Source organism: Nonomuraea insulae (genome assembly GCF_042656245.1).
In genome coordinates, this window is sequence record NZ_JBHSPA010000013.1 from 1 (window position 1) to 54,873 (window position 54,873).

Sequence of the window (54,873 nt, forward strand, 5' to 3'; positions counted from 1 at the left end):
CTGCTCAGCCAGCTCCTGCGGCTCGGTACTCGGCATAGTCGCGATGTCGGCATAGGTCGACCTATGCGGATATCCGCATAGCTTGATGAGCTGGGCTACATGAAACTCGACAAACGCGGCGCCGACCTGCTCTTCCAGGTGTTGACCGACAGGGAGGAGACCGCGAGCGTTGCGATCGCTTCCAACGAGGGGTTCGGCAAAGCGCACGTGTTTACGTGAAGGTGTGTCAGGTGAGGCCGAAACCGCACAGGTTCGGGCTTCTTAGGTAGGAGTTCGGCGGGATACGACCTGTCAGCACCGCCCGGCTAGCAATCCTGGGTAACCATGAGCTACGACTGTCTGCCGCGCCGGCCCGTGGCCCGGACCCCTGCCTGGGAACTCTGCTCAGGCCAGATCGTTGATCTCATAGTGGGCTGAAGGAGAAACGAGGTCGGATGGGCAGCGCCGCCGGCAGGAGCAAGAGGCGCAGGCGTGGACGTAGTGAAAAGCAAGAGGGGGCAGGCAGTTCGCAGGTGAGCTCCGATCCTCATCCCCGGACATCGATGCGGGACCGTCTCTCCTCCATTCACGGCCAGATCGCGATCGTGCTGATGCTCATAGCAATCGGCATGTCGGTGGCCACGGTGAATGATTTCAGAGCGGTGCAGCGGTTGCGGGAGAGCGGCGTGTCGGCTATGGCCACCGTTGTCCGCACCGAAACTAGCCGCTATTCGTCTGACGATGCCATTGTCAGGTTCACCACACGCGATGGTAGGCACATCCAGACGCGAGTCGATGGTTCCCGCTGGCAGGGGCGTCCCCTGATCGACGATCAGCGACAGGTGCTCTATGAGCCTGCCGATCCAAGTGGCAATGTGCTGGATCCGCAGGCCGGTTTCATGCAAATCGTGAGTCCGAGGAAAGTGGTCGTCGTCCTCCTGGCCGTCCCCCTGGCGGTTCTGTTGTGGTGGCGGCAAGCCGACGCCTTCTTCTGGCTCAGCTTCTGGATAACAAGGATGAAGCGGCGCCGGGGAACGGCCGACCGCTAAGAGCGCCTGCCTCCCACGGCGGGACCGTCCCGCACACGACCTTCCATCACCACGAGATCAACCTATGTGGTGCGCTGATCATTTGAGCCCAAGAACGGTTTCGGGACGGCCGTTCTGGTTTTCAGGCATGTGGTGCCGGCGGGTTGACCGAGAGCTTGAGTCGCAAGATCTACTACACGCACATCGTTGGTCGGCGGTGAACCGCCCCGCAGTGTCACCGCAGCCGTGAGTCAGGAAGGCGCGCTGCCCGATATCCGCTGACTGACCGCGCTCTTGTCGACCGGGTACCGCCCGATCAAGAACGTCTCACGCCGATCGGTCTGGCACCGCCACCGTCAGGCCCCCACGGTGTCATCACCGACACAGATCCACGCCGCGATCGCCAAAATGCCACCAGAATGGCAGGGCCGTTGCCAAGCGCCGAGCCGAGAGCCCGGACCGTTCTCAGCTCATGAAGACGATCTGGATGAGGACGGCGACCGCCGCCCCGACACCCGTGACGGTGCCCACGACGCGAAAGGGGAATTCTCCGGTTCTCCGGTAACTGACGTACTCGTGCAGGCCTCTGGCGAAGAGGGCGGCGAACGCGCAGGCGGCGGCCCCCAGAACCCCGAGGACGCTCGTACCGCCCAGTTTGTCAGCGAAGACGGCGTAGTACATGAATTCGAAGCCCATCAACACGCCGGCCGCGGGCAGACCCCAGGTCAACCAGAGATTCTCGGGAGTCTGGGACTGTTTGCGGATCCTGTTCTCCCAGAAGCGCTGCCAGCCGTTCGAGAGGGCCGGGGGTCTGCGCGGTGCATTGGTCGCGTGCGGGGCTCTGCTGCCGCGTCGGCGATCCCGATTCCGCGGGCGTCTCTTACTTGTGCTGCTCCCCACACCCGGTCAAACGAACCCGATGATCCCGAGGTTCCACGAGCGGACGAATCCGCTTTGGTGCACCCGCCGCAGCCCCCACCAGAGCTGGGCGGTCAACGCGCATCCCGCACAACAGTCAGACCGCCAGAGCCCGCTCCAGCGGCCCGGTATCGTTCTCGGTGATCACCGGCCTAACCCCGCGAACGGGCCACGAACGCCCTCGACGCAGCGCGCCTGATACTCCATCGGGTCGCCGGCCAGAGGCTCGGGCGGGAGCGCACCGCCTCCAGCACCCCGCAGTCGAAACCGCGCTACCGGCACACCTTCCTCACACCAGAAGAATGAAGGCAGTGCCTAACATGTGCTTCTCGCGCCTCACGAATCAGGAAACGAGAAGGGGCCAGAAACCCCCAGCTAGCAGCCGGGATCGTCCGCCAGGAACTTGTGCCACCCCCAGATGGCTGGACCAAGACGTTCACCGAACCACGCCTCTGCGCCGCCATCGTCGAAACCGGCACCGACTCCTACCGGCTGGTACGCAGCCAAGCACAACAGAGCAGCGCCGGCCCGTGATCCGTTCTCGATCCAGCCGAATGATCTCCACGCCGACATCGACGCCGAAGCAGGTCCTCGGATCAGAGGAAGTCTCGCCAGAACGGCACCGTGGCCTGCGGATTCCGTCTGTCGCCGACATTTGCTTCCCGGGCGCCAAACTCTCGGTCGATGTAATCAGGCAGGTCGTTGCCGTAATAGATGATGTCGGTCTGATAGATCGAGAGCACCGGGTGCCCGCAGGTCCCGCGTCCGGCGGGCAGGCAGCGGTGGGCGAAGATCGGAATCATGCGCGGCACCTGAGCGAGATGCAGCGTCGCTGCTGCCACTGCATCCTTCAGAACGAGGGGGCGCACGCCCCAGGCGTCATGCCAGTAACCGTGTTGAACGTCGAACAGGACGCCTTCCGTCGGCCAATCCAGGTGCTGTCGCAACTGGTCGGGGTCGCCGTTTCGCCAGTTCGGCCAGGGTTGAGCCCAGGTCTGCCCTTCCTCGGCGGGTGAACTCACTGGCAGCCCGGCGGCCAAAAACGCCCAATGGTCGTCAGCGAACTCGAATCCGTACTCGCGCTCGATGCGGGCGAATTCGGCTTCGGTCAGTCCTGGCTCGATGCGACAGCAACCGGACTGCACTAGCCGGCGAGCAGCCTTGTCGCCCAGCCGAGCCCCTTCGCTACTAAGCACCTTGGAACAGTAACGTCTCGCAACGCTTCAACAGCCAGAGCTCTGGGGCCAAATCACACGCTCGATCAAGGAGCCAAGATCTACAAGAGGGGCCGGAAACCGCGCTTAGAAGGGGCCACTCATCGCGCGTGAAGTCAGGGCGCGGTGGTTCAGCCGAAACTCGGAGCCGCCATGAGCGCGAGATTGGCCTGGACGGAGTCGAGCCGACCGTACTGGCAGAAGACCGGGACCGAACTGTCAAGCCGGATCGCGTACTGCGTGCGGAACGGGATCGTGAAGTCGATTCCGAGATCTTGCAGCCGGTCCAGGCGAAGGCAGCGAACCCGTTCCCCTTCGACGACGATGTCGTGGTCGAAGGACGTGGGTGGCCGGTCCGTCCAGTAGAAGGTCAGCCGGAGCCGCGAGGACTGCTTCGCCGGATTCAGCACGATCAGGGCCTCGTGGCTGACGAAACGATCTCCCTCGACGGGCTCCGGCAGGTCGCCGTCGGGGAACCACCAGGTGTGGCGGGTACCAGGAATCTGCTGGGTCGGCGGGGTTTCATTCGTCGGCATGTCTGCGGCTCCGTCCTTGTCGTATTCGTCGGTTGTGGTCACCTTTGGAGGCCGTCGATGCGGCGGAACACCCGCAGCGGGTTGTCGTCGCGCGACTCGGTCGGCAGCAGCTCTGCGGGAACGTTCTGGTAGGCAACCGGCCGGAGGAACAGCTCGATCGCCCGCGTACGATGTGCGCAAGCCCTCCGGTGCGCGAACCGGTCAATCCCACGGCCATGATCGCCGGGCGGGACACGAGCGTGGTGCCGAGCTCGTGACCGTTGCCCTGGAGGAGGGATAAGGTTCCCTCCCAGGCCGTGCCGCCGCGAGGATCGCCGCTCCGACGCCCTCGGAGGTGCCGGGGTGGGCGGGATGCGCCTTGACCACCACCGGTGCGCCGGCGGCGAGGGCCGAGACGGTGGCGCACCAGTGACGGAGAACGCGAGCGGGAAGTTGCTCACGCCGGATGGGGCGACCGGGCCGAGCGGCACCGAACGCCGGCGCACGTCGGGGCGCGGCAGCGGCGTGCGTTCCGGATCGCCCGGGTCGATCTGGACCTGGAGCCAGCCGCCTTCGAGCAGTAACTTAGCGAAGAGGCGCAGCTGGCCGGTAGTGTGCGCGGTTCCGTCGGCGAGCCGGGCCGACGGCAGACCGGGCTCCAGCATGGCCCGTTCGGCAATGGCGCCGGCACGTGCCTCGATCTCGTCGGCGATCGGCTCCAGGAAGGCGGCGCGCTCCCGGGAGCTGGTGCGGCGATAACCGCCGAACGCCTCGGAGGCCAGGTCCGCGGCCCGGTTCACCTCCTCGGCTCCGCACTCCGCGAAGCCAGGGCCGACCTCCTCGCCGGTGATCGGGGCTACGGCCCGGAACATCGCGGCGGCGGGGGCGATCGCGCTCTCACCGATGAGGACACTCCCCGTCAGTGCGGCCAAGGCGATCGATCTCGGTCTGACCATTCGCCTCGCCTCTCGACCGGCCCGAAGGCCGCTATCTCCGTGGTCCGTCCGGCCGATGGCGCGTTATGCCCCGGACTTCTTCTCGTCGCGGACTTCGGCGGCCGCGTCCTCGGTCGTACCCCCGGCATGGTCGACCGCGGCGGCGGTCGCGGCGAGCTCACTGCGGTAGGTATCCGGGGCCTTGACGACCGCGACCATGGAGATGGACCACAGCAGCAGCAGGTAGAGCATGACCAGCCACAGCGAGCCGTGCGCGGCGCTGACCAGGAGGGTGGCCAGGAACGGGGCGATGCCGCCGCCGAGGATGGCGCCGATCTGGAAGCCGATCGACAGGCCGCTGAACCGGATGTTGGTCGGGAACAGCTCGGCGATCCAGGCGAACTCAACACCCAGTAGCGGCGCGGAGCCGAAGGCGTACAGCAAGGCGTAGCCGAGCAGGATCAGAGGTGTCGAACGGGTGTCGATGACCAGGAAGAACGGCCATATTGCGATCAGCAGGAAGATCATCCCGCCGCAGAACACGATCTTGCGGCCGAACTTGTCCCCCAGGTAGCCGTAGAAGGGGATGCAGACGATGGAGACCGCCGAGGCGATCATGACGCCGGCGGTCGAGACAGACTCGGAGACCCCGGCGTTGTCAGTGGCGTAGGACAGCGAGAAAGTGACGATGAGGAAGCCACTACCGGTTTCGAACAGACGCAGCGCCACGGACAGCAGCATGCTGCGCTTTCCCACCTTGAACAGCTCGGACAGCGGCCGTTCGGCCAGCAGCCCGTCCGCCTTCGCCTCTTCGAACGCCGGGGTGTCCATCAGCCTGGTCCGGATCCACAGTCCGAAGATCGCGATGGCGGCGCTGATCAGGAAGGGCACCCGCCAGCCCCAGGAGAGGAACTGCTCGTGCGGCAGGGCCACGGTGAGCAGCGTGAACAGACCGGTGGCGATGAGCAGGCCCATGAATTCGCCTGTCTCCATGACACCGGAAGCGAAGCCGCGCCGTCGTGGTGGCGCCGACTCGACCATCATCAGCGTGGCGCCGCCCTGTTCACCGCCGACGCCCACGCCCTGCAGGACTCGCAGAAGCACGAGCAACACCGGGGCCCAGCCGCCGATGGCCACTGCGGTGGGCAGCAGTCCCATGACGAAGGTGGCGCCGCCCATCAGCGACAACGTGATCATCAGGACGGTCTTGCGGCCGACGGTGTCACCGAGGTGCCCGAAGATCAGCGCGCCCAGCGGGCGCGCCATGAAGCCGACGGCGAGTCCGGCGAAGGACAGGAGCACGGCCCCGGTCCGGCCGGCCTCTGGAAAGAACAGCGCCGGGAACACCAGGACTGAGGCCAGCCCGAAGAGCTGGAAGTCGTACCACTCCATGAGCTGGCTGAGCACGCTGCTGACGCCGACCTTGCGCCGGTAGGTGCTGCTGAGCCGGACCGTGTGCGGCTGGGGCATCGGAAAATCACCTTCTGGTCTACCGATTGCTACAGGAAGTTCTCCGACGGGCGGGCCCTGCCGTACGCGGGGGTGAGCTCGTCGGAGCACGGGCCCGGAGGAGACCGTCCCGTGGGGGCGGGAACGCCGCGCCACCGGGTTTCGGACGGTACGGCGAAGTTCTCGGTCCGCCATCACTCGCGGACTGGTTTCCACTAGTATCCGGAATACCGGACGGGTGTCCGGAATTTCGGCGAACACTAGTGACCGTTTCCGGAAGGTGTCAACACTCACCCCCGGCGGACCGACGCATTCTGAGCGAGGAGACGAGATGGCGACACGCCTGGTCACAGCACTTGCACGAGGCCTGGACATCCTGGGTCATCTGGCGAGTGGTCCGCGTACCGCCTCGGAGATCGCGGCGGCGCTGTCCCTGCCGCGAGCCACCACGCACGAGCTGCTCAAAACCCTCGAGGCGTACGGCTTCGTGCAGGCGGAGGGTTCGGCGTACGCGCTGGGGATACGGTTGTTCGAGCTCGGCAACGCGGTCGAACGGTCGCTGGATGTCGTGCGGATCGCTCGGCGGCACGCCCGGCGAGTGGCCGCCGAATGCGGGGAGACCGTTCAGGTGGCACTGCTCGACGGCCCGGAGGTCGTCTACGTGGCCAAGGTCGACAGCGAGCACGCGGTGAAGCTGGTTTCCACCGTCGGAGCACGCCTGCCCGCGCACCTGACCGCGGTGGGCAAGGCCGCGCTCGCCTACCGGACGGAGGATGAACTGGACAGGCTCTATCCCGCGGGCAGTTCCCTGGAGGTGCTCACCCCCTCGGGCATCGACAACACAGACCGGCTGCGGGAGGTGCTGGCCGAGGTGAGAAAGACCGGCGTGGCCTGGGACGACTGCGAATCCAACCCGGATGTGCGCTGCGTCGCCGCCCCGATCCGGGACGGTCGTGGTGGGGTCATCGGAGGGCTGAGCGTCTCGGTGCCCACGTACCGCTGGGACGCCACCTTCGCCGACCGGCTGTCCGAGCTCGTGACGACCGGAGCTGCGGCGTTGTCCGCGAACCTGGGCGACCCGACCGTCCCGGCGAGGTGAGGACCGCCGGTTGACGACTCCGCCTTGAGCTACCTAGTGTTCGGTATATCAGACATCGTCCGATATACCGGAAAATCGCTAGGAGTCACCCATGACCGACCTGAACGGGTCGCTGTCGGCGCTCGTCACACCTTTCACGGACGGTGGAGCGGAGATCGACGAGGCCGCGCTGCGGATTCTGGTCGACAAGGCCGTCGAGGACGGCATCGACGGGATCGTCCCGTGCGGCGGCACCGGGGAGTTCGCCACGATGACCGGGGCCGAGCGCCGCCAGGTGGTGGAAATCGTGCTCGACCAGGCGGCCGGGCGGGTGCCGGTCGTGCCGCACGTGGGCGCCGGCTCGACCGCGCAGGCCGTGGAGCTGTCCCGGCACGCCGCCGACCACGGAGCCGCCGCCCTGCTGATGACGGTGCCGTACTTCGAGCCGATCAGCGAGTCGGAGGCCGCGGACTACTACAGCCTGGTCGCGGAGTCGGTGGACCTGCCGATCGTGGCGTACAACCAGCCCGCCGGCACCGGGCTCGGGCAGCATCCCGCGTTCCTGCGTGAGCTGGCCGGCCGGGTTCCCGCCATCCGCTACGTCAAGGACTCCGCCGGCGACCTGGGGCAGCTGTACGACTTCGCGGTGGCCGACCAGCCGGTGCGAGTGCTCAACGGGGTCGACTCGATCCTCGGTCCGGCGCTGCTGCTGGGTGTGCGAGGCGCCATCACCGGCGGAGCGAACTTCCTGGGCGCGGTCTACCGGAACATGGTCGACGCGGCGGTCTCCGGAGACCGGGACACGGTGGCGCGGCTGTGGGCCGCCACCTACCCGGTCGCCCGGCTCATCGAGGTCCTGCCCTACAACGCGGCGGTGAAGGCGGCCTGCGAGCTGACCGGCAAGCCCGCGTCGGTCACCCGTTCGCCGGCCCGGCCCCTGACCGCGAACGAGCACGCGGCGCTGGCTGACGCGCTCGTCACGCTCGAAAGGGCGGTCGACGGCCTGGTCAAGGTCGTTCGCTGACCGGCCTGGCGCCTCGGACAACGAGAGGAGATCAGGTGGTTTCAGTTCAAGCCCAGACCCGGTACGACGTGGTGGTCGTCGGCGGTGGTGCCGCCGGCCTGGCCGCGGCGTGGCACCTGCGTGACCGCGAGGTGCTGCTGCTGGAGTCGGCCGACCGGCTCGGCGGCCGGATGTACTCGGCGCCCCGTGGTGAGCGGTGGATCAACCTGGGGTGCCATCTGTTCCCCGGCCCTGGCTCCACGCTGCACGGCATGCTCGACGACCTCGGTCTGCACACCCTGGAGATCCCGGGGGTGAAGACCGCCGTCGCGATGGACGGGAAGCTGCACCGTTCACCCCGGCCGGAGACGCATGCGCTGACCCTGCCGTTGAGCCTCCGGGACCGGCTGGCGCTGGTCTTCGCGGGTCTCAAGCTGATGCGGGCCGCGCGCGGATACTATCGGCAGGCAGCACCCCGCCCCGGGGACGGGCCGCTGAGCCGGCGCGCCCGGCTCGACGCGTATCTCGCCGATCGCTCGACAATCGACCTGCTGGGCGCCCTGCCGCCACGGGTGCGGGACCTGCTGGGCACCGTCGGCCGCCGGGCCGCTTCGGAGCTGGCCGACCAGTCGGGCGGGGTCGCCGCCTCACTGTTCGCCTCGGTGTGGGGCGGTTCCAGGAGCTTCGCCTCTCTGAACGTGGCGGGGGGAACGGGCGAGCTGCCCCGGGCGGCCGGTGCGGCGCTGAGCGACCGGATCCGGCTTTCCGCGGAGGTCACCGAAATCGCCGAGACCGACGACGGGGTGCGTGTGCGGTATCGGGCGCCGGACGGCGCGCACGAGGTGCACGCATCCCAGGTGGTCGTGGCCCTGCCGGCCCCGGCTGTCCGACAGGTCGTCCACGGGCTGCCCGAACGGCTGGACACGTGCCTGGGCCAGGTGTCCTATGGGCCGTTCGTGTCCATGGGGGTGCTCACCTCCCCGCTGCCGGCCAGCCGCTGGGACGGCGTCTATGCGACGACGACTCCCGGCTCGTCGTTCAGCATGATGTTCGACCACACCAACCCCATCCCCGAGGTCGCGCGGAAGGTGGGGAGCAGCTTCATGGTCTATGCGGGCGGCGCGCCCGCCGCAGCCCTGCTCGACGAGTCGGACGAGACGATCGCCAAGCGCTTCACCGATGACCTCCTCCGCGTTCACCCCGCCCTTCGCGACCGGATCACGGAAACGGTGGTGCAGCGCTGGCCGATCGGCAACACCTACCGCCGGCCGGGGTTCGACGCGAGCCCGCTGCGCGAGCACGCCGAGCGCAACGACGGGCGCATCCAGCTCGCCGGTGACTACTTCGTCGAGCTCGGCAACGTGGAACAGGCGGCCACCACCGGGCTGAACGCGGCGCGGCGCGCCCGCGCCGCACTGGACCAGAACGCGGGACCACCGGCCGCTACGACCCGTCCCGGAGGACGAGCATGACCATGTACGACGCTTCCCGTCCGGCAACCTTCCCGGACGACGGGCTCTTTCGCATCGAAATCCCCTCAGTTGAGGGGCCGGCGGCGCTGGAAGCGGTGATCGAACAGACCCAGCGCTACGACCTGACCGTCCACCGGGTCAGCCAGGGCAGCGGTGTCGCGATGCTCGACGATGCCGAGATCCGAGCGATGGTCCAGGCCGCCGATGCGGCGAACATGGAGCTGTGCCTGTTCCTGGGCCCGCGCGGCACCTGGGACATCGGGGGCTCTGCGAAGGTGCCCGGTTCCGGGCTCGGCCCGCGGGTGCGCGGCGCGGACCAGGTGCGGTTCAGCGTCGCCGACGCGGTACGCGCGGCGGAGCTGGGCGTGAGCTGTCTCCTGGTGGCCGATGAGGGCGTGCTCTACGAGCTGCACCGCGCGCGCGTCCGCGGCGACCTGCCCTCCGGGCTGCGGCTGAAGATGTCGGCCCTCACCGGACCGGCCAACCCGGCGGCGTTCGCCGTCGTCGAACGCCTGGGCGCCGACTCCATCAACGTGCCCGGTGACCTGACCGTCGCTCAGCTCGCGGAACTGCGCGCCGCCGGCCGGGCTGCGATCGACGTCTACATCGAGTCACCGGACAACCTCGGCGGCTTCGTACGCCACCACGAGGCACCGGCCATCGTGGCAGCCGCAGCCCCGGTCTATCTCAAGTTCGGGCTGCGCAACGCGGCCGACATCTACCCGGTGGGCCTGCACCTGGAACAGCTCGCCGTGGCCAGCGCCCGCGAACGCGTCCGGCGCGCCCATCTGACCCGAGAGCTACTCGACCGGCACGGGCTGCTCGGGCGGATGTCCCCGCCCGGAGCGCGGCTGATAGAGGGCCTCACCCGTTTCCCCGAGCACGAGGCGGGAGTGGCCGGGGAAGTGGTCGGGGAAGTGGTCGGGGCATGACCACCTCGGCACTCGACGCGCTGATCCCCGGTGACCTCATCGCCCGGGCCGCGGAGTACCTGCGGTCAGTACTGCGGCCCACTCCCTGCCAATATTCGCCCGGTCTGTCCCAGCTGCTGGGCCGGCAGGTGTGGCTGAAATGGGAGCTGATCCAGCCGACCCGCTCGTTCAAGGTCCGAGGCGCCCTCTTCGCGGTGCACGAACTCGCACGCTCGGCAGCGAACCGCGACGCCGCGCTGGTCACGGCGTCCACCGGCAACCATGGCCTCGGCCTGGCCTTCGCCGCCTCCCAAGCCGGGCGGACCGCGTACGTCTACGTTCCCCAAGGCGCCAACCCGGCCAAGGTCGAGGCGATGCGCACCCTGGGCGCCGAGATCCGCGTGGCCGGCAGCGACTGGCAGGAGGCGTTCGAACACGCCACCGCCGTGTGTGCCCGCGACGGCTTGCCCTACGTGCACAGCTTCGAAGACCCGAACATCGTCGCTGGTCAGGCCACCATCGGGACCGAGTTGGCCGCGGACGGGCCGGACGCCCACACGGTGCTCGTGCCGATTGGCGGCGGTGGGCTGATCGCGGGAGTGGCGCGCGGTCTGGCCGCTGCGGGGGTGGGCGCGCGGGTGATCGGGGTCGAACCCGCCGGAGCCGACCGCATGCGCCGCTCGCTGGAAGCCGGGAAGGTCGTGCGCATCCCGCCGTTCACCACCATCGCCGACGGCCTGGCCGCCCGCGCGCCCGGGGAACTGACCTTCGGCGTGACCAAGGCCCTGGTGGACCGGGTGGTCACGGTCGAGGAAACCGCGATCCGGGAGGCGATGGCCGCGGTTTTCCGCGCCGAACGTCTTCCCGTCGAACCCTCCAGCGCCACCACGATCGCCGCCCTGGCCACGCACGACGCCGGCGTGATCCCCGGCGAGCGGGTCGTCTGCCTGATGACCGGCGGTAACGTCGACCCCGCTCTGCTGCGCGAAGTCGTCGGACAGTGAGCCGCGAGCAGCGGCGCCCGGTAACCACGAGAACAGGAAGGGCAGGCCCCATGGGGACGTTCGACGGGAAGGTCGCGGTGGTCACCGGTGGCGCCAGCGGAATCGGCGCGGCCACCGCGGCCCGGCTGGCCGCACGCGGAGCCCGGGTGGTGAGCGCGGACCGGTCCGCGCCGGACCCGGCCGCCGTAACCCCCGCCGGGATCACCCCTTGGATCTGCGACGTCACCGACCCCGAGGCCGTGCGTGAGCTGGTGACCGAGGTCGTCGAGCGTTTCGGCGGGATCGACGTGCTGGTCGCCAACGCCGGGATCTGGCGGCAGCGGCCCTTCCTGGAGCTCACCGTCGAAGAGTGGGACGAGGTGCTGGAGGTCAACCTGCGCGGCTCGTTCCTCGTCTGCCAGCAGGCCGCCCGGGCGATGGCCGACGCAGGCCGGGGCGGCGCGATCGTGGTGACCGCCTCGACCAACTCCACCGTGGCCGAGCCCGACACCGCCCACTACAACGCGTCGAAAGGCGGGCTGCTCATGCTCGTGCGCTCGATGGCGGTGGATCTCGCGCCGTTCGGCATCCGGGTCAACGCCGTCGCGCCGGGCACCATCGAAACCCCGCTCAACAGCGCCGCGCTGGCCACCGCGGGCGAGACCTTCGCGTTCCCGCCGGCCGGACGCTGGGGTACCGCCGAGGAGTGCGCCGCGGCGGCGGTGTTCCTCGCCTCGGACGACGCCGCCTACATCAACGGAACCTCGCTGACCGTCGACGGCGGTCAAACCGCGTTGAACGGGAACGCACCGGCCAGGAACACACCGTGACCGCGTACGACCTGACGCATCCGCTGCATGACGGCGTCCCGGTCTACCCGGGAACACCGGAGCCTGGTTTCACCACCGTGCGGACCGTGCCCGAGCACGGGGCGTTGATGACCGACATCCACTGCTGGTCGCATGTGGGCACCCACGTCGACGCGCCGGCGCACATGATCGACGGCGGCGCCGGCACCTTCGACCTGCCCCTGGAGTCCTGGATGGGGCTCGCCGCCGTGCTACGCCTCCCGCATCCAGGACCGGGCGCCATCGAGCCGGAGAACCTGACCGATGTCATGGCCGCAGGCCGCGGGGTGCTGCTGGCCACCGGGCACGCCGGCTCGTGGGGCACCGAGGCGTACTACGCCGGCGCACCGTACCTGTCCGTCGCGGCCGCGGAACACCTGCGCGAGCTCGACGTGCGGTTCATCGGTATCGACTTTCCTTCACCGGACCCCGTCGGCGCCACCGACCAGCAGGCCCACCAGATCCTGCTCGGCGCCGGCATCCCGATCATCGAGAACCTCACCGGCCTGGACCGGCTACCCGCCCCTGAGGTCTGGTTCTGCGCGGCGCCGCTGCTCGCGGGCGCCGGGGACGGCGGTCCTTGCCGGGCTTTCGCCCTCGCCGACCAACCGGGCCCGGTGCCGGCGCGTTCCCAACAGTCCAGAACCCAACCACGACGAAGCTAGGACACGTGATGAGCACTCGCAATTCTCCGACCACCCCGCCACTGAGCCCCGCCCGCCTGCTGAACGGCACGGTCTACGTGTCCGGCCAGGTGGGCATGAGCGGCGACGGCGAGATCCCGGAGTCCTTCGCCGACGAGGTCCACGCGGCGATCCGGAACCTCGCGGCGGCACTCGAGTCCGTCGGCAGCGGTCTGGACCAGGTCGTCCGGGTTGGTGTCTACCTCACCGACGCCGGCGACTTCGCCGAGATGAACGCGATCTACCGCGAGCACTTCGCCGAACCCTATCCGGCCAGGACCACCGCGGTGACCGGTCTGGCCGTCCCCGGCCCAGGTTCGAGATCGACGCAGTCGCCGCCACCACGCGCTGACACCGCCGGTCGGTACCCCGGCGATTCCCGTCGCCAACGCCCTTCCGCGTGCGCAGGATCTCCTCGCGCCTCTGGGGTCAGGTGGGCGGGAGGGCGTGGTGGAGCAGCGGGCAGATGCCTGCCGGGCCCGGCCGCACCTCTCGGGTGAACACTTCGGAGTCGAGGCGGAGCTCGAAGCCGAGCTCGTCGCGGGCGTTGGTCACGTCGAAGAGACGGCGGGTGTTGGCGGAGACTCCGAAGTAGACGCCGTACCGTATGTCGGCCGCCAGCGCGGCCAGGACGAGCCGTCGCAGGTCGGCGGGGGCGAGCCATTCGGCCAGATTGCCGGTCGTCGTGGGCTTGGGCAGGCACAGGCCCAACCGCAGGCAGACGACGGAGGTGCGGCTCGTGGCGGCGATCGCGTGACCGTAGGCCTCGGCGAAGGCTTTGGTCGCGCCGTAGCGGCAGCATGGCCTGGCGGGCCACGAGGGATCGACGATCATCGAGCCGGAGCGCACGTACCCGCCCATGGCGTGCACCGACGAGGCCAGCACGACCTTCGGCACGCCGGCGGCCGCGGCGGCGTCGAGCAGGGTGGCGGTCACGTCGACGTTGGGGACGCGCAGGCCGGACCATGGGGCGCCGGCGAGAGGCGAGGCGGCCAGGTGGATGACCGCGTCGACGCCGCCGACGGCCGCCGCCGCGAACTCCGGGTCGGACAGGTCGCCTGTGACGGTCGCCCGGGTGCCCCATCCCTCGGCAGCGCGCCTGTCGGTAACTCGCAGGTCGAGCCCCTCCAGCCCGGGACGGAGGAGAGTGGCGACGTTTCCGGCGGCGCCGGTGATCAGTACGGTGGTCAAGGGCACCTCACCAGTTCGTGAACGATCCGTCGTCGCGTCGCAGGCGCGGCGGCGGCGGCATCTCCACCTGCGCCGCCAGCCGGGCGGCCCGCAGGTCGATCTCCACGCCGAGCCCTGGCAGGTCGGCCGGGACCACCTGGCCGGCGCCGACACGTGGGCCGGCCAGGATCGCGTCCTCGCCGTCCCAGCCGTGAGGGCGAGCCTGCTCCTGCAGGCTGACGTTGGGCAGGCTCAGGTTGACGTGCGCGGACGCGGCCGTACAGACGGGGCCCAGCGGATTGTGGGTGGCCACCTGGATGTGGTGCGCCTCGCACATCGCGGCGATCTTGCGGCCCTCGGTGACGCCGGTGTTGGCGAGGTCGAGGCGCGCGTGGTCGATGAGCTCGCCCTCGATCAGCGGCCGGAACTCCCACTTGCTGGTGAGCTGCTCGCCCGCGGCCAGTGGCACGCCGGTGCGCTGCCGCAGCGTCCGGTAGGAGTCCACGGCCTCGGCTCGCAGCGGATCCTCCACGAAATACGGTCGCGCCGCCTCGACCTCGCGGCAGAACTGCGCCGCCTCGGCGGGGTCGAGCCTGGTGTGCACGTCGATCAGGAGCTCAACGTCGTCGCCGAGCGCCTCGCGCAGCCCCCAGACCAGGCCGAGCGTGCGGCGGACCGCGCGCCGGGGCTGGAACGCCTCGCCTGCCTGGTCGCTCAGGTCGATGCGCAGGTGGCGCCAGCCCTGCTCGACCAGTCCGCGCGCGTTGTCCGCCAGTTCGGGCAGTTCCCGCCCGGGCAGGTGGACGTAGGCGGGCACATAGTCGCGCGTCCTGCCGCCGAGCAGGTCGTACAGCGGCACCCCGAGTGCCTTGCCGCGCAGGTCCCACAGCGCGAGGTCCACCGCCGCGACGGCGGCTCCGACGTCGGAGCCCGCGGGGAAGAAGCCGCCGCGGCGCATCAGCTGCCACAGGTGCTCGATCCGGGTGGCGTCCTGCCCGGTCAGCAGGGCGCCCAGGTCGCGCAGTGCCCCGTGGATCGTCTCGGGGCGCGAGCGCATGCCGACCTCGCCGAGGCCGTGCAGCCCTTCGTCGGTGTGCACGACGACGAGGAAGATGGAGGCGTCCCCGGTCCTGAGCGGCAGCGGTTCGATCTCGGTGATCTTCACAACGCTCCTGCCCAGGTGGTGGCCGGCGGGCCGGTGACGCCCACGTCGATCGCGTACAACCGGCCGCTGCCCGCGGGCGCGGGATCCAGTCCCAGCCACGCCGTGGTGATCAGCAGGATGCTGCCCGCGAAGCAGACCGCGGTCGGGCGCGGGACGGGCAGTTCGACAGTGGCCAGCAGCCGCCCGTCCGGAGCGTAGCGGTGTACGGCCGCCCCGTCCCAGACCGCGACCCACACGCAGCCCTCGTCGTCGATGGTGAGGCCGTCGGGGTTGCCACCGGCCACCTCGGCGACGGCACGCCGGCCCGACAGTTCCCCGTCGACGACGTCGAACGCCTCCAGCCGCCGGTGCGGGAGCGTGTCGATGTAGTACATGGTGGCGCCGTCGGCGGTGAACCCGATGCCGTTGGAGACCGTGACCGACTCCAGCACGCGTTCGGCCGAGCCGTCCGCGGCGAGCCGGAACAGCGCCGCACGGGGCTCGCGGGGGATGGCCTGCGAGCCCGCCCAGAACCGGCCGGCCGGATCGCAGACGCCGTCGTTCATCTGGTCCCGGCCGGAGACCAGGCCGGTCACGAGCGGTGTGACGAGCCCGTCCTCGGCAAGGTGCGCGAAACCGTCCCGCACGGCCAGCACCCACCCGGAGCCCGCCTCGCGCAGCGGCGCGAGCGCCCCGACGCGCGAACCCACCTCGTAGCCGGCGACCACGCGCAGGACGCCGGACTCCAGCCGGGCCCGGTGCACGGTGCCCGCCTTGACGTCGACCCACAGCACTTCGCCGGTGCGCGGGTCGACCCTGGGCGCCTCGCCCTGCTCGTAGGCCTCCTCGGAGACGGCGTCAGCTCTTGACCGCACCGGCGATCCCCTCGACGAACGTGCGTTGCAGGAACAGGAACACCACGATGATCGGGATGACCGCGATGCAGGCACCGGCGGCCAGGCCGGTCCAGTCGCTGGCGTTCTGGCCGAAGAAGTTGTACATGCCCACGCCGAGCGTGCGCAGGTCGGGACGGCCGAGCGTGAACACCAGGGGGATGAAGAAGGCGTTCCACGCGCTGATGAACTGCATCAGCGCCACCGTGCCGATCACCGGCTTGGCCAGCGGCAGCATGATGCGGAAGAACGTGCGCGGGTAGCCGGCGCCGTCGACCCTGGCCGCTTCCTCCAGCTCTTTCGGGATGCCGCCGAAGAACCCCATGAACAGCAGGACCGGCACCACGAGCGCCGGCCCGGCCTGCGCGAATGTGGCGCCGAGCAGGCCGTTGTTCAGGCCCAGGCCGTTCACCAGCAGGAACGTCGGGATGATCGTGTAGCCGTGCGGGATGAACATCGTCACCACGAGGACGCCGACGAGCACCTTCTTGCCCGGCAGGTCCTTGCGGGACAGGGCGTAGCCGGCCAGCGAGGAGACGAGCAGGACGAGCGCCACGACCGTGACCGAGTAGGTGACGGTGTTCATCGTGTAGTCGCCGAACCGCGCGGTCGTCCAGGCGCGCTCGAAGTTCTCCCACGTCCAGTCGTCGGGGATGAGCGAGATGCCGCCGAGCAGCATCTCGCGCTGCGACTTGACCGAAGCCGAGATCATCCAGACGAACGGGTAGACCCAGACCAGGCAGAACGGGATGAGCAGCAGGTGCCAGGCCTTGAGCCGGTGGCGGTGCCACAGGTTGCTGTTCACGCGGCGCCCACCCGGTATCTGTGGCGCAGCAGCGGGGCCTGCATCAGCGTGACGACCAAGGTCAGCAGGCCGAACACCACGCCCGCCGCGCACGCGAAGCCGTACCGGGGGGCCTGGATGAACGGGTCGAAGGCGTAACGGTAGATGTAGGTGGGCACGACGTCGGTCGCGTAGACCGGGCCGCCCTGCGTGGTGGCCTGGACGAGGTCGAAGGTGTTGAGGCTGCGCTGGAAGACCAGCAGCAGGATGACGATCGCGATCGGCATGAGCATGGGCAGCGTCACGTAACGCAACTGCTGGCCGCCGGTGGCGCCGTCGATGCGGGCGGCCTCGTAGATGTTCTTGGGCACCGTCTGGAGGGCGGCGAGCCAGTAGATGAGGGTGATGCCGAAGCCTTTCCACAGGTCGATGCCCATGAGGGTGGGCAGCGCGGTGGAGGGCGAGCCGAGGAAGTTGATCGGCCGCTCGACCAGCCCGAGCGTCGTGAGGATGTCGTTGACGAACCCGCCGGCCGGGTCGAACAGCACGGCGAAGACGATGCCGACGACCGCCGTCGTGGCCACGACGGGCAGGAAGAGCGAGAGCCGGTAGAGGTTGCGGCCGCGCAGGCCCGGGTTGTTCAGCAGGATCGCGAACAGCAGCGCGAGCGGCATCTCGACGCAGATGGCGACGACCGAGAACAGGAACGAGTGCCAGAAGGCCTGCCAGAACGTGTCGTTGCCGAGCACTTCGGCGAAGTTGCCGAGGCCGATCCACTGGGTGGGGGCGCCCACGCCGTCCCAGTCGAAGAAGGCGTACCACCAGCTGGCGATCATCGGCCAGAGGGTGAAGCCGCCGAAGAGCAGCACCAACGGGAGGAGGAACGCGTAGCTCCACAGGTGCTTCCTGAGCCTGCCCCGCGGGCGGCGGGCCGGAGGCGGCGCCGACGGCGCGCGTACGGCGCCGCCCCGGGTCTGCGTTGTCGTCATGGTGTGGTCACTGCTCCGGCTTGTACGGCTTGAGCGGGTTCCAGGCGGGGAAGGTGATGTCCTCGCGCGACGCCGTGCCACCGCTCGCGGCGACGGTCTGGTCGATCAGCGCCTCGATCTTCGTGTCGATCTCCTTGGCGACGGGCAGGAACGGCTTGTTCCCGACGATGGCGGCCACGGCGGCGTCGACGTGCCGCAACTCGGGCTTGGCCTCGCGGGCCGTCAGGATCGCCCGCCCGCCCTTGCTCGCGAGCTTGGGGTTGGGCGCCGGCCGCAGTGTCTCCTCGGCGACGTCGAGGATGGCCTGCTGGTCGGGGTCCTTCGCGGCCTGGTCCTTCCAGGCGCTCTCCAGCGCGGTGAAGGTGCCGAACTTCGTGTAGTACGCCTGGTGGAAGCCCTTGGAGGAGAGGAAGTCCATGACCTTCCACGCCTCCTTGGGGTGCTTGGACCGGGCCGACATGCCCCACAGCGGTCCGAAGGACTGCGGCAGGGCGGTGTAGGCGCCGCGGCCCGCGTCCGGCACCGGGATGGCCGACACGCTCATCTCGGCCGACGGGTTGAGCTTGCGGATCTCGGCGACGTTCCACGGCGGGCTGGCGTACATCGCCAGCCTGCCCGCGGCGAACTCGGTGAACGCGCGGTTGCCGTCCCAGCTCTCCCAGCCGGGCATCATCACGCCGTCCGCCTGCATCCGGCGGTGCAACTCGACCGCCTCGACCAGACCCGGGCTGGCGGTCGCCGCCCGGCCGGTGCGGAAGTCGATGCCGTTGGCGGTGACGGAGTAGGGGACGGCGGTGTTGGCCAGCATCTCGACCGCGGGCGCCTTCGCGGCCGCCGGGGCGTAGCCGAAGACCTTGCCGGCGCCCTTCTTCGTGATGGCCGCAGCCATCTTCTCCAGCTCCGACCAGGTCTTGGGCGGGTTCGCGAAGCCGTTCTGCCTGAGGATGGCCTTGTTGGAGATGAAGACGCGCAGCGCCGACCAGTCGCCCCACACCAGCGGCAGGCTCATGAGCTTGCCGTCGTGGTGCAGGCCGGAGGTGGCCGGCTCCATCGAGCCCTCGGGGAAGCGGCCGAGGAAATCCGGGGTGACGTAGGAGTCCAGCGGAGCGACCCAGCCGCGTTCGAGCATCCGGTCCATGCCGTTGTCCTGGGCGCGGAACACGTCGGGCGCGTTGTCCTGCTGGAACATCAGCTCGATGGCGCTGAGCTGCTGGTCGGAAGGGTTCTCGACGACCTTCACGGCGATGGCGGGGTTGGCGGCCTGGAACTGGTCGAACTGCTGCCGGTAGAACTCGCTGGCTCCCGGCGGGTCGGGCACGAGCGCGACGGTGATGGTGATTTTCGAGCCGGATGAGGCTTCCTCGCCGCCTGCTCCGACGAGGCTGCAGGAGGTGGTCAGTGCGAGCGCCGCCGCCACCCAGGGCAGGGCGCGTCTTGTGCGGGTCATGAGTCGAGCTCCCTCGGACGTGGGGGGTGGGTATGCGGCGGGACGAGGTAGCCGAGCCCGACGCTGATCGAGTCGGCGACCTCGATGACGGTGCCGGCCAGCGTGGTCTCCCGTTCGGCGAGCCCGAGCGCGGACAGCGGGCCGGAGATCGAGATGGCGGCGACCACCGATCCCGCGCGGTCGAGGATCGGGGCGGCGATGCAGGCGCGCCCCAGGGCCAGCTCCTCGGTCTCGGTGGCGTATCCGCGTTTGGCCGCCTCGTCGATGACGCGGTCGAGCTCGTCGTGCGTCGTGACGGTGTAGGGCGTGTACCGATGCAGGCGGGGCACGAGGGCGCGGCGCTGTGCCGGGTCGAGCCCGAGCAGCAGGCACTTGCCCAGGCCGGTGGCGTGCAGGGGATTGCGCTGGCCCATCAGCGCGAACGACCTGGGCGCGCGGCTTCCCTCGAAGTTGCAGAGATAGAACAGCGATTCCCGGCTGCGCTCGGCGACGTTGACGCCGAGCCCCAGCGTCGCCGCCAGATCCTGGGCGGGCTGACGCGCCTGCCGGTGCACCGGATGCTGGTTGACGGCGACGCCGGCCAGCGTGATGAGTGCGGGCCCGAGCCGGTACAGGGTGCTGATCGGGTCACGTTCGACGTACTCCAGCGATTCCAGTGTGGCCAGCAGCCGGGAGACCGTGGACTGGCCGAGACCGGAGTGCTTGGCGACGTCGGAGACGCGCAGCGCCTGGCCGCCCGTGAAAGCGGACAGGACCAGCGCGGCCTTCTCCACGCTCTGGTTGGTGCCTGAATCAGATGCCAACGTGTCTCCGATGCTTGAACGTTTCATGCACCATGTGGGAAGGTTACGCATATGTTGCATATCGTCAATCCTTCTGTGGATGCATGATGCCGATTCGTGATTCCAGGGAGTCCCGCAGCGCATGAGCCATACCGTCCAGGGCTTGGTCCCGATCCTGGCCACCCCCTTCCTGCCCGACGGCTCCCTCGACCGCCGCAGCCTGCGCCGGCTCGTGGAGTTCCAGCTCGGCGCCGGCGCCGACGGAGTGGCCGTGTTCGGCATGGCCAGCGAGGGATTCGCGCTGACCTCGGCCGAGCGGCGAACCATCCTGGCCGACGTCACCGACGTGACGGGCGGCCGGCTCCCGGTGGTCGCGGGGGTCAACGGCACCTCGACCGTCACCGCGCTCGAACAGGCCCGCCAGGCGGCCGACGACGGGGCCGACGCGCTCATGGTGCTGCCGCCGTTCATGGTGAAACCGGGCCCCGACCAGCTGCTCGACTTCTACGGAACGCTCGGGGGCGTGGGGCGCGAGGTGATGGTCCAGGACGCACCCGGCGCCACCGGCGTCACCATGTCACCCCAGCTCGTCGTCGAGCTGAGCAAGCTGCCCGGCGTCACCTCGGTGAAGATCGAGTCGCCACCCACCGTGCCGAAGGTCGGCTCCGTGCTCGCCGCGCTCGGCGCGCTCGGCGAGGAGGAGGAGTTCGCCGTTCTCGGCGGCATGAACGCGCAGTTCGTGCTCGACGAGTACGCCCGCGGAGCACTCGGGACGATGCCCGCGTGCGAGTTCACCGACCTGCTCGCGCCCGTCCTGACCCTCTGGAACGCCGGCCGGACGGCCGAGGCCCGGGAGTCCTTCGCCCGGCTGCTCCCCCTCATCGTGCACGGGCTGCAGCAGGGCATCGCCTGGGCCGTGCACAAGGAAGTGCTGGCACGGCGCGGCATCATCGACCACACCGCCGTGCGCTCGCCCGCCCGGCCACTGGACGCCGCGAGCGCCGCCCTGCTGGAGGAGATCCTGGCCCCCCTGCCGATCGCCGTGAGGAAACCCTGACCATGACCACCATTGAGCGAGTGGACGTCTACCCCCTGTCCCTGCCCAGACAGGACGGCGCGGCGCGCTCGTACGGCACCCGGCCGCCGTGGCCGAGCGTCTACGGCAGCCGTCGCGAGACCCTGGTCGTGCGCATCACCGCCGGTGACGGCACGCAGGGCTGGGGCGAGGCGCTGGCCCCCGTCGCGCCCGAGGTGCCCGCGCGGATCGTGACGCAGTTGTTCGCACCGGTCCTGGCCGGCGCCGACCCCCTTGCCGTACGGCCCATGGTCGACAGGCTGCGCGACCTCATGCGCGAGCGCGGCCACCTCGGCGGCCACCAGGCCGACGCGCTGGCGGCGGTCGACATCGCGCTGTGGGACCTGGCCGGCAAGCTGATGGGGCAACCCGTCGCGCGACTGCTGGGCGGCGCCTACCGCGACGTCGTGCCCACCTACGTCTCCGGGCTGCCGGGCAAGAACGACGCCGAACGCGTGGCGCGGGCCCATGACTGGGTGGCCCAGGGGGTCCGCCGGGTCAAGGTCGGCCTCGGCTACGGTGTGCGCGCCGACATCGCCACCGTGACGGCCCTGCGCGGCGTGCACGACGACCTTCGCGTGGCCGTCGACGTGCACGGCGTGTACGGGCCGGCCGACGCGATGCGGCTGGGACGCGCGCTGGCGGACCTGGACGCCTGGTTCTTCGAGATGCCGCTGGCCTTCGAGGACGTCGCCGGGCACGCCGACCTCGCCGCGCGCCTGGACATCCCGGTGGCCACGGGCGAGAGCATGCGGCACCGCTTCGAGTTCCGCCCGTTCGTCGAGGCGCGCGCCGTGGGCGTGCTCCAGCCGGACATCGGGCGCACCGGAATCACCGAAGGGCTCGCCATCGCGCAGTACGCCGAGACGCACCATCTCCCGGTGGCGCCGCACCACTCGGTGGGGCTCGGCATCGCGGTGGCCGCGGGCCTGCACGTGAGCGCCGCCGCGGGGAACCTGCTCGCGTTCGAGTACCATCCGACACTGTTCGGCGAGGTCAACCGCATCCTGTCCGCGCCCTTGGAGCCGGCGCCGACCGGCATGGCGCTTCCCTCGGGGCCCGGCCTGGGGGTCGAGGTGGACGCCACGGCGGTGGAGAAACTGGTGGTGCAGTGAGCGCAAGCAGAGTCGCGCTGGTCGGCGCATCCACGCCCATCGGCCGGGCGATCGCCGAGCGCTTCGCCGCCGCCGGCGCGCAGGTCGTGGGCCTGTCACTGGAGAGGTCGGAGCATGACGTGCTGGCCGCCGATCTCGCCGCCGACTGCGCCGATCCCCAGGCGGCGGCCACGGCCATCGCCACGGCCGCCGACATCATGGGCGGCCTCGACGTGCTGGTGCCGGCGGCGGGCGTCATGCCCATCGCCCGCGCCGACCGCACCACCGACGCCCAGTGGCGAGCGGCGCTCGCGGGATGCCTCGACACCTTCTTCTTCACCGCGCGGGCCGCCCTTCCCCTCCTCGGGAAGGGCGGCGCGATCGTCGCCGTGTCATCGGTGAACGCCTTCCTGGCCGCGCCCTGGGTCGCGGCCTACGCCGCCGCCAAGGGCGGGGTCGACGCGCTGGTCCGCCAGCTCGCGCTGGACTTCGCGGGCAGAGGCGTCCGGGTGAACGCCGTCGCGCCGGGGATGGTCGGCGGCGACCGGTTGCCCGACGCCTCCGGCGGCTACCCCATCGGCCGCACCATCACCCCGGCCGAAGTGGCCGAGGCGGTCGCCTTCCTCGCCGGGCCGGCCGCGTCCGGCATCACCGGAGTCGTGCTGCCGGTCGACGGCGGGCTCTCGATCGCCTCACCGGCGGCCTTCGCCCGCGCCGACCTGCGGGCCCGGCTGGACGACGATGCCTGAGGTGGAGATCGGGGGACGCTTCGGCCGCCTCTACACCTGGCTCGACTGGCCGGTCCGGCTGGTCGGGCTCAACCTGCTGTGGATCCTGGGCGTGCTGGCCGGACTGGTCGTGGCCGGCCTGGCCCCCAGCACCCACGCCCTGTACGCGCTCCAGCGCGCCTACCTGCTCGGCCGATCGCCGCGGATGTGGCGGGACTTCTGGTCGCAGTGGCGAGCGCACCTGCCGGCCTCGCAACCGGCGCTCGGCGTGCCGCTGCTGACGGTGTGGGTGCTCCTGTTCTACCTGCTGGCCGCCCGGGGCACGCCGCTCGCGCCGGGGCTCGCCGTCCTGCTGTTCCTCTATCTCGCCACGCTGCTGCAGTTGCCCGCGGTGCTGGCACACCTGGACGTGGGCCCGGTCCGGGCCTGGCGGATCACGATCGTGCTCGCGTGGAAGAGACCGGGGACGACACTGGGCGCAGCCCTCCTGGCCGCCGCCCTCGTCGCAGGCGCCTGGTTCCTGACGCCCGCCGCGCTCCCGTTCTTCGTCCCGGCGCTCCCGGCCCTGCTGGGGACCCTGGCCGCGCGCCGAACGCTGCCCGGTGATCGGGTGGTCAGCCGCGCAGACCGGTCGCGGCCGCGTGGTAGCCGAGGCTGGAGGAGATCTGGTCGGCGTATTCGATGACCGTCATGGCCAGCTCGTCCTGGCGCTTGGCGAGGTTCATCGCCGACAGCGGACCGGACACCGACAACGCGGCGACGATGCGACCGGTCCTGTCACGGATCGGCGCGGCCAGGCAGGCGCGGCCGAACGCCAGCTCTTCGACCTCGGTCGCGTAGCCGCGCCGGCGTACATCCTCCAGCGCCGCCGTCAGGCCCTCGAGATCGACGATCGTGTGCGGGGTGTAGCTGGCGTACGACCGGCCGAGCAGCTCGCCGATCTCGGCCGGTGACAGCTCGCTGATCAGTGCCTTGCCCATCCCGGTGGCGTGCAGCGGCCCGCCGCGGCCGACCAGCGTCGTGGGACGCGGCGCGCTGGGGCCTTCGAAGTGGCACAGGTAGAACAGACTCGGACCGTGCCGCTCGGCCACGTTGGCGCCCAGGCCGAGGGCTCGCGCGAGATTCTGGGCCGGCTGGCGCGATTGCTGGTGGACCGGGGAGTGATTGAGGGCGACGCCCGCCAGCGTGACCACTCGCGGGCCGATGGAGTACAGGCCGCTGCGCTCGTCGTGCGCCAGGTAGCCCAGCGTGACCAGCGCGCCGACCAGGCGCGACACCGTCGACTGGCCCAACCCCGTGCCGGCGACCAGCTCGGAGATCCGGCGCGCGGGGTATTCCTCGCTGAAAGCGGAGAGCAGAGACAGCGCACGCTCCACGCTCTGTGTTCCACCTGCGGATTCACGCGCCGACACGCGGGCCACCATGAACTTCACCTGTCCCAAATCGCGGAATTGCCATCCACATCGTAGATGACATGCCTCTCTCATGTGACGACCTTCCGCGGGACATCGCTCTGTCATATGGATGAAACATCTGCTATACAGGTCACTAATCTGAATGAGCCGAGGAGTGCTGATGCCCGCCCTTCGCCGAACATCCCTCACCCTCATCGCCGCGGCACTGCTCGTGAGCGCCCTGTCCGCCCCTGCCTCAGCCACCCCTCCTGCCGAGACCGCCCTTGAACCGTGGACCCTGGTCAAGACCGTCATGGAACCGGAATATCAGGAGTCGGGCACGTGGCTGCCAGGCACCCTGTCCGGATTCGCCGGCGGACAGGCCCGCTACAGCAACAAACCCGGCGACACCGCCTCCTGGTCGCTGACCGCCCCGAAGGCCGGCACGTACGAGGTCGACGTGTGGTACCCCCCGTTCCACACCAGCGCGCGCAACGCCGCGTACACCCTCACACCCGGCGGCGGCACGCATGTCGTCGACCAGCGCGAGGACGGCGGGTACTGGCGCGCGCTCGGATCGGTGACCGCCACCGCGGGACAGGACGTCACGGTGAAGCTCACCACCGGACCCGACCTCACCCCCACCGAGCCTCTCGACGAGTACGCCCGCACCTACGCCGTCCGGCTGCGGCAGGGCGGCCCGCTCAACCCGCCACCCCGCAACGGACCCGACCTCGGCGCCTACCACCTCGCGTTCGCCGACGAGTTCACCAAACCCATCGACTGGGCGAACGGCCCGTGGGATCCGCGCACCGACATCCGGGGAAACAGCTCGCAGCGCGCCCAGAACGTCCGTTTCGATCCGGACGTGGCAGGCACCGACGGCGCCGCCGTCATCGACCTGAAAGCTGAGACAGACCGCGGCAAGCCCTTCACCGGCGGCGGCCTGGTCTCCAAACAACTCATGCGCCACGGCTACTACGAGACCCGCGTCCGGATCAACGAGGGGCCTGGCTGGCATCCCGCGTTCTGGTCCATGTGCGGCGGCGCCGACGGCGTCCACACGTGTCAGCTCGCCGAGATCGACGGCTTCGAGATCGACTCCATCCACCCGAACCGGGTGATCCACAACGTCTTCGACCACCGCCCCCCGCGCCGGCAGCTGACCAGCGGCTGGTACGACGTGGGCGCCGACCTGTCCCAGGGCTGGCATGTCTTCGGCTACGAGTACGACGAGGCCGGTGTGCGGTTCTTCGTCGACGGCAGTCAGCGTGCCTACCTGGCCTACCCCGCGGGTCCTTTCGTACACGACTGGATGAAGGTCTGGCTGACCGCGGTCGCCTACAACGACTACCCCGACACCGGGCAACTGCCCGCGACCGTCGCCTTCGACTACTTCCGCTTCTACGAGAAGGACTCCTACGGCGACAACGACGGCCCGGCCGCCGCCGGCTACACCGAGAGCGGTCCCGGCTGGGCCAAGTCGTCCCTGCCCGGCTTCGGCGCGCTGACTTCGCGGCAATCATGCCAGCAGGGGGCCGCCGCCGAGTGGAAGGTGAAGGCGCCGGCCACGGGCCGCTACGAGGCGTTCGTCTACCGTACGGGGGCCGAGGGAGGCAACACTCAGGCGCTCGCGACGCTGAGCCGTGGCTCGGCCCGGCTGACGGAGCGGAGGATCGACTTCAGCGCCGCCGGTGCCGCCTGGATCTCTCTCGGCCAGGTCGACGCGTCACCGACGGACGACTTCACCTTCGGATTGGCGCGGGACGGGGCGGGATGCATCCGCGCCGACACGGTGAAACTCACACGTCGTTGAAGCGCCGACCGGTCGCACGAGGGAGCGGACGTGCGCATAACCCTGGGGGGACCCGCCACCGGACCTCGGGGCCGCCGGACGCGCTCGGCCCCGAGGTCGCGGGTGTCATGGAGGTGGGCAGCCCGCCCGGCTTGCCACGGCCCGACCCCGGCCGGGCGCAGGGGCGGCAGGCCGCCGAGAGACCACCCGGGGTTCCGGTAGCAATGAAGAAATTTCCAACGAAGTAACCACTGGCCACCCCCGGTGTTTACGGGCCGTTCTGGGCCGAACGCCGCTTCCGCCCGAACACACCGGGAAGCCCGAGGGGAAGAAATTCGGATGACACGCCGGGCCGAGACCGGTTTCATGATCTGATGTCTCGAAGCCCCCGCCGCCGCGAACACTCCCAGCCAGGGGCACCAGCCTCACGGCCCGATACTCCCGAAGCTGCCACCAAGTGCCAACTAGCTCTCTGTCCATGCGCTGAAATTTCGAGGTCGAACCGATGAATCAGGGCACCCATCCCGAAGAACTGCCGGCCGAGGTCCTGGACGACGCGGCCGGCGTGGCCGGGGCAGAGATCACTCTTCTCAGTCGCCTTCCCGGAGGCGTCAATGGGGGCGCCATGCGCGTCCAGTTGGCCGGAAGGGCAAATGCAGTGCTCAAAGCAGTGCCCCGGGCACACCCCAACCACCTGGATGAGACGTTGCGGGCCCAGAGAGTGGTCGAGCACATGCGTAGGCGCGGCTATCCCACCCCGGCCTGGCTCGGAGTGGGGGCCACAACCACTCATGTATGGCATCTGATGGACTTTGTTGACGCGGCTCCCGCGCCAGATCTGACCCCGTCCCTCGTTGAGCAGCTGATGGAGATCATCGAACTCCAGGCCGGCCAAGCCTCCGAGCCCTACGACCACTGGTCGTACGCCTGGCGGGTCGCCACCGGTCAGGAATCGGCTGTCGCCGGGCTGGATTTCAACGAGACACCGGAGCAGTCGCGTCTCCGCCAGTCCGTGGCCAGGCTCTCGGGGTATTCCTCCGCGGTGTCGGCCTTGGTCGAGCGCCTGCGGCTCGTGTGTGCCGACGTCCCACCACCACGACAGGCACCTGACATGGTCCATGCCGATCTCTCAACCCCCAGCAACATCCTGGTCCGTGACGGAACGGTGGTGGCGGTCGTGGATATCGGGAACGCAGGAAGCGGCACGCGGGCGACCGATCTCACCACCCTCGTGTGGTACACCTTCCAGGACCCGCTGCTGGACGGTGTCCGAAGGCGGCTGTGGACGAGAATCCTCGACCTGGTCGACTGGGAGGAGGCGGCGGTGCTCACAGCGGCACAGATCCTCCTCATGCTCGAGGTCCCCATCCGTCACGGGCGCCACGATGTCGTTCCAGGGGTGGTCAAGCGCGGCCATCGCACCCTCGACGAGCTGAACGCGCTTCGCTGACCCTACGGAGGGCGTTCGCGGAAACTGGCCCCACCGTTCCGACCTTCACATCCTGGTGCAAGTCCCGGACGGGACCATGACCGCGTCCGCGATCATCTGACTCGACGAGCACAACCGGACCACCGAGTCCGAACCCGTCGGCACACACACCGCCATCGGCGGCTCGGCCTGGGCCGTGCCCTCCCGCTGCACAGCATGGACCCGATCGCGGCCCGGTGGCCGAGCTCGCCACCGAGAAGATCACCGTCACCCTGGACGGGCACCGGGCAGACCAAGCTCGGCGCCGTGATCGGCGACGGCATCGCTCTGCCCGCCGGCACCGTACTGTCACTTGGCACTGGTTGTTCCCCAGCCGCCGAGCGGGCCAGCCCTGCCGCCCTGACCATCTCTCCGCCCTCCTCAACGAGATCGGCATTCCAGCGGCCGCCGCCCGCGGTGCTGCGATCCGGCAGCAACTCCTGGAGATGCCTGCCCCCGTCGTCGCCGACGCCCTCAGCTACCACGACAAGACCACCACCCGCCTCCTTCGGGAAGGCGGCGGGGCCTGGAACCGCTACGCCGCCGGAGAACACGGAACGTCACCATCAGGCCCATAGGACTGACAACTCGCGACAGTTGAATAGGCGAGCCCGCCAGTACCGAGGGCCAAGACCGCCTCCGCAGAGCTGGACCCGCACCGGCAGGGATGGACTTTTGCACCAGCTCCGGCACAGTGCGTTGCAGCATCTCGCAGACCGGACGGACCACCCCGGAGTCGCAGGCAAGAGCCGCCACCAGCAGCACCTGGCCAGCCTCTACGTCCGCCTGGGCGAGGAGACCTCCGCGCGCGTCACCGCCGAAGCTGACCCCGCCCAGCGCCGCCGTCCCCGCTAATTCAGTACCCCGGCGCCCAGGTGTCGCCCACCGCCTGACCAGCCCCGGGGTCAGGGACCGGCCAAGACCGTGATCAGCTTGCGAGCAGCGGCTCTCGTCAGGCGCCGCAGTGCCTGACCGGTCCTTTCGCCATCCCCGCGCGGCGCGATCACCGTGCCCTGAACCACTGCGTCGAAGGCGGTGTCGAACCGCTCGCGCCCGACCTTGCCCACCAGCGTGGTGAGGTACCTCAGCTGTTTGTCGGTGACCGGCCCGGCTCAGCTTCGGGACGACGTTCACGCCGTTGGGCACCGCCAGCACCGGTCGCTGCGCGATCGTCGGCTCAGCATGCTCGGTGACCCCAGTTCAGGCCGCACCTGCAGTGGGCGTCGTGCGCCACTTCGAGCCCAGCGCCTCGTACACGAGTTTGTCGCCGTAGCGCTTGGTGTCGCGCGTGAATCCCGACATCACAGCAGCGTTCCACGAGTTGCCGACAGTTTCGACCCGCTCGACCGACGCTGTGCGCTGCACAGGCGGTGCCTTGCCGTTCCGAGTGCCGAACTCGTGGCCCTCTACCGTAATCGAACCGAGACATCAGCCGGACGACGCTCCGTTATCGCAGGTCAGACTCTACTTCGTTGGAAATTTCTTCATTGCTACCGGAACCCCGTGGAGGAGAGCGCCTGAGCGGTCGTAGCCCGGCCGTCGTTCGAACCTGGCACGCTCAACGTGAGCTGTTAGTAGAAGACGTACGGGCGAAGCCCGTGCCTTTGTGGAAGGGGATGTTTATCGCACAAAGCGAGCGCCTTTACAATGTAGATTTATAGGCACGCGCGTGTCGCACTAGAGAGGACGGCCACACGAACCCACAACCGGACTGTTGGCTGACAGCCACGGCTGTGGAATGCGCCGAGCCCGGCATCAAGGAACCCCGCCGTCGCGGCCGGTCACCGCCCCCTCGGCCAGATCCTCATCGTCGATGCCGACCTGGACCAGCGACCGCCCGCGCCCGCCTGTTCGGTGACGCCCGGTCGTGCTGACCTCGCTGGCCGGCCGTGCCGTCGCCATCTCGGCCCAGCCGACCTTCGTCATCGGCCGGTGGACGATGCTCGTCTGGCCGGTGGGCCACCTGTCGTTGCGTCTGGCGGCGGAGACCCCAGCCGCAGGACCCGGGTGAAGGCCGGCTGACCCGCGGGCCCCGCCCATCTAGCAGGTGATCTTCTGGGTGAGGCCGGTCCTGCTGTCGGTCTTCTCCCCGTCCATCCACACCCGCCAGGTGGAAGTACCGCTGCACTTGGCCGGCAGGGAAACCCTGGTGGTGCTGGCGTGGGGGGCGTACCAGCCGTCGTCGTTCACGGTGTCCCAGCCCCACCAGGCCTTGCGCTGAATCTTGATCTTCATGTCGCCGCAGCCGCTGCCGACCCAGGCACCGTATCCGGTGACCCAGGAAACTCCGGTCTTCTTCACATAGCCGGGCGAAAGGCTGCAGGAGGCGGCGCTGGCGGGGCTGGCCACGGTGAGAAGGCCGGCGGTGAGAGCGAGGGCGGCCGATCTGCGCATAGTCGAAAACTCCCCGTTCACTGATTTCGGCTGACGCGAAGTCATGTTAGGGAGGAGCGGTATGTCGAGGGACGAAGCGGGTTCTCCAGGTCGGCCACGGTCGAACGGGAACGGGTGTGCCGGTGCTCGCCTCGGGATTGTCCGCCGCGTTCTCCGCCGCGCGGCTGGGCAACAGGTCGTCGTAGGCGGCGACGGAGGGCAGGGGGCGGGTGTCGATCGGAAACCCGTCCAGGCTTGCCACCGACTCCACCGCCGCGGTGCCGGGAGTGGTGCCCGGCGTCGCGGGCGGCCTGGAGGGCGCGCGTAGCGGCGCTGGGCGGCGCGGCGATCACCGACCCGCAGTACCGGCGCCAGTGCCTCGGCGCCTCGTAACGATCAACTGCGGTGACTGAGCGTTTCAGCGAGCGATTCCCGCCAGATGAAACGCTCAGTCACACATCTACGGCAGGATGTTGATGACCTCGGCAAGGCGCTCGGGGGCTGAACTGCTGAGCCGCGCGTGCCATGCCCATGAGGGCTGATCCCAGCTCATGACCGGCTTGATCATCGCCACCTGGCGCTCGAACTCCTCCGGCTTCAGGTCACGGTTGGACCCCGCCGACGACTGCCGGGGGTAGGCGGCACGAGGGGATGTCGGGTGAGCCCCCGGCCCTGGGTGCCAAGTGCCATCGAGAGTGTGTCAGTGAGCATTGCCGCCCGGATGTCAGCGGACTCCGCGCCACGAAAGTGTCAGCGGCGGCCTTTGCGCAGGCGACGGACGGAAGGCGATGGCACTTGAGTAGGGAGCTACTCAGGTTCGGTGGGGCTGACCGGAGGACTCTCGGAATGACGGAGAAGAAGTCATAGGGAGCTCTCGTGCACAACACCCTCATCGGCCGGCGGAGTGTCCGTCGGCGTCTGTTGGCCGCGCTCACGGTTCTCATGGTGGCCGCGACCCTGTGGTCGCCATCGCCTGGGGCTGCTGCCCATGCCGGCACCACGACGAAAATCGAAACGACGAACGACTGGACGTGGTCGTATCTCTTTGAGATTCGCCGCCGTTTCCCCTCCCCCGAGAGGTGCGTGGACGTCGACAACGGTTACACGTTCGACGGTGCCAACGTGAAGCAGTGGGCCTGCGCCAACGTGCCACAGCAGCGTTGGCAGTACCTTCCCGAGCAGCCTGGGAGCGAGTGGTTCTGGGTACGGGCCCAGCACAGCGGCAAATGCCTGGATGTGGATCGGGGTCTGACGCACAACGGGGCGAACGTCCAGCAGTGGACCTGCTCCTACGTGCCCCAGCAAATGTGGCGGTGGAAGTACGCCTACACCGACGCCTGGTGGAACACCTTCTACTTCCTGGAGAACAAGAAGAGCGGCACGTGCCTGGACGTGGATCGTGGCCTCACGGACAACGGGGCCAACATCCAGATATGGACCTGCGATGAGTGGGCCAACGGGCAGTTGTGGTATTTCCGCCGCGTGTGAAGGGCACAAAGCGTTGAATGGGGGGTGCCGGCCGGACAGGGCTGGCGCCCCAGGTGAGCATTTGACCTTGACGCGGCGGAAAGATCTTTAACTGGTGACATGCGGATCGGAGAGCTTGCCGTCGGGAGACTGAGGCTAACGGGGGTGGTCGGTGGTCCGAACCGGCCTGCCAAGGCCCTCCTCTTGATATGGATGACCTGTGCGGCGTCGTGTTCTGGAGGGGGCGCGCTCGCACACGAGGCGGTCCGGCCGGCAGCGCTGCGGCTCGCCGGCCGGACCTCTTTACCGTGTCCCCGTCGACGCTCCGGCGACTGTCGGTAGAATCGGGGGCCGTCGGCTGGGGTGGCCGCAGGGTGAATGGATGCGGCGTCGGGCGGTCGGGCCGGAGTCTGCGGGCTGACCTGAAAAGGGTAGGGCCCCTCGTCGCGAGATTCCATCAGAAACTCGGCCCCCGGAAACGTGATCGACCTCACGCCTTTGGTAAGGCATGCTGCACCGCCAGCGCCTTTGGTCGATTCAGTGAAGCCCGAGTGATACGCGTGCGCTCCTGAGTTCGCGCGTTGGCGTCAGAAACGAAGGGTGCGCAGGCCGGTGCGGATTTCGCTGACCAGGATCTCGGGCTGTTCCAAGGCGGCGAAGTGCCCGCCCTTGTCGGCCTCGCCGTAGTGGATCAGATTGTTGTAGGTGTCTTCGATCCAGCTTCGTGGCAGGCGTGGGATGTCCCTCGGGAAGACGGTCACCGCGACCGGAAGCGTCAGCTTCGGGCCGGCGAGAGTGCCCGATTTGTTCTCCCAGTAGATGCGGCCGGACGACGCTGCGCTGTTGGTGAACCAGTAGAGGGATATCGCGTCGAGCATGTCGTCCATGCTGAGGGCGTCCTCGGCGAGCCCGTGGTTGTCGGTCTTGGACTGGAACTTCTCGTAGATCCAGGCTGCCTGACCAGCGGGAGAGTCCGCCAGGGCGAATCCGACAGTCTCCGGCTTCGTGCCCTGAAGGTGGTTCGACCCACCGAGATCGCCGGTGTAGAAGGCGAGGGTCTCCACGGCGTAGCGCTGTTCGGGCGACAAGGTGTCGGGTATCTGTGCGGGAAAGGCGTACTGGGTGTTCAGATGAATTCCGAGAAGCCCCTCAGGTTGCATGGCCCCGAGGGCGGTGGTGACGACGGCACCCCAATCGCCGCCTTGCGCGGCCCATCTCGTGTAGCCGAGACGCTTCATCAGCTCCACCCACGCGCTTGCGATGCGCGATACAGTCCAGCCGGTCTCCGTGGGCTTCTGGGAGAACCCGAACCCGGGGAGCGACGGGACGACGACGTCGAATGAATCGGCGGCGTCGCCTCCGAACGAAACCGGATCGGTCAGCGGGCCGATCAGCTTCAGGAACTCGACGATCGAGCCCGGCCATCCGTGCGTGAGTATCAGCGGCATCGCGTTGGGATTCTTGGACCTGACATGGATGAAGTGGATGTCCAGCCCATCAATCTCGGTCAGGAATTGGGGGAAGCGATTGAGCTCGGACTCGAAGCGCCGCCAGTCGTAGCCGCGCTCCCAGTAGTCGACCAGAAATCTGGCGTTCTCTACGCGGACCCCTTGCGACCAGTCGCCCACCGTTTCCGGATCCGGCCATCGAGTTCTGGCCAGTCGCTGCTTCACGTCGTCGATCTCCGAATCCGAGATCGAGACGGTGAACGGGCGGACGAGGGTCGAGGTCGGCGGCGTCGGTGCGGTCATTGCCTTCTTCTCTTCTCCTGAGCTTCGAAGCACAGCACAACTCTCCGTTGCACACTGGTGTGCAATCTACTTCATTGCACACTGGTGTGCAATGATGGTGGCGTGCCCACCGAGTCCTCCCGCGTGCGCTCGATGAACGAGACACGTGATCGCATCCTCGACGTCGCCCTCGATGTGTTGGGAGAGAACCCCGACGCCGGAATGGGCGACATCGCCTCCGCTGCCGGCGTCGTCCGTCGCACGGTCTATGGCCATTTCCCATCGCGCCTCGACCTGGTTCGGACACTCACGGAACGGGCCGTCACCGAGGTGACAGCCGTGCTCACCGAAGCCAACGCCTCCGACGCGGAAGCGGACGCGACGTGGGTCGAATTCATCGCCCGCCTCTGGCCGCTGGCGCACCGGTACCGAGTGCTGTTGGCGCTGCGCCGCGGCGAGTACGGGGAGGCGATCCACGGCCTGCTCGGGCCAGTCGATGAGCTTCTCGCCGACCTCGTGAAACGGGGCCAGGACAGCGACGTGTTCGCACAGCACCTACCGGCAGGCATTCTGAGCCAGGTTGCCTACGGCGTCGTGTTCGCCATCGCGGACAGCGACCAGTCGAACGGGACCCTCGGCGCCCGAGCAGCGACGATCACGAGCCTGCTGATGCTGGGAGTTCCCGAGACGCGCGCAATCGCTCTCGTGGGCGACCAGCCCTGACCCGCAGCACCCGAGCGGAGCCGCGGATCGTCCTGCTTCGGACACGACATCGACACCGCACCCCGCCAAGAATCCAGTGAGAACAAACAGTGTGATCGCGACGATGTGAGTGGCACGGCGCGGCTGGAGAGTGTGCCCGAGCAGCCTGCCTCCCTCTCAGGCTGGCCCGTCGCCGACTTCTCACAAATGACCATTTTCGGGACGGTCCTTCATGGACAGCTCCGGCCTGCACGTCCTGCTCGCCCACGCCTTCGAGTGCGCCACCGAGGGCACCACGGTCTGCCTGGCGGCCGCCCGCGGCGGGCCCGCTCTCAGACATCTCAGGCAGGTCCACGATCAGGTGGCCGCCGGGCCGGTGAACCCGATTCAGGTAGCCGGCCAGCTCCTCCAGCTCACGGAGGTGGACCGCCACCTGCCCGTCTACGCGACGGTGGAGGAGGCCATCGTCACCATGCTCGTGACGCCGGGCAACCCGGCCCGACACCGGCCCAACGAGAGCTCCCAGGGGACCTTCGCGCGGAGTGCTGACGGCTCCGGTGCGCCGTGATAGACCGGGCTGTAGACGGCGCGTCTTTCGGGCCCGACCTGACGGCAGTTCCTGTCGGCCCAGGCCCACCGTACTCTCGCGTGTGACTTTCTCACCGTGGACACAGAGTTCCTCGGAGCCTCTTTGTCCTCTATAGCGCCAGGACCTGGGCTTATCTACTGGTACTCCGGCTTCTTGGCCCCCGCTCGGGTCCGCGTCACCAGCCGCATAGTAGCGCTGAGTAATCGTTGTCACTTTGCGTGGCCGCGAGGACCGTCCCATGGCGCCCTAACCAGGGGTCGATCCCGGCCGATGTCAAGCACACTTGACACCATGGCGGCCTCCTCCTACCGTGTCAAGTGTCCTTGACATCTCACCGCAGGAGGGCGACCCGTGCAAGAACACACCACGACCGGGGACTACCGGGAGTCGACCAAGGCAACCGTCCGGCTCGTGCTCTGGACACTCGCCTGGACGGCGACCCTCGCCTCAGCCAAGTTCGGTCCCGAACTCTTGTGGGACTCTCAGCAACCGGTGGCAAGCTGGGCCGCGGTCGCCGTCAATCTGGCCGTCGGCATCGGATGGATCGTCGCCTTCACTCGCTTTCTTCAGAGAATCGATGAGTTGCAGCGCAAGGTCACGCAGGAGGCTCTGGCCATCTCCCTCGGAGCAGGGTGGGTCGGCGGATTCGCCTATGTCGTCGCGGATGCCGCTGGCCTCATCGCTTACGACGTCAACACCGCAATCCTGCCCGCGCTCCTGGGAGTCGTCTTCTTGATCGCCTATGCCGCTGGCATGATCAGATACCGATGAAGAACCGTATTACGGAACTCCGGGCCGAACGCGATTGGACACAGGCCGATCTAGCTCAGCGGATCAGCGTGTCGAGGCAGACGATCAACGCGATCGAAAAAGGCAAGTTCGACCCGAGCCTTCCCGTCGCCTTCCGCCTCGCCAAGGTGTTCGACCTGACGATCGAAGAAGTCTTTCTCGACGAGCAGTAGAATATTATTCGAAGCAGCTGGACCCCGTGCGCCGGCGCATTCTGGAGCTACTCGCCGACGGTAGAAGGAAAAGAATGATGCGCCCATGAAATACACCGTCTCCATCGAGATCGCCCTGCCGCGGGAGAAGGCGGTCCAGCTGCTCGCCGACCCGGCACACCTGCCGAAATGGCTGCGGGGCCTGGTGCTGCACGAGCCGCTGAATGGGGAGCACGGGCAGCCCGGCACCAAGTCGCGGGTCGTGATGCAGATGGGTCAGCGGAAGTTCGAGGGCACTGAGACCATCACACGCCGGGAACCGGCAGACCTGCGCGAGATCCCGAAAACGAGCGTCGTTCACTTCGACCGCGAGATCGTCGGCGAGGGCATGTGGAGCGCCGCGCGCGATCGGCTGACCGAAGCCAGCCCGGAAACGACGCTCTGGGAGAGCGAAAACGAATACCGGTTCAGCGGCTTTCTGATGAAGCTGGTGGGACTTCTGATGCCCGGCGCCTTCCGCAAGCAGTCGCAACAGCACATGCAGGACTTCAAGGCGTTCGCCGAGTTGGGAAAGGACGTCCGCGAAGCGACGGACTGATCTGCCGTAACTGGTCAGGCGTCTGACGCCGTGGCGTGTTGATCTTCCCTTCGTTCGTAGATGACCGCTGGGGCAAGCTCCACCGGCGCTGTCTGGAGATGACCGTTGCCGAAGGCGGCGAGGCCGGCGCTGCGGCGCGCGAAACGCTCCGCAGCCATCGAGGCATCCGTCCGGAGTGGCTGGCGATCCGGGCCGCACTCACCCGGCCGGGCCGGCGCTGTAGCTCAGACCCAGAACCCCATATTCGAGCGGGACACCTTCAGCGCGCGCTCGTCGGCGGCGTCTGCCCTGACGACCGTGGCCCCTCGGTCGCCAGCGCCTCGGCCTGCCCCTCCGCCGAGAAGCGCGACACCGCGATGACGTTGCGGTCGCCTTGGTGGCGTTGAGCGCCAGCCGTACCAGGCTCGGGCCGAGCTTGCCCCCGGCCCCAGGATCAGAATGTCGCCGTCGAGCGCGGCACTGGGCCGTGCCAGCCGTTCCTCGAGTTCCGCTACGGGTACGCGCCCGTACTCCCCCTCATTTACGGTCCAGACCGTAAGTTTGTCACCGTTGCGCTGTCAATGGGGGTGCACGTCAGGGCCCGGATATGATTCAGCCATCATGGAGCTTTTCTTGTTGTCCAATTCCAGAAACCACGGCCACGGCTTCCTCGAGCACGTCCTCGACGAGGTGAGCGACTTCATCGGGCCGGGCGGGCACCTGGCGTTCGTGCCGTTCGCGCTGAAGGATCACGACGCCTACACCAAGGTCGTGGCGGAGGCGCTCGCGCCGCGCGGCATCACGGTGACCGGCGTGCACGCGACCGCCGACCCGCTGCGCGCGGTGGCCGAGGCCGAGGTGCTGTTCATCGGGGGCGGCAACTCCTTTCGCCTGCTGAAGACACTCCAGCGCACCGGGCTGCGCGAGGTCGTGCGCGAGCGGGTCCTGGCGGGCGAGCTGCGCTACATGGGGTCGAGCGCCGGCACCAACATGGCCTGCCCGACTCTGCGCACGAGCAACGACATGCCGATCGCCGAGCCTGACTCCTTCGAGGCGCTCGGGCTGGTGCCGTTCCAGATCAACCCGCACTACCTCGATCCCGACCCGTCCAGCACGCACATGGGCGAGACCCGGCAGCAGCGGCTGGAGGAGTTTCTGGAGGACAACGACGTGCCGGTGCTGGGGCTGCGCGAGGGCACGTGGCTGCGGGTCAGCGGATCCACGGCACGCCTGGGCGGCGCGAAGGCCGCGCGGTTGTTCACGCGGGGTGCCGAGCCGCGCGAGCTGGCCCCGGGCAGCGACGTGCCGGAGCTGCTGACGATGACGCCTCACTTCGACAGCTGACCCCCACCTCAGGGAGGGCGCCGGTCCGCCGCGAAAGCCCCCGGGAATAGGACCCCGGGAAAGGACCACAGCCCGACCGGCTCCCGGAACGTGACGAAAGCCCTCAGGCCAGGCCTGAGGGCTTTCGTGGCGCCGGGCCCAGAAAAGAACGGCCGGAAGGGCCGCTGGGCTCAGGAAGCCCGGCCGGAGGTCTGCAGGGTGGTCATCTCGCCGTACAGCGACACCAGGCGGTCGAACTCGGTCCGGTCGTAGAAGGAGACCCCGCCCCGGCCGAAGTCCTTGGCCACCTCGATGCAGAAGCGCACCGCCGACTCCACGCTGCGCAGGTCGGTGGCCCCCGTGGCGGACCCGGCGACCGGCGTCTCCGTGGTGATGGCCACCCCCACCACCGGCGCGCTCGTGGCGGTGGCCGGCTGCAGGATCGAGTTCAGGTGGTGGACGTCGTTGCCGTAGGGCGTGATGTCCTGCATGGCCAGCGGGAAGACCACGGGCAGGCGGCCGGTGACGCGCTGCTGGATGGCCAGCAGGTCCTCGCTGGTGCGCAGGATCCAGCCCTGCTTGACTGTCGGCGACAGTGCGAAGCCGTTGTGGTTGACGACCCGGTTCCCCTTGGTGGTGTCGACGGAGAGGATCGCGTCGGCGGTGAGGTCGATCTCGTGCTTGTTCATGTCCTCGATCTCCACGGGCGAGTCCATGAACGGCACCGGGTCGTGCGGCCGCGTGGGGGCGTCCGGGCAGATGTGGGTGCCGATGACCACGTCGCCGGCGAGGACGTCGCCGCGTTCGTGCATCACGGCAAGCTTGGCGGCGGCGGCGATCGCGGTCAGCGCGCCGTCGCCATCGGAGACGAAGCCGATCTGCTCGGGCCGGGCGCCGAGGCCGCCGAGGCGGCCGACGATGCTGAGCGTGGGCGCCGTCCCGCCGATCCGCCGACCGTGGGAGCCGGGGATCACCGTGCGGATGAAGTCCGTGGTGCCCTTGTCGCCCTTGATGGTCTGGACGACGACCTCCTCCGCCCCCGCCGAGCGGAGGTGGGCGGCGACCGCCCGGCCGTCGACCGACGGATCGTCGAGCAGCTCGAAGGCGTCGATGACGTGGCGCCAACTCATATGTTCACAGCCCTTTCCTTGTCGTGCATCGCGTAGGACGCCATGAGTCCGGCCGCGAGTACGGCGTCCACTGCGGGGACGCCCAGTTCCTTGGTGATGCGCGGAGCCAGCCCGATCGTGGTCAGGCCGGTGCAGGCGAACAGCACCGCCTCCGCCCCCGCCTCGACGAGCCGCCGCGCGGCCGCCACCGATCGGTCGGCGGCCCCGGGTTCCAGCAGGTCGGTGGTGCGGCGCACGCCCTCGGGGCGCAGGGAGGCGGCCAGCCTGTCGCCGAGCACCGCCCGCACCGCCTCGGGCGCCTCGTCGTTGAGCCCGAGCACGCCGACCCGGCCGCCGAGCGCGAGCGCCGTCGCGGCTCCCGACGAGCCCGCCCCCACCACGGGGATGGGGACGGCGGCGCGCGTCTCGGCGAGCGCGGGGTCGGCGGCGCAGCTGATGAGCACGCAGCTCGCGCCCTCGGCCGCGAGTTCCTCCGCGACCTTGACGATCTTCGGTACGGCCCGCGCGAACGACTCGTCGTCGTGCACGCCGTACTGCTGGCCGGGGATACACGCCGAGCGGGTCCGCAGGCCGTACCTCTGCTCGATCCACCGGCCGTGCGCACCGACGAAGGCGGGATCGTCGCTGGTGATCACGCGGACCACGCCGAGGACGCTCACGCGACGACCTCCCCCGCCAGCCGGGCCACGACGGAGCGCGCGAGCAGCGCCGGCACGCCCGCGGCCGCCGCGGCGGCCCGGCGCATGGCGTCGGTGTAACCCATACAGTCCAACACGATCCACTCCGCACCCGCGCCGACCAGCCTCCGTGCCGCCTCCGCCACCGTGCGCTCGGCGCCCTCCCGGTACGGCGTGGCGGCGGCGACCAGTGCGCCCGGCCACTTGGCCCGGCTCATCTCCTCCTGCTCGGGCAGGGGGCAGACGACGCCGAGCCGGCCGGAGCCGGTCAGCCCGCGCACCCCGGCCACGAGCAGGCTCTCGGCGAGCAGCAGCGGCCTGGCGTGGCGCAGCGGCGGGAAGTGGCCGGTGCAGACGACCAGCGTCGCATCGACGCCGGTCGCCTCCAGCCACTCGATGGCGTCCTGGACCCGCACCACGATCAGGTCGTGGTCGAGGTCGACGGACGAGCCGTCGTCGAGCCTGGTGGTCAACACCTCCCCGGACTGCTCGCCGGGGGCCAGCACGGCGATCTCCGCGCGCGTCAGGCCGTCCAGCGCACCGCGCTCGACCAGCTCTACGGGCGGCAGCCAGGCCGTCATCTCCGGGACCATGTCCACGCGCGGCGACTGGCCGATCGTGACGATTCCGAGCCTTGCCATCCCTATTCCTTTCCACCGCCGAAGATGCGGCTGATGTCGGAGAGCGAGGATCCGGCGATGATGCCGGAGCCGATCAGGTTGAGGTCCTTCTCGGCCTCTGACTTGCCCCTGACGCGGGTCCACACGACCCTGGCCACCAGTGCGGCCATGACGAACCAGCAGGCGTAGGGGGTCAGGATGAGCAGGCCGGTGGCGAGCATGACGCCCATCTGCCGCTCCGGGCCGCCGACGAGCTGGACGAGCGCGCCGGGCACCGCCCACAGCAGCAGGTTGACGAGCGTGGAACTGTCGGTGAGGCCCGCCTTGACGGTCTCGGCGTAGACGGCGGACACCGGGGGGATCTGGCCGTCGCCGAAGTACGACTGCCAGGCCAGCGCGACCACGACGAGGGCGACGCCGAAGCCGACGAGCTGGGCGATGTACTGCTGCTTGCGGCCGGCCTTCTCCACCAGCCGGTAAGGGGTGGAGCCCTGGCGGAGGATCCAGCCGGCCTTGAGGTCGTAGCCCATGTCGGCGAAGGCGGGGCCGGTCGCGGCCACGTAGGCGACGAACAGCGCGAGCGGCACGGTCGGGATGCCGACCACCAGGCCGAGCACCAGGAAGATCAGCGTGACGGCGAAGGCGGGGAACCACCCGGAGTGCATGGCCGCCAGTCCCACGATGAGCTCGTGGACGAGCGCGCCGAAGGCGGCCAGCAGGACCCAGCCGAGCGTCTGCAGCGGAGTGAGCTCCCCGAGCACGCCGCCCAGCACCGCCACCACGACGGCGCCCAGCAGGAACAGCACGTAGCCCTCAACGAGTGCGCGGCGCAGGCCCCGCTCGTTGACGGTCTCGACCGCGGCCTCGGGGATGCGCACCTCGACCGCGTTCTGCTTGCTGCCGCCGCCCTTGCCCCGCATGAGCAGCCAGACGGCCTGGGCGAGCGCGACCACGCCGGCGCCGACCATGAAGCCGTGCGGGATGTACTGCTCCGCGAGGTTCAGCCCGAACCACTCGTCGCTGTACTGCCGCACGCCCAGGCCCAGGCCGAACGCGCCGAGCGCCCAGATGTTGCCGATCAGCGCCACGCCGGCGGCCGACAGCGGCAGCGCGGCGCCGCCGACCCTGAGCCAGGATCCGGCGAAGCCGACCAGCCCGCCGATGCCGAGCACGACGGCCTTCCTGCCGCCCTCGTCGCCGGCGACCAGCGTCTCACCGGCCGCCACCCCGGCCGGCCAGGCGGCGCGGCCTGGGAACAGCTTGGAGTCGAAGACGCGATAGAGCACCCACGAGTCGACCACCAGCCCGATCGCCGCACCGACGAGCATCGGCCAGATCAGGTCGGTACGGCCGAGCACGAACGGCACCGCGATCGGCACCAGCAGCGAGTTGGCCGCCGCGAACGTGGCACCGGAGATGGCGCTCTGCACCAGGTTCTGCCGGTGGATGGAGCGCATCTTCCGCAGGTGCATGATGGGGACGCGGCCCACGAGCATGGCGACGAGGGCACCGATGACCGCGGTATTGGGGCTGACGCCGAGGGTGGTGATCATGTGGAGGCCGATGAAGGCCCCCACCACCGACAGCAGCACGGTCAGGATCAGGACGACCGGCTCGACGGCCTTCGGGTGTGACTCCGGACCGTGCAGGTCGGCACCCTTCTGGGTTGTCGTGAAGGACATGTTTCTCCAACGCGGCCAGGCCGCGGCTTACTCAGGGCCACCGAGGATGGAGCCGAGGCGGCGAGCCGCCTCCCGCACGAGCTCGACGACACTGTCGAGCCTGTCCTCCATACGCTCCTGCGTTCCGATGACAACGACGGAACCCACGACCTCGCCGAGGGCGTAGCACGGCGCCGCCACCGAGGTGACGTTGGCGTCGAACTCGCCGTGGGTGATTGCGACGCCTTCGTCGCGGATTTCGGCGTAACGCCGAAGGAGCCGGTCCAGGTCGGTCACGGTGTGCTCATTGAAGCGGGCGAGCCTGCCGGCCAGGAGCCGCCGGACCTCCGCCTCTGGGTAGAAGGCGAAGATGGCGTGTCCGGCGGCGCCGCCGTGCGCGGGGATCGTCTCGCCCACGGTGGCCGAGTAGCGCACGGGGCCGTCGGCGTCGACGGCCACCGCGCAGCGGTAGAACGCCCCGTGCGGGACATTCAGGATGGCGCTCTCCCCGGCCTGGCGGGCCAGCTCGGCCAGCACCGGCCGGGCGGCGGCCTCCAGGCTGCCGCCCCGCTCGGCGGCCCTGGCCAGCACGCTGACGGCGGGGCCCAGGCGGTAACGCCGGCTGGCCGGGTCGGCCGTGACGAAGCCACGCCCAACCAGGGTGACGAGGAGCCGCTGTGTGATCGACTTGTCGAGGCCCAGGGCGCGCGACAGCTCGGTCACCCCCCAGTCGGGGCGATCACGGAACGCCAGGAGGACCTGAAGCGCCCGGTCCGCAGTCTGAAGCATCGCACCTCCGTCAGCGCAGCAGGCCGTTGTTGCGGATATAGCAACACTGTTGCAATATCCGACCCACGTAGACTGCCTGATCGATGTGCAATGCGTCAAATAAACATAAAAACACCCGACTGGGCGATATTTCGGGTTATGCCGTCACTCGCCGAGCCCCAGCCGGCCGTCCTGCCTGGGACAGAGGTCACGGAGTGGCGACCTCACGGGCGCCCGAGCCCCAGACCGCAGATCGCTCAGACGGCGTCGGACCGGCCGTCTATCCCCACTGAGGCGCTGCGCCCGGGCGCGGTACGCGCCGGCGCCCGGGGATCGACATCGACCCCGCCACCGACCGGACCGTGACGTCGGTGGACGGCGGGCCGTGACCATCCCGGCGGCATACGCCGGCAAGACCGGCTCGGCGGGGTCCTTCACGAGTACTCACATGCAGCTTGAACTGGGTGGATGAGGGTTTTCGGCGGGCGCAAGGCTCGCCGGGAAGTCCCGCCGCGTTCAAGGCGACGGGCACAAGCTGCGATAGGACACACCCTTCAGATACTGGCTCCACTCCTGCGCGCTCAACGTCCTGCCTGCGCGCTTACACACCAGCTCGGCGACACGGTCCCCATCGACCGGTATCCGGGTGATGGTCCCCGAGTCATTGCCCGAGACGTACAGCATGTGATCGTCACCGCTGAACGCCAGCAGGTCGAAGATCTCGATGGGGAAAGAGCCGAGCCGCTGCCGTGAACCGACGTCCCAGATCTGGGCGGTGTACACGTCGTCGAACGTCTCACCGATGGACCTGCTGATCAAGGCGAGGAGAGCTCCGTCGTGACTGAACAGCACGGCTTCGACGTCGGCGTTGCCCGCCACACGCAGGGCGGGAGGCAACTCGGCGCCCTTCGCGATGTCCCACAGCTCGACCGTGCTGGAGCCGAGGGCCAGGAGTGGCGTTGTGGGGCTGACCGCGATGACCTCCCCCGCTCCGTTGAAGCCGGGGCCGACGGCCTTGCCGGAGTCCAGCGCGAGCACATTGCCCGTGCTGCTCACCACCGCCGTACTGTCGCGAGTCGAGACGATGGTTCCCGTGGCGGTGTTGAGCGGGTGCCGGGAGAGCACGCGGCCGGTGTCGGCGGCCAGCACGATCAGCTCGTTACGGGCGTCCCGCTGGCTCAGCTCCTTGAGCGACAGCACCAGCTTGCCGCCATCGGGGGTGAACGCCTTGGACAGCACCTCCTGCGTGCCCGGAACGGGATGGCGCCAGAGCCGCGCGCCCGTGGCCACGTTCCAGACGGAGATCGCCGAGTCCTCGCCGCCGGCGGCCAGCCTCTTGCCCGCCGGATCGAACAGCTCGCCGGTGCTGCCCTCGCTGCCCGTCATCGGCACGCCCAGGCTGCCCAGGTTGCGCGAATCTTCCACGCGTACGGGGCCGGCGTCCTTCGTGGCGGCGATCAACCGGCCGTCCTGGCTGAACGCGCTGACCGCGTACCCCCTCGGCAGCCTGCCGGAAGAGACGCGGGAGCCGAGGTCGATGGTGATGACCGAGTTCTCGAGCAGATAGCGGATGGTCTTGCCGTCAGGGTCCAGCCAGGCCTCGTCGACCTCGCCCTCCGCCTGGTAGGTGTAGAGCTCGTCTCCCTTCACCGCGTCCCACAGGTGGAGCGTTCGTCCCTCGGTGGCCAGCAGTCTGCCGCCGTCGCGGCTGACCCGCAGACTCGCGTTCCCGAAGTCCTCCGAGGCCGAGGCCTGCCAGAACGGCCGATCGTCGTCGGGCAGTTTGGTGGCGGTGCCCAGGTCCCACGCCTCGATGTCGCCGTGCGCGCACAGCAGCCGCCGGCTGTCCGGTGTGAACGCCACCACGGTGCCGCATTTCTTCGGCATCCGGGTGTCCACGGTGAGGTCAGGAAGGCGGATCACCTTCAGCCCGCCCTGGTTGAGTCCGATCCCCGCGACGTAGGCGCCGGAAGGGGCGATCGCCGGAGCGTAGTCCGCCTCCAGCTCCGGCGTGTAGGACCTGCCCGTCCTGGTATCCCACAAGAACTCCAGTGAGCCTTCCCGCATCACCGCGGCCAGGCTCTCGTTCCCGTCGAAGACGACGTGCACGCCCGGGGTGCCGTCGGCCACGCGGTGCTCGTACAGCTTCTTACCCGTCATCGTGTCCCAGGAGTACGCCATGTTCCTGCTGACGATCACCAGGGTCTTGCCGCTCGGGCTGAGCGCGGCCGCTGACGGCAGCGCGCCGAAACCGCTCGGCCACTTCCAGAACTTCGACTGCCGCCGCGAAGGCACGTCGTAGACGCGTACGCCGTCCTCGCCGGCGATGACCCGCGTCCGCCCGTCGGCCGCCGTCGCGGCCGCCGAGACCCCCTTGGCGCCCGGGTCGCGGAAGACCGTGCTCTCCGGCATCGTCAGCGAGGTCATCAGGCTCTGCCTGGTGTCCGTACCCGGCGCCAATCGCCAACCGGCCACACTGAGCAGCATCGCCCTGGTGGGGTCGGTGGTACGCAGCTTGTCCGCTTCGGCCGCGACCTGCCGCCCCACCGCCTGGTCGCGTTGCCGGCCGACCAGGAGGCTCTGCTCGGCCACCTCCTCTCCCCGCAGCACCGCGAGACCGCCCGCCGCCAGCGCCACCACCAGCAGCCCGGCCAGCGCGACCGTGGTCATCCGCCTGCGGCGGATGCGCTTCCTGGTCAGCTCGGTGCCCGCGGCGAGGAAGTCGCGCTCCCGCGGGGTCAACGTGATGTGCCTGCGCCCGGTGGCCGCCCAGGTCAGCGCGTGGTCCAGCCGGCTGCCCTGCAGCAGGTCGCCATCCTTGCGCCCGTTCTCTTCCCATTGGCGGGCCGCGTTGCTGATCTGACTCAGGACGGCGAGCCCGTCGCGATCACCGTTCACCCAGACCCGCAGCCGCGGCCAGGCACGCAGCAGAGCAGGCCGCGACAGCGCCACCGCGTCGCCCTTCTGCGTCACCAGGTAGGAGAAGGCCTGCAGGATGCGCTCGATGGCCTGGCTCTCCCGCTCCGAACGGCCGGCGAGCAGTTCCTCCTTCAGGGCCCAGCGGATGGTCTCGTGCCCGTCGTCGGTGACCGCCACCATGCGGAGGAAGACCTCGGCGGCCAGCTCGCGCTCGTCAGGCATGAGCGCGCCATAGGCGTCCTCGGCGATTGTGCCGAGTGCCGGATCGACCAGGCCGGGCACGTGCACGCCCTTGGCCGCGCTGCTGCCCGCGGTCAGCAGCCCGCGAATGTCCGAGTCGTTCCCGCTGACCAGCGCGAGCAGCAGGTCGCGGGACGTGGGCCGCGCCGACGGGTCCTTCTCCAGCGCGGCGCCCACCAGCGTGGCCAGCCGCGGCGGCAGCCCGCTCAGGTCGGGCTGCGCCGACAACACCCGGTGCATGACCCCGCCCAGGTTGTCGGCTGTGAACGGGTCCTCGCCCGTGGCCGCGAACACCACGATCGCGCCCCAGGCGAACACGTCGGCAGGCGCGCCCGCCCGCTGCCCGGTGAACACCTCGGGCGCCATGTAGCTGGGAGTGCCGGACACCTCGCCTGTCTTGGTCAACGACATGTCCAGGGTGCGCGCGATACCGAAGTCGATCACCCGTGGGCCGTCGGTGCCGAGTAGTACGTTGTCCGGCTTGAGGTCCCGGTGAATCACGCCCGCGTCGTGCACGGCGGTCAGCGCGGTGGCGATCGCGGTGGCCAGCCTGTGCAGGTCGTCTCCGGTGAACCTGCGCCCCCGGTTGACGGCCTGGCGCAGGCTCGGGCCTGGCACGTACTCGCTGACGATGTACGGTCTGCTGCCCGACAGGTCGGAGGCCAGCACCCTGGCCGTGCAGAACGCGGCCACCCGCCCGGCGGCCGCCGCCTCCTTGGCGAACCGGTCGCGGCCCGCCTGGCTGTCCGCCGCGTGGAGCACCTTGAGCGCTACTCTGCGCCCTTCGCGATCATAGGCGTCGTACACGACTCCCTGGCCGCCGGAGCCGAGCCGCCCCGCGAGCCAGTAGTCCCCGATGTGCTGCGGATCTCCAGCGGTGAGCGCTTCCATGGCGTGTTAGATGATCGGCCTGCTCACAAAGTTCCGGCAGCTGCGGTCGTCGATCTGTGCTGCTCGAACAGGTGGCGGTTGGCTCGGCTCCAGGCCAGCTTCTTGCCCGCTTCGTCGAGGAAGCCGTCGGTGACCAGGTCGGCTTGGGGCTGGCGCCCGGCATCGGCGAGCCGCCGGACCTGCTCGATATCGTCTCGTTGAACGTCGATGACCGCATCGATCAGGCCCGTGGTGGACGTCAGGCCGTAGGCGGTGGCGCCGGTTGGGGGGCGTGGGGTAGCGCAGCCAGCATAGGCATTCGGCGTCGTCGCGGAATGGCGCGACGTTCGGCGACGGCGTCGAAACGTACGAGGACAACGGCGAGGTCCGCGAGTTCACGGTCTTTGAGATACGGCTCGCCGACCACATCGATGACAAGATCGCCGATTTCGTGAAGGCACATCAACCGGCCTGGATGAATAACAGGCGAAAGTGCTGAATGCTCCTCCCGGCCACGGGTTCGGGCAGGCCAGGCGCGCGGCGTCAGGGCGACGACCGAAATCGACGCTCGAAATGTTCGGCGATTTCGCCGATCGCCTTTCCCTATCGCCGGAAAGAATTCATGCGAGTTACTCTTCCCAAGCGGCGGATCCGTCTTCAATATGTAAAAGCTCGCCGAATTCGTCTGCAGAAAGGAAGATCATGCAGCCACGCTCAAGGCACGCCGCAATCGTCTTAGCCACGTTGCTGGCCGTCTCGGGGATGAGCGCGACCGTCTCTTCACAGGCGTCCGCAGCGGCGGAGGAGAAGCCGTCCGCCCTGGCGACGGGGGTGGTGAACAAGGCCCGGACGCAGAGCCTGCTCGACTTCTGGACCGAGGAGCGCATGCGCGCGGCCACGCCGGAGCCGGTACCGGTGGCGGACCCCAAGCAGGTTCAGACGCAGGTCGAGGACGTTCTACCCGATCGGGCCTCCGAGGGCTCGCTGCCGGCCAAGGGGCTCGGGCCGCAGGCGAGCCCGAAGAACAACCTGCTGGCCGGCTCGCGCGCTGAACGCTGGGGGCGGCAGGGCAGCATGCCCGCCATCACGATCGGCAAGATCTACTTCACGCGCGTCAACGGCACCAACGGCTACTGCAGCGGCAGCGTCATCAACGCCACCAACCGGAGCACGGTGTGGACGGCCGGCCACTGCGTCCACGTCGGAGGCGGCGGCACCGGCAACTACTTCCGCAACTTCATCTTCGTCCCAGACGCCGACAACAACAGAGAGCCGTGGGGCCGGTGGACGTGGAAGTACACCAACACCACCGTCGGCTGGCAGGACAGCGGGAATCTGCACTACGACGTCGCCGCCATCGCGTTCAACTCCCAGCCCGCCCACGGGAACCTGCAGGACTGGACGGGGTCGCAGGGCTACAAGTTCGGCCAGGGCCAGGCGTGGAGCGGCGTCAACACCTTCGGCTTCCCGCAGGACGGCTACCAGCGCACCGACTTCAGCGGCAACGACCTGTGGTACTGCCTCGGCAACACCAGCCGGGCCAGTTCGGGTGACGACCGCATGCACATCAACTGCGACATGCACCACGGCGCCAGCGGCGGACCCTGGCTGCAGGACCTGCAGCTGAGCCGGGGCTGGGGTTACATCGTCGGCGCGTACAGCCATCGCGACTTCGCCAACGGGGCTCCCACCAACATCATCGCCAAGTCGGCGAACCACGGTGACGGCGCCATCAACGTCTTCAACGACGTGTCGGTCCGCTGATCCTTCTGGGCGGGGAGCCGAGCCGGCTTCCCGCCCGATTCAGCCGGGACTGGCCTCACGCATACGTTCGGTCGTCCAGTAGGAGGCGACGTCCTCAGGAGGGCGTTCGTTCCACGACCCCGGCGCCGCACGCTCGGGATCGCCGACCCGGATGATCACAATCACCGCCGCCGCCAGCACGAGCGCGCCTGCCACCGCCAGCGCCGCGACCACTTGTCGGCTCATGTCCTCATCGTACGCCGCCCGCCCCGTCCTCAACCTGCCCGTTAATTTCAATTGATACCGTATCGAATGAAAGCATCGTCGGTAGTATGACTTCATGACCGCCGATGTTCCGCATGGAACCACCGCCTCGCGCGCGACCGACCGCCCCGGGGACGTCTCGCCCTTCGCCCTCGGCCTGCTGCTGCGCCGGGCGCACTGGCACGCGGCCGCGGTGATGACGGAGGCGCTGCGGCCGCTCGGCATCGAGTTGCGGCATTTCGCCGTACTGATCGTGCTGGTCGACCGCGGGCCCACGGTGCAGCGGGACCTGGCCGCGGCGACAGGGTCGGACAAGGCGGGGATCATGCGCGTCGTGGACGACCTGGAACGTAAAGGGCTGGCCGTGCGCAGGAGCGTTCCGGGAGACCGGCGGGCGCGCGCGGTGATGATCACACCTGCGGGCGTCGAGCTGTTCGACGCGGCCCACGTGGCGGCGGAGCCGATGGCCGAGCGCCTGGTCGCCAGCCTGGGGCCCGGCGAGGCCGGGCAACTGAGTGAACTGCTGACCCGGTTCGCCCATCCCGTGGGCGGCGAGGCGTAAACACGCCGAGCACCAGCGTCCCGACCTTGAGCTCCGCCTGCCCAGTAGATGGTATTGAACGATACTATTTCGAGTGATACCATTGCGTATGTAACGAATCGGACATGCTGAGGGAAGCTGATGATCTTGGACGTCTATGAGGCAGTCACGAGCCGAAGGGCGGTCCGCCGCTTCACCGACCGGCACGTCCCGAAGGAGGTGCTGGAACGCGTCGTGTCCGCCGCGGCCTGGACGCCCTCCGGATCGAACGTCCAGCCCTGGCGCATCTTCGTAGTGACAGGCGAGCCGCTGGCCCAGCTCAAGAAGCGCGCCGGCGAGCGCCTGGCCGCGGGCGACCCGTGGGACGAGCCGGAGTACGAGACGTACCCGCCCGCGCTGAAGTCCCCGTACTGCGAGCGCCGATTCGCCTTCGGGCAGGAGCACTACGGCTCACAAGGCATTTCGCACGACGACCTGGAGGCGCGCCAGCGGGCCGCCGCCGCGAACTGGGACTGTTACGGCGCGCCCGCCGCCCTGTTCTGCTACATCGACCGCACCATGGGCCCGCCCCAATGGTCCGACGTCGGCATGTACCTGCAGACCGTCATGCTGCTGCTGCGCGCCGAAGGACTGCACAGTTGCACGCAGATGGCGTGGTCGAAATACCACAAGACCGTCGCGGAGGTCCTGTCTCCCCCGGACGACCTGCTCCTCTTCTGCGGCATGTCGATCGGCTACGAGGACGTCACGGTCCATCACACCCGTACGGGCCGCGCACCGCTCAGCGAGACGGTCACGTTCGTCGAAAACTAGCCCGCGAACATCACGCCCTGGAACCCCGCACGTCTTCTTGAGAGGAAAAACGCAATGACGTACGACGTCGGTTACATCGTCGGGAGCCTTTCCCAGAAATCGATCAACAGGACGCTCGCTCTGGCGCTGAGCCGTCTCGCGCCACCGGAGCTTCGCCTCACGGAGATCCCCATCGGCGAGCTCCCCCTGTACAACCACGACCACGACCCGAACTACCCCGCCGTGGCCCAGGAGTTCAAGGACGCGATCAAAGCCTCCGACGCCCTGCTGTTCGTCACCCCGGAGTACAACCGGTCCGTCCCGGGCGCGCTGAAGAACGCCATCGACTGGGCGACCCGGCCCTTCGGGTCCAACGTGCTGAACGGCAAGCCGTCGGCGATCATCGGAGCCTCCCCCGGCGCGATCTCCACCGCGGTCGCGCAGCAGCACCTCAAGACCATCCTGTCCTTCACCAACTCCCCGGTGATGGGCCAGCCCGAGGCCTACATCCAGTTCACCAAGGGGCTGATCGATGACGAGGGCGGCGTCCAGGTGCCGGGCACCGCCGAGCTCCTGACCGGATACATGCGGGCCTTCCTGGCGCACATCCGGCGCCACCACCACGACATCCCCGGCCTGTAGTCACCCCTGGCCAGGCGAACCCCATGAATCCGCTCGCAGGTCCGCTGTCCGCCCTGTCTTCGTGGTGGAGAACGTGCGCGGTGGCGAGAGAGGCAAGACCATGTGGGTGACACATCGCCGGAGATCGCCCTCCTCGGTCCCCACAGGCCATGGGAGTACCTCCGCGGCCAGGACCGCCTTGTCGATCTTGCCCTGCGGTGTCAGCGGCAACCGTGGATGCGTGACCAGACCGCTGGGGACGAGGTGGGCGGGCAGGACGTCGGCGAGTGCGCCGCGTACCGTCGCGAGGTCGAAGCTCAGCGACGCGAATCCACGGCACTGCCGAGAACTCGAAGTGGCCGCTGCCACTCCGAACGGTGCCGCCGGCGGACCACTTCCTGATGTCGGCGTTGACCCAGGTGGTGCCGTCGCGCCCCAAGCCTGATTCCGGCCGGGCTAGCGGCGCGCGAGAGCGGGGCTAGCGGCCTCATGAAATATCCGGATCGTGGATCTCCTGCTCGTCGCGTGCCAGGCCCTGATCGGGGCGGTGTTCACCGTTGCCGCGCTCACCAAGCTGCGCAGCAGCGCGGACCTGCGACCGTTCGATGCTGACGGCATCACCGGGTTGTTCACGGACAGAGCGGGGAGGGCGTGATGCAGTACCTGGTCGCCGCGGTCGTGCTGGTCGGTCTGCTGGGCGTGGTGAACCTGCTGCTGACCGTCGGCGTGATCCGCCGCCTGCGCAGCCAGAGCTTGGCGGCGTCGACGCCGGCGGAAGCCCTCTCCCCCGGTGCGCGGGTCCCGCGGTTCGCCGCCACCAGCACGAGCGGCGAACCGGTCTCCGAGGAGCTTCTGAGCGGACCCGCGATGATCGGATTCTTCTCCCGGGGCTGCCAGCCCTGCAAGGACCTGCTCCCGCTCTTCGTGGAACGGGCACGCGGCACGTCGGACGCCGTGCTGGCCGTGGTCGTGGCCGGCCCCGGCGAGGAGCCGACAGCCGACATCGAACGGCTCGCGGAGGTGGCACGTGTCGTCACGGAGACGCCCCAGGGCCCCCTTCAGTCGGCGTTCAAGGTCAACGCGTACCCGACGGTCATCACGATCGACGGCGGGGACACGGTCGTCAGCAGCGGCCACACCATGCCCGCCGAGGTCAAGGCGTCGTGAGGCGGGCGTTCCTCGCGGCGGCGGGCGGACTCGCGGCGCTGGCCCTGCTGGCCGTACGGCTGCGCGCGACATACCTGGTGATCCGCGTCAGCGGTAACAGCATGGCCCCAGCCCTGACCCATGGGGACCGGCTCCTGGCCCGGCGCACGGGCCTGGCGGCGCTGCGCAAGGGGCAGATCGCCGTCGTCTCGAGCCCGCACCCGACCGGCAGCGAATTCCTGATCAAACGTGTCGCCGCCCTGCCCGGCGATCCGGTCCCGGACGGGGTGCGGAGGGTCGTCGCCGACGACGTCGTCCCGGCCGGCAGGTTCGTCCTGATCGGTGACAACACCGAGGTCAGCTTCGACTCCCGCGAGCACGGCTTCTTCCACGCCGACGACCTCCGCGCCGTCACCGTCAAGAAGCTGGAGCCGCAGCATGGCCGTTGACGGGGTGCGCCTGACCGCTTCCGCGCGTGAGGCGGCGGCCACCGGCTGGAGCAGCGCCGCCGCTCCCATGATCGGGTACGCGCTCACCCTGCTGGCCATGGCCACGACGCCGGTCGCGGTGGCCTGGCTGACCAAGCTGATCATCGACGGCCTCACCGGGACGGCCTCCCTGTCGGAGCTGCTGGGCCTCGCCGCGGTGCTGGCCGGTACCGGCGTCGTCGCCGCGACCCTGCCGCACGCCTCGCGCTACCTCGGCAGCCAGATCGGCCGCGCCATCGCGGCCACCACGACGGACCGGCTCTTCGCGGCCACGGCACGATTCCCCGGGCTCCGGCCTTTCGAGGATCCGCGTTTCCTCGACCGGCTGCGCTTCGCCCAGGAGGGAACCTCCAGGGCGGATGGCATCGTCACCGAGGCATTCGGCCTGGTCCGCTCCGCTGTCATCGTGAGCGGCCTCGTCGGATCCGTGCTGGTGATCAGTCCTGCCATGACGCTGATCGTGCTGTGCGCCGCCGTGCCGGCACTCATCGCACAGCTGAGGCTGTCCCGCCGGCGTACGACCCTGATGCGGGAGATCGGCCCCGCGCTCGATCCCGAAGCCGAGGCCGACGTGCACGCCAGGATGCGCGGGCCAGACCAGCCTGCTCATCTCCCACCGGCTGAAACACGGTGCGGAACGCCGACCTGATCGTCGTCCTGGAGGACGGGGTCGTCGCCGAGCGGGGAACCCACGCCGAACTCATGACGGTGGACGGCACCCACGCCCGTCTCTTCCGTCTGCAAGCCCGCGTCTTTCACGAGACAACCCTCGTGAAAGACGCGCCCAGTGAACCCGAGACAGGAAAGGAGGTGAAACAGAATGCTGGACAAGCTCATCGACCGGTTGATTCCCACGGTCAAGGCTGACGCCGCGTGCACCCCGAAGTGTGTGACGATCGGCCCCGGCCCGACCCCCGGGTGCTACCGGATGCGCTGCACCAATGGTGATTGCACCGTTCAGACGGTCATCGTGTGTAACTAACTCGCCGAAGGAAGGTGCGGCAGGTGAAGATCATCACTGCTCTGGCGGACCGTATCGTCGCTTTCGTCGTACCGGCCGGCGATGCGCAGGCCGCCTGCACCGCACGTTGCCTTCTCGACCACACGACCTGCACCGGCAGCATTTGTTGTGCCTACTTCAAATGCTGGAGGAGTGACTGCACGGTCTACTGGAGAAAGCAGTGCGCTTAGGTAAGTAAAGGGAGTGCCCTCCGGCCGGCGCCGGCCGGAGGGCACTCCCTTTTGGCGCGAACCCGTCTGTCTCGACTGTCGCTAGAAGGACGCGCTTCGGAGTATGTCCTGGTGCTGCCGGCGTAGGCGGTCGGCCGGTTCTACTCTCAGCCGCGGCACCGTCCCGCTTTGGCGGACGCTCAGCGGGCTGCCGGCCACGATGTTCGACCGCTACGTCCCCGTACCCGACCTGGAGGCGCCGGCCGCCGACCCGCCATCTACGCCCTCGGCGACTGGGGCCTCGACTGGCGCCCGGGCAGCGCCGGGCTCCGGAGCCGGCAGCAGTGCATGCGCGATGCGGGTCCGCCGTTCCTCGAAGAGCTCATGGACGAGCTACGCGTCCGCCACCTCGACGCCCCGCCGAAGCCGCGCGACGGTCCAGGCCCGTTCGGGCGGCTTGAGGCCGCCTGCGCCGCGGGTGCCGAGCAAGGGGCAGGTCGATCAACGGTGACGCAACGACCCCCGCGCGCAAGACATCACGACGGCAACGCGGCCATGAAGGTCATGGTGGCCGCCATTCCTGCCGCGCACAGATCCTGGCCGATCGCCCTTCGCTTCGCGTCCCGCTCGGGCAGGAGGTGGACGAGCCGGGCGCAGGTCCAGACCACCCCGATGGCCAGGCCCAGCGTCGTCGGCGAACCGCTCGCGTGCGCGTGCCCGGCGGGAGCGCCGCCGAGAGGAGGTCCGGCGGACGCCGTCAGCACCAAGAGGATGGACATGGCCACGAAGTCCTGGATGTGATGAGCGCTGTCCGCGCGGCGGGACGGGGAGCCGCACAGCCAGCCGGCGGCCGGCAACGCGAGCAGCCCGGCCAGGAGGAACCACCCGCCCAGGTGCCCGGCCGCCATGCCGAGCGCCATGATGACGTGCGGCCACCTGCGGGCAGGACGTGCGGAGGGCAGCAGCACCGGCACGAGGGCCAGGGCGCAGCCCACCGATACTCCCACCGTATGGAGGAGGGGCATGACGCGTTCCTCGCCCTCGCCGGGTCCGCGGGTCCGTCAGCGCGTCGCGGTGGCCGTCGGCTCGTCGTGCAGGGGGCATGAACACCTGGTCCATCCGTCCGGCAGGGAGCCGAGGTCGTCGTCGCGGCCGGCCTGGAGGCGGGGCCATTGGGCGGCCGGGCGGCCGTCTTGCTGGAACTGGCCGCCCTTGGAGCCCCAGCGCTGCGGCCAGCCGTCCGGAGAGTTCTCCCAGTCTTCTTGCCGTCCGTAGACGGTGTGGTCCAGCAGTCCGTAGGACGGTGCCATCGCTTCGTTGCCGCGGCTGGTGGTCCAGTAGGTCTCATACACCCGGTCGCCGTCGCGCAGGTAGCAGGCCAGGATGCCGAAGTGCCGGCCGGCGATCAGGCGGTCCACGGAGTCCTGCGGCACCGAATACCAGGGAGCGGGGTAGCCCATGAAGTCGCGGTAGCGCGAGACCTCCTCGTACGGTCCCCTGGCCAGGACCGCGTAGCTGACGTCGCGGGAGTGCAGGTAGGCCAGTTCGGTGACGTGGGCGCTGCTGAAGGTGCAACCCTCGCACTGCTGCGCGGCGGGTCGGCCGGGGTGCCACATGTGGAAGTAGGCGATGAGCTGGGACCGTCCGGCGAACAGGTCGATCAGCGGCACCGTCCCGTCGGCTCCGGTCAGCGGGGTCAGCGGATCGACCTCGACCATCGGCAGGCGGCGGCGGGCGGCGGC

Annotated in this window: 61 protein-coding genes (1 of these 61 only partly in view); 35 read left to right on the forward strand and 26 right to left on the reverse strand. The window is 69.1% G+C overall.

Annotated elements, in window-relative coordinates:
* The first annotated feature begins 90 nt into the window (after positions 1–90).
* Both ACFPZ3_RS09480 and ACFPZ3_RS09485 read left to right on the forward strand, forming a co-directional pair.
* A complete protein-coding gene (locus ACFPZ3_RS09480) occupies positions 91–219 on the forward strand; it encodes an ATP-binding protein (protein WP_379513769.1) in 129 nt (42 codons plus the stop codon).
* 323 nt (positions 220–542) lie between these two features.
* Entirely contained in the window at positions 543–1,028 is a 486-nt protein-coding gene (locus tag ACFPZ3_RS09485) for a DUF3592 domain-containing protein (RefSeq protein WP_379513611.1), read from the forward strand.
* A 444-nt stretch (positions 1,029–1,472) separates the two neighbouring features.
* Here ACFPZ3_RS09485 and ACFPZ3_RS09490 read toward each other — a convergent pair whose 3' ends face one another.
* The gene (locus ACFPZ3_RS09490; protein ID WP_379513612.1) at positions 1,473–1,736 is read right to left on the reverse strand and encodes a hypothetical protein; all 264 of its coding nucleotides are present in this window, start codon (positions 1,734–1,736) and stop codon (positions 1,473–1,475) included.
* Between the two features lie 594 nt (positions 1,737–2,330).
* On the opposite strand from ACFPZ3_RS09490, the gene ACFPZ3_RS09495 reads away from it, so the two are divergent.
* Complete coding sequence (locus ACFPZ3_RS09495) at positions 2,331–2,459, forward strand: hypothetical protein (RefSeq protein ID WP_379513613.1); 129 nt, start codon at positions 2,331–2,333, stop codon at positions 2,457–2,459.
* Positions 2,460–2,521: 62 nt separating this feature from the next.
* On the opposite strand, the gene ACFPZ3_RS09500 is transcribed toward ACFPZ3_RS09495, so the two are convergent.
* From ACFPZ3_RS09500 to ACFPZ3_RS09515, 4 genes are all read right to left on the reverse strand, one after another.
* Positions 2,522–3,121: a hypothetical protein gene (locus ACFPZ3_RS09500; RefSeq protein WP_379513614.1), complete on the reverse strand. Its 600-nt coding sequence runs from the start codon at positions 3,119–3,121 to the stop codon at positions 2,522–2,524.
* Positions 3,122–3,270: 149 nt separating this feature from the next.
* Positions 3,271–3,675, reverse strand: a complete 405-nt coding sequence (locus tag ACFPZ3_RS09505) for a sensory rhodopsin transducer (protein WP_379513615.1) — start codon at positions 3,673–3,675, stop codon at positions 3,271–3,273.
* A 38-nt stretch (positions 3,676–3,713) separates the two neighbouring features.
* On the reverse strand, positions 3,714–4,610 hold the full coding sequence (locus tag ACFPZ3_RS09510) for an aldehyde dehydrogenase family protein (protein WP_379513616.1): 897 nt from the start codon (positions 4,608–4,610) through the stop codon (positions 3,714–3,716).
* Between the two features lie 63 nt (positions 4,611–4,673).
* Positions 4,674–6,059, reverse strand: a complete 1,386-nt coding sequence (locus ACFPZ3_RS09515; protein ID WP_379513617.1) for an MFS transporter — start codon at positions 6,057–6,059, stop codon at positions 4,674–4,676.
* 310 nt (positions 6,060–6,369) lie between these two features.
* On the opposite strand from ACFPZ3_RS09515, the gene ACFPZ3_RS09520 reads away from it, so the two are divergent.
* The 8 genes from ACFPZ3_RS09520 to ACFPZ3_RS09555 all read left to right on the forward strand — a co-directional run bounded on the left by ACFPZ3_RS09520 (position 6,370) and on the right by ACFPZ3_RS09555 (position 13,516).
* A complete protein-coding gene (locus ACFPZ3_RS09520) occupies positions 6,370–7,137 on the forward strand; it encodes an IclR family transcriptional regulator (RefSeq protein ID WP_379513618.1) in 768 nt (255 codons plus the stop codon).
* 91 nt (positions 7,138–7,228) lie between these two features.
* The gene (locus ACFPZ3_RS09525; RefSeq protein ID WP_379513619.1) at positions 7,229–8,140 is read left to right on the forward strand and encodes a dihydrodipicolinate synthase family protein; all 912 of its coding nucleotides are present in this window, start codon (positions 7,229–7,231) and stop codon (positions 8,138–8,140) included.
* 35 nt (positions 8,141–8,175) lie between these two features.
* Positions 8,176–9,591 (forward strand): flavin monoamine oxidase family protein, encoded by a 1,416-nt coding sequence (locus tag ACFPZ3_RS09530; protein WP_379513620.1) that lies wholly within the window; start codon positions 8,176–8,178, stop codon positions 9,589–9,591.
* On the forward strand, positions 9,588–10,523 hold the full coding sequence (locus ACFPZ3_RS09535) for a hypothetical protein (protein WP_379513621.1): 936 nt from the start codon (positions 9,588–9,590) through the stop codon (positions 10,521–10,523). Before ACFPZ3_RS09530 ends, ACFPZ3_RS09535 begins: the two co-directional genes overlap by 4 nt.
* Positions 10,520–11,506 carry a threonine ammonia-lyase gene (locus ACFPZ3_RS09540; RefSeq protein ID WP_379513622.1) on the forward strand — a complete coding sequence of 329 codons (987 nt, stop codon included), beginning with the start codon at positions 10,520–10,522 and terminating at the stop codon, positions 11,504–11,506. Before ACFPZ3_RS09535 ends, ACFPZ3_RS09540 begins: the two co-directional genes overlap by 4 nt.
* A 50-nt stretch (positions 11,507–11,556) precedes the next feature.
* Positions 11,557–12,315 (forward strand): SDR family NAD(P)-dependent oxidoreductase, encoded by a 759-nt coding sequence (locus ACFPZ3_RS09545; RefSeq protein WP_379513623.1) that lies wholly within the window; start codon positions 11,557–11,559, stop codon positions 12,313–12,315.
* Positions 12,312–12,998 (forward strand): cyclase family protein, encoded by a 687-nt coding sequence (locus tag ACFPZ3_RS09550; protein ID WP_379513624.1) that lies wholly within the window; start codon positions 12,312–12,314, stop codon positions 12,996–12,998. The genes ACFPZ3_RS09545 and ACFPZ3_RS09550 overlap by 4 nt, the downstream gene beginning before the upstream one ends.
* An 8-nt stretch (positions 12,999–13,006) precedes the next feature.
* Positions 13,007–13,516 (forward strand): RidA family protein, encoded by a 510-nt coding sequence (locus ACFPZ3_RS09555; protein WP_379513625.1) that lies wholly within the window; start codon positions 13,007–13,009, stop codon positions 13,514–13,516.
* Here the strand turns inward: ACFPZ3_RS09555 and ACFPZ3_RS09560 are convergent.
* The 7 genes from ACFPZ3_RS09560 to ACFPZ3_RS09590 are packed head-to-tail and all read right to left on the reverse strand — an operon-like array spanning position 13,446 to position 20,246.
* A complete protein-coding gene (locus ACFPZ3_RS09560; RefSeq protein WP_379513626.1) occupies positions 13,446–14,207 on the reverse strand; it encodes an NAD-dependent epimerase/dehydratase family protein in 762 nt (253 codons plus the stop codon). The two genes, ACFPZ3_RS09555 and ACFPZ3_RS09560, sit on opposite strands and share 71 nt — an antisense overlap.
* A 7-nt stretch (positions 14,208–14,214) precedes the next feature.
* Positions 14,215–15,351, reverse strand: a complete 1,137-nt coding sequence (locus tag ACFPZ3_RS09565; RefSeq protein ID WP_379513627.1) for a mandelate racemase/muconate lactonizing enzyme family protein — start codon at positions 15,349–15,351, stop codon at positions 14,215–14,217.
* Positions 15,348–16,205: an SMP-30/gluconolactonase/LRE family protein gene (locus ACFPZ3_RS09570; protein WP_379513628.1), complete on the reverse strand. Its 858-nt coding sequence runs from the start codon at positions 16,203–16,205 to the stop codon at positions 15,348–15,350. The genes ACFPZ3_RS09565 and ACFPZ3_RS09570 overlap by 4 nt, the downstream gene beginning before the upstream one ends.
* Positions 16,189–17,028, reverse strand: coding sequence for a carbohydrate ABC transporter permease (locus ACFPZ3_RS09575; RefSeq protein WP_379513629.1), 840 nt, complete (start codon positions 17,026–17,028; stop codon positions 16,189–16,191). Before ACFPZ3_RS09575 ends, ACFPZ3_RS09570 begins: the two co-directional genes overlap by 17 nt.
* Positions 17,025–17,996 carry a carbohydrate ABC transporter permease gene (locus ACFPZ3_RS09580; protein ID WP_379513630.1) on the reverse strand — a complete coding sequence of 324 codons (972 nt, stop codon included), beginning with the start codon at positions 17,994–17,996 and terminating at the stop codon, positions 17,025–17,027. The genes ACFPZ3_RS09575 and ACFPZ3_RS09580 overlap by 4 nt, the downstream gene beginning before the upstream one ends.
* A gap of 7 nt (positions 17,997–18,003) precedes the next feature.
* Complete coding sequence (locus ACFPZ3_RS09585; protein WP_379513631.1) at positions 18,004–19,443, reverse strand: ABC transporter substrate-binding protein; 1,440 nt, start codon at positions 19,441–19,443, stop codon at positions 18,004–18,006.
* A complete protein-coding gene (locus tag ACFPZ3_RS09590) occupies positions 19,440–20,246 on the reverse strand; it encodes an IclR family transcriptional regulator (protein WP_379513632.1) in 807 nt (268 codons plus the stop codon). The genes ACFPZ3_RS09585 and ACFPZ3_RS09590 overlap by 4 nt, the downstream gene beginning before the upstream one ends.
* Before the next feature lie 121 nt (positions 20,247–20,367).
* On the opposite strand from ACFPZ3_RS09590, the gene ACFPZ3_RS09595 reads away from it, so the two are divergent.
* From ACFPZ3_RS09595 to ACFPZ3_RS09610, 4 genes are read left to right on the forward strand one after another with little or no spacing between them, the layout of a single operon-like run.
* Positions 20,368–21,282 carry a dihydrodipicolinate synthase family protein gene (locus tag ACFPZ3_RS09595; protein ID WP_379513633.1) on the forward strand — a complete coding sequence of 305 codons (915 nt, stop codon included), beginning with the start codon at positions 20,368–20,370 and terminating at the stop codon, positions 21,280–21,282.
* 2 nt (positions 21,283–21,284) lie between these two features.
* Complete coding sequence (locus ACFPZ3_RS09600; protein ID WP_379513634.1) at positions 21,285–22,415, forward strand: mandelate racemase/muconate lactonizing enzyme family protein; 1,131 nt, start codon at positions 21,285–21,287, stop codon at positions 22,413–22,415.
* A complete protein-coding gene (locus ACFPZ3_RS09605; RefSeq protein WP_379513635.1) occupies positions 22,412–23,143 on the forward strand; it encodes an SDR family NAD(P)-dependent oxidoreductase in 732 nt (243 codons plus the stop codon). The genes ACFPZ3_RS09600 and ACFPZ3_RS09605 overlap by 4 nt, the downstream gene beginning before the upstream one ends.
* Position 23,144: 1 nt before the next feature.
* The gene (locus tag ACFPZ3_RS09610; protein ID WP_379513636.1) at positions 23,145–23,807 is read left to right on the forward strand and encodes a YesL family protein; all 663 of its coding nucleotides are present in this window, start codon (positions 23,145–23,147) and stop codon (positions 23,805–23,807) included.
* Here ACFPZ3_RS09610 and ACFPZ3_RS09615 read toward each other — a convergent pair.
* Positions 23,737–24,498: an IclR family transcriptional regulator gene (locus ACFPZ3_RS09615; RefSeq protein ID WP_379513637.1), complete on the reverse strand. Its 762-nt coding sequence runs from the start codon at positions 24,496–24,498 to the stop codon at positions 23,737–23,739. The two genes, ACFPZ3_RS09610 and ACFPZ3_RS09615, sit on opposite strands and share 71 nt — an antisense overlap.
* 199 nt (positions 24,499–24,697) lie before the next feature.
* Between ACFPZ3_RS09615 and ACFPZ3_RS09620 the strand changes: the two genes are divergently transcribed.
* From ACFPZ3_RS09620 to ACFPZ3_RS09630, 3 genes are all read left to right on the forward strand, one after another.
* Positions 24,698–26,332, forward strand: coding sequence for a golvesin C-terminal-like domain-containing protein (locus ACFPZ3_RS09620; RefSeq protein ID WP_379513638.1), 1,635 nt, complete (start codon positions 24,698–24,700; stop codon positions 26,330–26,332).
* A gap of 484 nt (positions 26,333–26,816) precedes the next feature.
* Entirely contained in the window at positions 26,817–27,761 is a 945-nt protein-coding gene (locus ACFPZ3_RS09625) for a phosphotransferase family protein (protein WP_379513639.1), read from the forward strand.
* 717 nt (positions 27,762–28,478) lie between these two features.
* Positions 28,479–28,634, forward strand: coding sequence for a hypothetical protein (locus ACFPZ3_RS09630; protein ID WP_379513640.1), 156 nt, complete (start codon positions 28,479–28,481; stop codon positions 28,632–28,634).
* A gap of 50 nt (positions 28,635–28,684) precedes the next feature.
* Here the strand turns inward: ACFPZ3_RS09630 and ACFPZ3_RS09635 are convergent, their stop codons facing one another.
* The 3 genes from ACFPZ3_RS09635 to ACFPZ3_RS09645 form a co-directional block, all read right to left on the reverse strand.
* Positions 28,685–28,846, reverse strand: a complete 162-nt coding sequence (locus ACFPZ3_RS09635; RefSeq protein WP_379513641.1) for a hypothetical protein — start codon at positions 28,844–28,846, stop codon at positions 28,685–28,687.
* A gap of 688 nt (positions 28,847–29,534) precedes the next feature.
* Positions 29,535–29,705 carry a hypothetical protein gene (locus ACFPZ3_RS09640; protein ID WP_379513642.1) on the reverse strand — a complete coding sequence of 57 codons (171 nt, stop codon included), beginning with the start codon at positions 29,703–29,705 and terminating at the stop codon, positions 29,535–29,537.
* A gap of 114 nt (positions 29,706–29,819) precedes the next feature.
* Positions 29,820–30,173 (reverse strand): hypothetical protein, encoded by a 354-nt coding sequence (locus ACFPZ3_RS09645; RefSeq protein ID WP_379513643.1) that lies wholly within the window; start codon positions 30,171–30,173, stop codon positions 29,820–29,822.
* 921 nt (positions 30,174–31,094) lie between these two features.
* Here ACFPZ3_RS09645 and ACFPZ3_RS09650 point away from each other — a divergent pair.
* Positions 31,095–31,640: an RICIN domain-containing protein gene (locus ACFPZ3_RS09650; RefSeq protein WP_379513770.1), complete on the forward strand. Its 546-nt coding sequence runs from the start codon at positions 31,095–31,097 to the stop codon at positions 31,638–31,640.
* A 566-nt stretch (positions 31,641–32,206) separates the two neighbouring features.
* Here the strand turns inward: ACFPZ3_RS09650 and ACFPZ3_RS09655 are convergent.
* Entirely contained in the window at positions 32,207–33,370 is a 1,164-nt protein-coding gene (locus ACFPZ3_RS09655; protein ID WP_379513644.1) for an epoxide hydrolase family protein, read from the reverse strand.
* Positions 33,371–33,472: 102 nt separating this feature from the next.
* On the opposite strand from ACFPZ3_RS09655, the gene ACFPZ3_RS09660 reads away from it, so the two are divergent.
* The 6 genes from ACFPZ3_RS09660 (at position 33,473) to pepE (ending at position 37,502) form a co-directional block, all read left to right on the forward strand.
* Positions 33,473–34,072: a TetR/AcrR family transcriptional regulator gene (locus tag ACFPZ3_RS09660; protein ID WP_379513645.1), complete on the forward strand. Its 600-nt coding sequence runs from the start codon at positions 33,473–33,475 to the stop codon at positions 34,070–34,072.
* Between the two features lie 211 nt (positions 34,073–34,283).
* A complete protein-coding gene (locus ACFPZ3_RS09665) occupies positions 34,284–34,619 on the forward strand; it encodes an STAS domain-containing protein (protein ID WP_379513646.1) in 336 nt (111 codons plus the stop codon).
* A gap of 372 nt (positions 34,620–34,991) precedes the next feature.
* On the forward strand, positions 34,992–35,411 hold the full coding sequence (locus ACFPZ3_RS09670; RefSeq protein ID WP_379513647.1) for a hypothetical protein: 420 nt from the start codon (positions 34,992–34,994) through the stop codon (positions 35,409–35,411).
* Positions 35,408–35,602: a helix-turn-helix transcriptional regulator gene (locus tag ACFPZ3_RS09675; protein ID WP_285778997.1), complete on the forward strand. Its 195-nt coding sequence runs from the start codon at positions 35,408–35,410 to the stop codon at positions 35,600–35,602. Before ACFPZ3_RS09670 ends, ACFPZ3_RS09675 begins: the two co-directional genes overlap by 4 nt.
* Positions 35,603–35,687: 85 nt before the next feature.
* A complete protein-coding gene (locus ACFPZ3_RS09680; RefSeq protein ID WP_379513648.1) occupies positions 35,688–36,179 on the forward strand; it encodes an SRPBCC family protein in 492 nt (163 codons plus the stop codon).
* 600 nt (positions 36,180–36,779) lie between these two features.
* Complete coding sequence (gene pepE / locus ACFPZ3_RS09685) at positions 36,780–37,502, forward strand: dipeptidase PepE (RefSeq protein ID WP_379513649.1); 723 nt, start codon at positions 36,780–36,782, stop codon at positions 37,500–37,502.
* Positions 37,503–37,672: 170 nt separating this feature from the next.
* Here the strand turns inward: pepE and ACFPZ3_RS09690 are convergent, their stop codons facing one another.
* The 6 genes from ACFPZ3_RS09690 to ACFPZ3_RS09715 form a co-directional block, all read right to left on the reverse strand.
* Complete coding sequence (locus ACFPZ3_RS09690) at positions 37,673–38,611, reverse strand: DUF1177 domain-containing protein (protein ID WP_379513650.1); 939 nt, start codon at positions 38,609–38,611, stop codon at positions 37,673–37,675.
* Entirely contained in the window at positions 38,608–39,270 is a 663-nt protein-coding gene (locus ACFPZ3_RS09695; RefSeq protein ID WP_379513651.1) for an aspartate/glutamate racemase family protein, read from the reverse strand. Before ACFPZ3_RS09695 ends, ACFPZ3_RS09690 begins: the two co-directional genes overlap by 4 nt.
* Positions 39,267–39,929 carry an AroM family protein gene (locus tag ACFPZ3_RS09700; RefSeq protein ID WP_379513652.1) on the reverse strand — a complete coding sequence of 221 codons (663 nt, stop codon included), beginning with the start codon at positions 39,927–39,929 and terminating at the stop codon, positions 39,267–39,269. The genes ACFPZ3_RS09695 and ACFPZ3_RS09700 overlap by 4 nt, the downstream gene beginning before the upstream one ends.
* A gap of 2 nt (positions 39,930–39,931) precedes the next feature.
* Complete coding sequence (locus tag ACFPZ3_RS09705; protein WP_379513653.1) at positions 39,932–41,590, reverse strand: OPT/YSL family transporter; 1,659 nt, start codon at positions 41,588–41,590, stop codon at positions 39,932–39,934.
* Positions 41,591–41,617: 27 nt separating this feature from the next.
* Entirely contained in the window at positions 41,618–42,358 is a 741-nt protein-coding gene (locus ACFPZ3_RS09710; protein ID WP_379513654.1) for an IclR family transcriptional regulator, read from the reverse strand.
* A gap of 495 nt (positions 42,359–42,853) precedes the next feature.
* Positions 42,854–46,387, reverse strand: a complete 3,534-nt coding sequence (locus ACFPZ3_RS09715) for a protein kinase domain-containing protein (RefSeq protein ID WP_379513655.1) — start codon at positions 46,385–46,387, stop codon at positions 42,854–42,856.
* A 681-nt stretch (positions 46,388–47,068) separates the two neighbouring features.
* Between ACFPZ3_RS09715 and ACFPZ3_RS09720 the strand changes: the two genes are divergently transcribed.
* Positions 47,069–48,130, forward strand: coding sequence for a trypsin-like serine peptidase (locus ACFPZ3_RS09720; protein ID WP_379513656.1), 1,062 nt, complete (start codon positions 47,069–47,071; stop codon positions 48,128–48,130).
* Between the two features lie 39 nt (positions 48,131–48,169).
* Here the strand turns inward: ACFPZ3_RS09720 and ACFPZ3_RS09725 are convergent, their stop codons facing one another.
* Complete coding sequence (locus ACFPZ3_RS09725; RefSeq protein ID WP_379513657.1) at positions 48,170–48,355, reverse strand: hypothetical protein; 186 nt, start codon at positions 48,353–48,355, stop codon at positions 48,170–48,172.
* A 94-nt stretch (positions 48,356–48,449) separates the two neighbouring features.
* Between ACFPZ3_RS09725 and ACFPZ3_RS09730 the strand changes: the two genes are divergently transcribed.
* The 9 genes from ACFPZ3_RS09730 (at position 48,450) to ACFPZ3_RS09770 (ending at position 53,152) form a co-directional block, all read left to right on the forward strand.
* The gene (locus ACFPZ3_RS09730) at positions 48,450–48,935 is read left to right on the forward strand and encodes a MarR family winged helix-turn-helix transcriptional regulator (RefSeq protein ID WP_379513658.1); all 486 of its coding nucleotides are present in this window, start codon (positions 48,450–48,452) and stop codon (positions 48,933–48,935) included.
* Between the two features lie 120 nt (positions 48,936–49,055).
* On the forward strand, positions 49,056–49,727 hold the full coding sequence (locus tag ACFPZ3_RS09735) for a nitroreductase (RefSeq protein ID WP_379513659.1): 672 nt from the start codon (positions 49,056–49,058) through the stop codon (positions 49,725–49,727).
* Positions 49,728–49,781: 54 nt separating this feature from the next.
* The gene (locus tag ACFPZ3_RS09740) at positions 49,782–50,348 is read left to right on the forward strand and encodes an NADPH-dependent FMN reductase (protein WP_379513660.1); all 567 of its coding nucleotides are present in this window, start codon (positions 49,782–49,784) and stop codon (positions 50,346–50,348) included.
* 484 nt (positions 50,349–50,832) lie between these two features.
* Positions 50,833–50,982 carry a hypothetical protein gene (locus tag ACFPZ3_RS09745; RefSeq protein ID WP_379513661.1) on the forward strand — a complete coding sequence of 50 codons (150 nt, stop codon included), beginning with the start codon at positions 50,833–50,835 and terminating at the stop codon, positions 50,980–50,982.
* On the forward strand, positions 50,982–51,494 hold the full coding sequence (locus ACFPZ3_RS09750) for a TlpA family protein disulfide reductase (RefSeq protein ID WP_379513662.1): 513 nt from the start codon (positions 50,982–50,984) through the stop codon (positions 51,492–51,494). Before ACFPZ3_RS09745 ends, ACFPZ3_RS09750 begins: the two co-directional genes overlap by 1 nt.
* Complete coding sequence (locus ACFPZ3_RS09755; RefSeq protein ID WP_379513663.1) at positions 51,491–51,922, forward strand: S26 family signal peptidase; 432 nt, start codon at positions 51,491–51,493, stop codon at positions 51,920–51,922. Before ACFPZ3_RS09750 ends, ACFPZ3_RS09755 begins: the two co-directional genes overlap by 4 nt.
* Complete coding sequence (locus tag ACFPZ3_RS09760) at positions 51,912–52,610, forward strand: ABC transporter ATP-binding protein (protein ID WP_379513664.1); 699 nt, start codon at positions 51,912–51,914, stop codon at positions 52,608–52,610. The genes ACFPZ3_RS09755 and ACFPZ3_RS09760 overlap by 11 nt, the downstream gene beginning before the upstream one ends.
* A gap of 171 nt (positions 52,611–52,781) precedes the next feature.
* Positions 52,782–52,943 (forward strand): hypothetical protein, encoded by a 162-nt coding sequence (locus tag ACFPZ3_RS09765; protein WP_379513665.1) that lies wholly within the window; start codon positions 52,782–52,784, stop codon positions 52,941–52,943.
* Between the two features lie 23 nt (positions 52,944–52,966).
* The gene (locus ACFPZ3_RS09770; protein ID WP_379513666.1) at positions 52,967–53,152 is read left to right on the forward strand and encodes a hypothetical protein; all 186 of its coding nucleotides are present in this window, start codon (positions 52,967–52,969) and stop codon (positions 53,150–53,152) included.
* A gap of 515 nt (positions 53,153–53,667) precedes the next feature.
* Here ACFPZ3_RS09770 and ACFPZ3_RS09775 read toward each other — a convergent pair.
* Both ACFPZ3_RS09775 and ACFPZ3_RS09780 read right to left on the reverse strand, forming a co-directional pair.
* Entirely contained in the window at positions 53,668–54,156 is a 489-nt protein-coding gene (locus ACFPZ3_RS09775) for a hypothetical protein (RefSeq protein WP_379513667.1), read from the reverse strand.
* A 36-nt stretch (positions 54,157–54,192) separates the two neighbouring features.
* Positions 54,193–54,873, reverse strand: the 3' portion of a protein-coding gene (locus tag ACFPZ3_RS09780) for a DUF899 family protein (RefSeq protein ID WP_379513668.1). It continues 132 nt past the right edge of the window; the window shows 681 of its 813 coding nt (coding positions 133–813); its start codon lies beyond the right edge, outside the window — the gene reads right to left on this strand; its stop codon occupies positions 54,193–54,195.

Excerpts from the sequence above, each read along its gene's own strand:
- ACFPZ3_RS09625 (WP_379513639.1), top strand. The coding sequence starts at position 26,817 with ATGAATCAGGGCACCCATCCCGAAGAACTGCCGGCCGAGGTCCTGGAC.
- ACFPZ3_RS09545 (WP_379513623.1), top strand. The coding sequence starts at position 11,557 with ATGGGGACGTTCGACGGGAAGGTCGCGGTGGTCACCGGTGGCGCCAGC.
- ACFPZ3_RS09705 (WP_379513653.1), bottom strand. The coding sequence starts at position 41,590 with ATGTCCTTCACGACAACCCAGAAGGGTGCCGACCTGCACGGTCCGGAG.
- ACFPZ3_RS09650 (WP_379513770.1), top strand. The coding sequence starts at position 31,095 with ATGGTGGCCGCGACCCTGTGGTCGCCATCGCCTGGGGCTGCTGCCCAT.
- ACFPZ3_RS09655 (WP_379513644.1), bottom strand. The coding sequence starts at position 33,370 with ATGACCGCACCGACGCCGCCGACCTCGACCCTCGTCCGCCCGTTCACC.
- ACFPZ3_RS09555 (WP_379513625.1), top strand. The coding sequence starts at position 13,007 with ATGAGCACTCGCAATTCTCCGACCACCCCGCCACTGAGCCCCGCCCGC.
- ACFPZ3_RS09720 (WP_379513656.1), top strand. The coding sequence starts at position 47,069 with ATGCAGCCACGCTCAAGGCACGCCGCAATCGTCTTAGCCACGTTGCTG.
- ACFPZ3_RS09740 (WP_379513660.1), top strand. The coding sequence starts at position 49,782 with ATGACGTACGACGTCGGTTACATCGTCGGGAGCCTTTCCCAGAAATCG.
- ACFPZ3_RS09710 (WP_379513654.1), bottom strand. The coding sequence starts at position 42,358 with ATGCTTCAGACTGCGGACCGGGCGCTTCAGGTCCTCCTGGCGTTCCGT.
- ACFPZ3_RS09585 (WP_379513631.1), bottom strand. The coding sequence starts at position 19,443 with ATGACCCGCACAAGACGCGCCCTGCCCTGGGTGGCGGCGGCGCTCGCA.
- ACFPZ3_RS09580 (WP_379513630.1), bottom strand. The coding sequence starts at position 17,996 with ATGACGACAACGCAGACCCGGGGCGGCGCCGTACGCGCGCCGTCGGCG.
- ACFPZ3_RS09640 (WP_379513642.1), bottom strand. The coding sequence starts at position 29,705 with ATGACGAAGGTCGGCTGGGCCGAGATGGCGACGGCACGGCCGGCCAGC.
- ACFPZ3_RS09525 (WP_379513619.1), top strand. The coding sequence starts at position 7,229 with ATGACCGACCTGAACGGGTCGCTGTCGGCGCTCGTCACACCTTTCACG.
- ACFPZ3_RS09700 (WP_379513652.1), bottom strand. The coding sequence starts at position 39,929 with ATGGCAAGGCTCGGAATCGTCACGATCGGCCAGTCGCCGCGCGTGGAC.
- ACFPZ3_RS09680 (WP_379513648.1), top strand. The coding sequence starts at position 35,688 with ATGAAATACACCGTCTCCATCGAGATCGCCCTGCCGCGGGAGAAGGCG.
- ACFPZ3_RS09515 (WP_379513617.1), bottom strand. The coding sequence starts at position 6,059 with ATGCCCCAGCCGCACACGGTCCGGCTCAGCAGCACCTACCGGCGCAAG.
- ACFPZ3_RS09690 (WP_379513650.1), bottom strand. The coding sequence starts at position 38,611 with ATGAGTTGGCGCCACGTCATCGACGCCTTCGAGCTGCTCGACGATCCG.
- ACFPZ3_RS09505 (WP_379513615.1), bottom strand. The coding sequence starts at position 3,675 with ATGCCGACGAATGAAACCCCGCCGACCCAGCAGATTCCTGGTACCCGC.
- ACFPZ3_RS09600 (WP_379513634.1), top strand. The coding sequence starts at position 21,285 with ATGACCACCATTGAGCGAGTGGACGTCTACCCCCTGTCCCTGCCCAGA.
- ACFPZ3_RS09595 (WP_379513633.1), top strand. The coding sequence starts at position 20,368 with ATGAGCCATACCGTCCAGGGCTTGGTCCCGATCCTGGCCACCCCCTTC.
- ACFPZ3_RS09765 (WP_379513665.1), top strand. The coding sequence starts at position 52,782 with ATGCTGGACAAGCTCATCGACCGGTTGATTCCCACGGTCAAGGCTGAC.
- ACFPZ3_RS09675 (WP_285778997.1), top strand. The coding sequence starts at position 35,408 with ATGAAGAACCGTATTACGGAACTCCGGGCCGAACGCGATTGGACACAG.
- ACFPZ3_RS09620 (WP_379513638.1), top strand. The coding sequence starts at position 24,698 with ATGCCCGCCCTTCGCCGAACATCCCTCACCCTCATCGCCGCGGCACTG.
- ACFPZ3_RS09760 (WP_379513664.1), top strand. The coding sequence starts at position 51,912 with ATGGCCGTTGACGGGGTGCGCCTGACCGCTTCCGCGCGTGAGGCGGCG.
- ACFPZ3_RS09750 (WP_379513662.1), top strand. The coding sequence starts at position 50,982 with ATGCAGTACCTGGTCGCCGCGGTCGTGCTGGTCGGTCTGCTGGGCGTG.
- ACFPZ3_RS09645 (WP_379513643.1), bottom strand. The coding sequence starts at position 30,173 with ATGCGCAGATCGGCCGCCCTCGCTCTCACCGCCGGCCTTCTCACCGTG.
- ACFPZ3_RS09535 (WP_379513621.1), top strand. The coding sequence starts at position 9,588 with ATGACCATGTACGACGCTTCCCGTCCGGCAACCTTCCCGGACGACGGG.
- ACFPZ3_RS09510 (WP_379513616.1), bottom strand. The coding sequence starts at position 4,610 with ATGGTCAGACCGAGATCGATCGCCTTGGCCGCACTGACGGGGAGTGTC.
- ACFPZ3_RS09485 (WP_379513611.1), top strand. The coding sequence starts at position 543 with ATGCGGGACCGTCTCTCCTCCATTCACGGCCAGATCGCGATCGTGCTG.
- ACFPZ3_RS09520 (WP_379513618.1), top strand. The coding sequence starts at position 6,370 with ATGGCGACACGCCTGGTCACAGCACTTGCACGAGGCCTGGACATCCTG.
- ACFPZ3_RS09725 (WP_379513657.1), bottom strand. The coding sequence starts at position 48,355 with ATGAGCCGACAAGTGGTCGCGGCGCTGGCGGTGGCAGGCGCGCTCGTG.
- ACFPZ3_RS09775 (WP_379513667.1), bottom strand. The coding sequence starts at position 54,156 with ATGCCCCTCCTCCATACGGTGGGAGTATCGGTGGGCTGCGCCCTGGCC.
- ACFPZ3_RS09735 (WP_379513659.1), top strand. The coding sequence starts at position 49,056 with ATGATCTTGGACGTCTATGAGGCAGTCACGAGCCGAAGGGCGGTCCGC.
- ACFPZ3_RS09715 (WP_379513655.1), bottom strand. The coding sequence starts at position 46,387 with ATGGAAGCGCTCACCGCTGGAGATCCGCAGCACATCGGGGACTACTGG.
- ACFPZ3_RS09665 (WP_379513646.1), top strand. The coding sequence starts at position 34,284 with ATGGACAGCTCCGGCCTGCACGTCCTGCTCGCCCACGCCTTCGAGTGC.
- ACFPZ3_RS09730 (WP_379513658.1), top strand. The coding sequence starts at position 48,450 with ATGACCGCCGATGTTCCGCATGGAACCACCGCCTCGCGCGCGACCGAC.
- ACFPZ3_RS09540 (WP_379513622.1), top strand. The coding sequence starts at position 10,520 with ATGACCACCTCGGCACTCGACGCGCTGATCCCCGGTGACCTCATCGCC.
- pepE (WP_379513649.1), top strand. The coding sequence starts at position 36,780 with ATGGAGCTTTTCTTGTTGTCCAATTCCAGAAACCACGGCCACGGCTTC.